This window comes from Candidatus Binataceae bacterium (assembly GCA_035294265.1).
In the GTDB taxonomy this organism is placed as follows: Bacteria; Desulfobacterota; Binatia; order Binatales; family Binataceae; genus DATGLK01.
Window position 1 is genome coordinate 56,053 of the sequence record DATGLK010000025.1, and the last position, 57,671, is coordinate 113,723.

The 57,671-nt window shown below is 61.5% G+C and carries 49 protein-coding genes and 1 tRNA gene (2 of these 50 only partly in view); 19 read left to right on the plus strand and 31 right to left on the minus strand.

Annotation, left to right across the window (positions count from 1 at the left end; all coding sequences use genetic code 11):
• Positions 1-331: the final stretch of a hypothetical protein gene (locus tag VKV28_04375; protein ID HLH76025.1), read on the plus strand. It extends 650 nt beyond the left edge of the window; the window shows 331 of its 981 coding nt (coding positions 651-981); its start codon lies beyond the left edge, outside the window; it ends in the stop codon at positions 329-331.
• Positions 332-460: 129 nt separating this feature from the next.
• Here VKV28_04375 and VKV28_04380 read toward each other — a convergent pair whose 3' ends face one another.
• Genes VKV28_04380 through VKV28_04420 form a run of 9 tightly spaced genes read right to left on the minus strand, consistent with a single transcriptional unit; the run spans position 461 to position 9,475 of the window.
• The gene (locus VKV28_04380; GenBank protein HLH76026.1) at positions 461-1,228 is read right to left on the minus strand and encodes a hypothetical protein; all 768 of its coding nucleotides are present in this window, start codon (positions 1,226-1,228) and stop codon (positions 461-463) included.
• Positions 1,229-1,237: 9 nt separating this feature from the next.
• Positions 1,238-2,740: an NADH-quinone oxidoreductase subunit C gene (locus VKV28_04385; GenBank protein HLH76027.1), complete on the minus strand. Its 1,503-nt coding sequence runs from the start codon at positions 2,738-2,740 to the stop codon at positions 1,238-1,240.
• 2 nt (positions 2,741-2,742) lie between these two features.
• A complete protein-coding gene (locus VKV28_04390; protein ID HLH76028.1) occupies positions 2,743-4,209 on the minus strand; it encodes a proton-conducting transporter membrane subunit in 1,467 nt (488 codons plus the stop codon).
• On the minus strand, positions 4,209-4,859 hold the full coding sequence (locus tag VKV28_04395) for a hypothetical protein (protein HLH76029.1): 651 nt from the start codon (positions 4,857-4,859) through the stop codon (positions 4,209-4,211). Before VKV28_04395 ends, VKV28_04390 begins: the two co-directional genes overlap by 1 nt.
• 12 nt (positions 4,860-4,871) lie before the next feature.
• The gene (locus VKV28_04400; GenBank protein HLH76030.1) at positions 4,872-5,774 is read right to left on the minus strand and encodes an NADH-quinone oxidoreductase subunit H; all 903 of its coding nucleotides are present in this window, start codon (positions 5,772-5,774) and stop codon (positions 4,872-4,874) included.
• A 4-nt stretch (positions 5,775-5,778) separates the two neighbouring features.
• The gene (locus tag VKV28_04405) at positions 5,779-7,755 is read right to left on the minus strand and encodes a proton-conducting transporter membrane subunit (GenBank protein HLH76031.1); all 1,977 of its coding nucleotides are present in this window, start codon (positions 7,753-7,755) and stop codon (positions 5,779-5,781) included.
• The gene (locus VKV28_04410) at positions 7,752-8,456 is read right to left on the minus strand and encodes a PTS sugar transporter subunit IIA (GenBank protein HLH76032.1); all 705 of its coding nucleotides are present in this window, start codon (positions 8,454-8,456) and stop codon (positions 7,752-7,754) included. The genes VKV28_04405 and VKV28_04410 overlap by 4 nt, the downstream gene beginning before the upstream one ends.
• A 58-nt stretch (positions 8,457-8,514) precedes the next feature.
• Positions 8,515-9,063, minus strand: a complete 549-nt coding sequence (locus VKV28_04415) for a hypothetical protein (protein ID HLH76033.1) — start codon at positions 9,061-9,063, stop codon at positions 8,515-8,517.
• 37 nt (positions 9,064-9,100) lie between these two features.
• Positions 9,101-9,475, minus strand: a complete 375-nt coding sequence (locus VKV28_04420; protein ID HLH76034.1) for a pentapeptide repeat-containing protein — start codon at positions 9,473-9,475, stop codon at positions 9,101-9,103.
• A gap of 47 nt (positions 9,476-9,522) precedes the next feature.
• Between VKV28_04420 and VKV28_04425 the strand changes: the two genes are divergently transcribed.
• The 3 genes from VKV28_04425 to VKV28_04435 all read left to right on the plus strand — a co-directional run bounded on the left by VKV28_04425 (position 9,523) and on the right by VKV28_04435 (position 12,432).
• Positions 9,523-10,269 carry a PTS sugar transporter subunit IIA gene (locus VKV28_04425; protein HLH76035.1) on the plus strand — a complete coding sequence of 249 codons (747 nt, stop codon included), beginning with the start codon at positions 9,523-9,525 and terminating at the stop codon, positions 10,267-10,269.
• Positions 10,270-10,395: 126 nt separating this feature from the next.
• Positions 10,396-10,638 (plus strand): hypothetical protein, encoded by a 243-nt coding sequence (locus VKV28_04430; protein HLH76036.1) that lies wholly within the window; start codon positions 10,396-10,398, stop codon positions 10,636-10,638.
• Between the two features lie 573 nt (positions 10,639-11,211).
• On the plus strand, positions 11,212-12,432 hold the full coding sequence (locus VKV28_04435) for an MFS transporter (protein ID HLH76037.1): 1,221 nt from the start codon (positions 11,212-11,214) through the stop codon (positions 12,430-12,432).
• 297 nt (positions 12,433-12,729) lie between these two features.
• Here the strand turns inward: VKV28_04435 and VKV28_04440 are convergent, their stop codons facing one another.
• From VKV28_04440 to VKV28_04455, 4 genes are all read right to left on the minus strand, one after another.
• A complete protein-coding gene (locus VKV28_04440) occupies positions 12,730-13,629 on the minus strand; it encodes a hypothetical protein (protein ID HLH76038.1) in 900 nt (299 codons plus the stop codon).
• Positions 13,630-14,898: a hypothetical protein gene (locus VKV28_04445; protein HLH76039.1), complete on the minus strand. Its 1,269-nt coding sequence runs from the start codon at positions 14,896-14,898 to the stop codon at positions 13,630-13,632.
• Positions 14,899-14,980: 82 nt separating this feature from the next.
• On the minus strand, positions 14,981-16,213 hold the full coding sequence (locus tag VKV28_04450; GenBank protein ID HLH76040.1) for an MFS transporter: 1,233 nt from the start codon (positions 16,211-16,213) through the stop codon (positions 14,981-14,983).
• Between the two features lie 62 nt (positions 16,214-16,275).
• Positions 16,276-17,370 (minus strand): LLM class flavin-dependent oxidoreductase, encoded by a 1,095-nt coding sequence (locus tag VKV28_04455; GenBank protein HLH76041.1) that lies wholly within the window; start codon positions 17,368-17,370, stop codon positions 16,276-16,278.
• A gap of 205 nt (positions 17,371-17,575) precedes the next feature.
• On the opposite strand from VKV28_04455, the gene VKV28_04460 reads away from it, so the two are divergent.
• Both VKV28_04460 and VKV28_04465 read left to right on the plus strand, forming a co-directional pair.
• Positions 17,576-19,255, plus strand: coding sequence for a PQQ-dependent dehydrogenase, methanol/ethanol family (locus VKV28_04460; GenBank protein HLH76042.1), 1,680 nt, complete (start codon positions 17,576-17,578; stop codon positions 19,253-19,255).
• Between the two features lie 2 nt (positions 19,256-19,257).
• Complete coding sequence (locus VKV28_04465; protein ID HLH76043.1) at positions 19,258-19,590, plus strand: cytochrome c; 333 nt, start codon at positions 19,258-19,260, stop codon at positions 19,588-19,590.
• A 12-nt stretch (positions 19,591-19,602) separates the two neighbouring features.
• On the opposite strand, the gene VKV28_04470 is transcribed toward VKV28_04465, so the two are convergent.
• The 6 genes from VKV28_04470 to VKV28_04495 all read right to left on the minus strand — a co-directional run bounded on the left by VKV28_04470 (position 19,603) and on the right by VKV28_04495 (position 26,160).
• Positions 19,603-20,541, minus strand: a complete 939-nt coding sequence (locus VKV28_04470) for a rhodanese-like domain-containing protein (protein HLH76044.1) — start codon at positions 20,539-20,541, stop codon at positions 19,603-19,605.
• Between the two features lie 147 nt (positions 20,542-20,688).
• Entirely contained in the window at positions 20,689-21,726 is a 1,038-nt protein-coding gene (locus VKV28_04475) for an LLM class flavin-dependent oxidoreductase (GenBank protein ID HLH76045.1), read from the minus strand.
• Between the two features lie 390 nt (positions 21,727-22,116).
• Entirely contained in the window at positions 22,117-23,034 is a 918-nt protein-coding gene (locus VKV28_04480; protein ID HLH76046.1) for a hypothetical protein, read from the minus strand.
• A 33-nt stretch (positions 23,035-23,067) separates the two neighbouring features.
• Positions 23,068-24,279 (minus strand): hypothetical protein, encoded by a 1,212-nt coding sequence (locus VKV28_04485; protein ID HLH76047.1) that lies wholly within the window; start codon positions 24,277-24,279, stop codon positions 23,068-23,070.
• A 464-nt stretch (positions 24,280-24,743) separates the two neighbouring features.
• Entirely contained in the window at positions 24,744-25,580 is an 837-nt protein-coding gene (locus VKV28_04490; protein HLH76048.1) for a hypothetical protein, read from the minus strand.
• A 325-nt stretch (positions 25,581-25,905) separates the two neighbouring features.
• Positions 25,906-26,160: a hypothetical protein gene (locus VKV28_04495; GenBank protein ID HLH76049.1), complete on the minus strand. Its 255-nt coding sequence runs from the start codon at positions 26,158-26,160 to the stop codon at positions 25,906-25,908.
• Between the two features lie 68 nt (positions 26,161-26,228).
• On the opposite strand from VKV28_04495, the gene VKV28_04500 reads away from it, so the two are divergent.
• Positions 26,229-26,468 carry a type II toxin-antitoxin system prevent-host-death family antitoxin gene (locus tag VKV28_04500; GenBank protein ID HLH76050.1) on the plus strand — a complete coding sequence of 80 codons (240 nt, stop codon included), beginning with the start codon at positions 26,229-26,231 and terminating at the stop codon, positions 26,466-26,468.
• 1,380 nt (positions 26,469-27,848) lie between these two features.
• A complete protein-coding gene (locus tag VKV28_04505) occupies positions 27,849-28,499 on the plus strand; it encodes a hypothetical protein (protein HLH76051.1) in 651 nt (216 codons plus the stop codon).
• A gap of 299 nt (positions 28,500-28,798) precedes the next feature.
• On the opposite strand, the gene VKV28_04510 is transcribed toward VKV28_04505, so the two are convergent.
• Entirely contained in the window at positions 28,799-29,344 is a 546-nt protein-coding gene (locus VKV28_04510) for a hypothetical protein (GenBank protein HLH76052.1), read from the minus strand.
• 109 nt (positions 29,345-29,453) lie between these two features.
• Positions 29,454-29,549 (minus strand) — tRNA-Sec (locus VKV28_04515).
• A 422-nt stretch (positions 29,550-29,971) separates the two neighbouring features.
• Here VKV28_04515 and VKV28_04520 point away from each other — a divergent pair.
• Genes VKV28_04520 through VKV28_04530 form a run of 3 tightly spaced genes read left to right on the plus strand, consistent with a single transcriptional unit; the run spans position 29,972 to position 37,821 of the window.
• Complete coding sequence (locus tag VKV28_04520; GenBank protein HLH76053.1) at positions 29,972-32,014, plus strand: NHL repeat-containing protein; 2,043 nt, start codon at positions 29,972-29,974, stop codon at positions 32,012-32,014.
• A 53-nt stretch (positions 32,015-32,067) separates the two neighbouring features.
• Complete coding sequence (locus VKV28_04525; protein HLH76054.1) at positions 32,068-33,501, plus strand: hypothetical protein; 1,434 nt, start codon at positions 32,068-32,070, stop codon at positions 33,499-33,501.
• Between the two features lie 36 nt (positions 33,502-33,537).
• Complete coding sequence (locus VKV28_04530; protein ID HLH76055.1) at positions 33,538-37,821, plus strand: G8 domain-containing protein; 4,284 nt, start codon at positions 33,538-33,540, stop codon at positions 37,819-37,821.
• Positions 37,822-37,904: 83 nt separating this feature from the next.
• On the opposite strand, the gene VKV28_04535 is transcribed toward VKV28_04530, so the two are convergent.
• The 9 genes from VKV28_04535 to VKV28_04575 all read right to left on the minus strand — a co-directional run bounded on the left by VKV28_04535 (position 37,905) and on the right by VKV28_04575 (position 47,105).
• On the minus strand, positions 37,905-38,846 hold the full coding sequence (locus tag VKV28_04535; protein HLH76056.1) for an inorganic phosphate transporter: 942 nt from the start codon (positions 38,844-38,846) through the stop codon (positions 37,905-37,907).
• 1 nt (position 38,847) lies between these two features.
• Entirely contained in the window at positions 38,848-39,504 is a 657-nt protein-coding gene (locus tag VKV28_04540; protein HLH76057.1) for a phosphatase PAP2 family protein, read from the minus strand.
• A gap of 184 nt (positions 39,505-39,688) precedes the next feature.
• The gene (locus VKV28_04545; protein ID HLH76058.1) at positions 39,689-40,942 is read right to left on the minus strand and encodes a Rieske 2Fe-2S domain-containing protein; all 1,254 of its coding nucleotides are present in this window, start codon (positions 40,940-40,942) and stop codon (positions 39,689-39,691) included.
• Between the two features lie 63 nt (positions 40,943-41,005).
• A complete protein-coding gene (locus tag VKV28_04550; GenBank protein ID HLH76059.1) occupies positions 41,006-41,296 on the minus strand; it encodes a 2Fe-2S iron-sulfur cluster-binding protein in 291 nt (96 codons plus the stop codon).
• A gap of 6 nt (positions 41,297-41,302) precedes the next feature.
• Positions 41,303-41,944, minus strand: coding sequence for a hypothetical protein (locus VKV28_04555; protein HLH76060.1), 642 nt, complete (start codon positions 41,942-41,944; stop codon positions 41,303-41,305).
• A gap of 30 nt (positions 41,945-41,974) precedes the next feature.
• A complete protein-coding gene (locus VKV28_04560) occupies positions 41,975-43,243 on the minus strand; it encodes a Rieske 2Fe-2S domain-containing protein (GenBank protein HLH76061.1) in 1,269 nt (422 codons plus the stop codon).
• Positions 43,244-43,401: 158 nt separating this feature from the next.
• The gene (locus VKV28_04565; protein ID HLH76062.1) at positions 43,402-44,724 is read right to left on the minus strand and encodes an MFS transporter; all 1,323 of its coding nucleotides are present in this window, start codon (positions 44,722-44,724) and stop codon (positions 43,402-43,404) included.
• Between the two features lie 158 nt (positions 44,725-44,882).
• Positions 44,883-45,746, minus strand: coding sequence for a hypothetical protein (locus tag VKV28_04570; protein HLH76063.1), 864 nt, complete (start codon positions 45,744-45,746; stop codon positions 44,883-44,885).
• Between the two features lie 33 nt (positions 45,747-45,779).
• Positions 45,780-47,105, minus strand: a complete 1,326-nt coding sequence (locus VKV28_04575; protein ID HLH76064.1) for a hypothetical protein — start codon at positions 47,103-47,105, stop codon at positions 45,780-45,782.
• 262 nt (positions 47,106-47,367) lie between these two features.
• Here VKV28_04575 and VKV28_04580 point away from each other — a divergent pair, with 262 nt between their 5' ends.
• The 8 genes from VKV28_04580 to VKV28_04615 all read left to right on the plus strand — a co-directional run bounded on the left by VKV28_04580 (position 47,368) and on the right by VKV28_04615 (position 56,756).
• Positions 47,368-48,606, plus strand: coding sequence for a M24 family metallopeptidase (locus VKV28_04580; protein HLH76065.1), 1,239 nt, complete (start codon positions 47,368-47,370; stop codon positions 48,604-48,606).
• Between the two features lie 39 nt (positions 48,607-48,645).
• The gene (locus tag VKV28_04585) at positions 48,646-49,842 is read left to right on the plus strand and encodes a DUF3500 domain-containing protein (protein HLH76066.1); all 1,197 of its coding nucleotides are present in this window, start codon (positions 48,646-48,648) and stop codon (positions 49,840-49,842) included.
• 167 nt (positions 49,843-50,009) lie between these two features.
• Complete coding sequence (locus tag VKV28_04590; protein ID HLH76067.1) at positions 50,010-51,836, plus strand: FAD-binding protein; 1,827 nt, start codon at positions 50,010-50,012, stop codon at positions 51,834-51,836.
• A 76-nt stretch (positions 51,837-51,912) separates the two neighbouring features.
• Positions 51,913-52,719, plus strand: coding sequence for a helical backbone metal receptor (locus VKV28_04595; protein HLH76068.1), 807 nt, complete (start codon positions 51,913-51,915; stop codon positions 52,717-52,719).
• A complete protein-coding gene (locus VKV28_04600) occupies positions 52,719-53,759 on the plus strand; it encodes an iron ABC transporter permease (protein HLH76069.1) in 1,041 nt (346 codons plus the stop codon). Before VKV28_04595 ends, VKV28_04600 begins: the two co-directional genes overlap by 1 nt.
• Complete coding sequence (locus VKV28_04605; protein HLH76070.1) at positions 53,756-54,541, plus strand: ABC transporter ATP-binding protein; 786 nt, start codon at positions 53,756-53,758, stop codon at positions 54,539-54,541. Before VKV28_04600 ends, VKV28_04605 begins: the two co-directional genes overlap by 4 nt.
• A 275-nt stretch (positions 54,542-54,816) precedes the next feature.
• Positions 54,817-55,749, plus strand: a complete 933-nt coding sequence (locus tag VKV28_04610) for a metallophosphoesterase (GenBank protein HLH76071.1) — start codon at positions 54,817-54,819, stop codon at positions 55,747-55,749.
• An 80-nt stretch (positions 55,750-55,829) separates the two neighbouring features.
• A complete protein-coding gene (locus tag VKV28_04615; GenBank protein HLH76072.1) occupies positions 55,830-56,756 on the plus strand; it encodes an NAD-dependent epimerase/dehydratase family protein in 927 nt (308 codons plus the stop codon).
• Positions 56,757-57,526: 770 nt separating this feature from the next.
• Here the strand turns inward: VKV28_04615 and VKV28_04620 are convergent.
• Positions 57,527-57,671: the 3' portion of a hypothetical protein gene (locus VKV28_04620; protein HLH76073.1), read on the minus strand. The gene runs 38 nt beyond the window's last position; the window shows 145 of its 183 coding nt (coding positions 39-183); its start codon lies off the right edge, out of view — the gene reads right to left on this strand; it ends in the stop codon at positions 57,527-57,529.

Genomic DNA, 57,671 nt, shown 5'->3' on the forward strand with positions numbered 1-57,671 from the left:
AACGATCGGTCCCAACATCCCGGACGGAGCGACCAGCACGCTGGGTACGCCGATTGTCTGGAACAGCACGTTTCAGTACGGCAATCGCTTTCACATCGGTGAATGGACCGTGCCGCTATGGCCGGAATTCGAGGCGATGTGGGTGTCCTACCCCAACGGTAACGACCACGGCCAGCAGCAACTCTATCTGACTCCGGGCATAATCGCGGGCCGTTTCCGGCTGAGCGAGCACTCCTACTTCGTGCTGGGTACCGGGCTGCAGTTTGCCGCCACCGAATCCCGCGGATACAACCATCAATGGCTGGTCACGATGCGCATCCCCTTCTTTTAGTGGTTTTGCGGCTCGCTGTTGTGGCCTGAGAAGGGGGGCTCATGGGTCGCGACCACCCATCCGCCCGTCAGACCGTCGATCAGCCAAGGCGCCGTGCCCCGTCAATTCCGACCGTTGCGCGCGGTCTGCTTATGCCACGCTTTTGATTTTACCCACCAGGCGCAGGATTCCATCGAGAATGGAGATTGGATGGGGCGGACATCCGGGAACGAACAGGTCTATGGATAGGATGCTGCCGGCGCCATTGAGGACCTCGCCATGGTCGCGAAACGGACCGCCCGATATCGCACACGCACCCACGGCGATGACAATTTTTGGGGCAGGAATCGCCGCATAGGTCTTTTCCAGCGCCAGCCGCATGTTGCGCGTTACCGGGCCGGTAATCAGCAGGCCGTCGGCATGTCGTGGCGAGGCCACGAACTGGATACCAAAGCGGCTCAGGTCGTATGTCACTGTACTGAGCACGTTGACATCCGCTTCGCACCCGGCGCAACCGCCGGCGCTGACCTGCCGGAGCTTGAGTGCTCGACCGAGAATGCGATGAATGTCATCAGCAAGTTGGCGCGCCCGGGGCAGGCTACGCCCAGCGGGTAGCATAAGATCGGCGCGCTCGCTAGCGGCCAAGCGATAGTCCGAACCGAACTCAAGCGCTGCTTGCGGGCAGGCGTTGGCACATTCTGGACAGAACAGGCAGCGGCCCAGGTCGATGGTCACTGGCCCATCATTGGTTATGGCGTCGGTTGGGCAGGCCTCGACGCAGGCGTCGCAATCCGAGGGGCATCGCGACTGGTCGATAATTGGCAAGCCGCGAAAACGATCGGGTAGGGAGGGCGCCGCATCCGGGAAGGCCAACGTACGCTTGCCCTGCCTGAGACGGGTGAGCAACAAACTAGCCACTGAGTTACCTCACAAGTCGTGACCGCAATAGGAAAGGTTAAAGCTCTTGTTGCATAGCGGAAAGTCGGAGATCTGCTGAGCGCGCATTGCGATCGCAAGGCCGATCCAGTTGTGAAAGGAGGGGTCGACTACCTTATATGCTGCAAACCGTCCGGCATGGTCGGTGATCGCGATGTGCGCAATCTCCCCGCGCCAGCCCTCGCTGAGAGCAACCACCAGGTGCGCGGGCCTGAGCGGGGCCAACGAGACCCGCGGCGGGCCCCCGGGAAGCGACGCCAATTGTTCGCGGACGAACACGGCAGAGCGCTCGATTTCCAGCCACCGCATCCAGGCCCGAGCGAAGACATCGCCGGTCTTGCAAGTCGAAATCGGAATCTGAGCAAATCTGAAGATGCCGCTGGGAAAATCCAATCGGATATCGCGCTCGACCCCGCAAGCGCGGGCGACGGGGCCGACAAGTCCCAGCGTTTCGCAAACGTCGCGGCTGATCACGCCGGTATCTTCAAAACGCGCTTGGACCGAGGGCGAATCCCACATCAGCCGGGTAGCATCCGCGAGGTCTTTCAAGGCTTGCTCCAGGCGGCGCGACAGCTCCATGGCAAGTTGCGCATCCACATCGAATAAAATGCCGCCGGGTCTGAGCATACCGCGACCAAATCGGCTACCGCAGATAGCTGCGGTGAGATTCAGAATATCGCCGCGGATACGGCCGCAATAGGCGGCCGTCGGCAGGTAGCCGACGTCCCCGGCTAGCGCCCCGAGGTCTCCCGCGTGGTTGGCGATCCGTTCCAATTCCAGCGCGATCCCGCGCAGAATTTGCGCGCGGGCTGGAGCCGCGCTCGCGCTTAACCCCTCTAAAGCTTCGCAATAGGCACTCGCGTGCCCTATGGAGCTGTCTCCCGATAGCGTCTCGATCAAGTGGATGGTGCGTTTATTGGGCCCGCCAATCAGCGCGGCCTCGACTCCGCGATGCTGATAGCCCAGCGCAATTTCCAGATGCAGAACTCTTTCACCGCGGCATTCAAAGCGAAAATGGCCGGGCTCGATAATCCCGGCGTGCACGGGGCCCACTGCGACCGCGTGGACTTCTTGCCCGTGAACCTGGAAAAACTCGGTTACGCCCGCGAGCGGAGAATTCGTACCATGGTGCGATCGATAGGGCGGTTGAAAGCGCAGCGGTTTCAGCCAGGGATGGCCCTGCGGCTCGATGTCCCACTGCTCGGCGATTTCGCGCTCGAACCAATGTGCTTGCGGGCATTCGACGGTTAGGCAAGGATAGGCGTCCTTGACTTCGGCTCGCAGCGCGATCAGCCTAGCGGCTACCGAGTCGGCCAGTATGGCGATCAATTGGACCTGAGCATCTTCCGCGGGCATGCCGAACAGCGCGGTCAGGCGATAACCGGTGCGCACCGCGGAGAGGATTTGGGCTCTGAACTCAGCGATCCCAAGGCAGGGCACGCCATCCAGCGGCGTGGCTTCGCCGTTGCGAAATACCGGCAAGGAAATCGTCATGGTCAACCGAGGTGGCGCACGGCCTCACGCAGCGCGCGCGCCAGGACTGGGGGCAGGTAAAGCCCCATTACCAGGACCGCCAATCCCAGCGTCGTCGGAACTGCACTCAGGGCCACGCTTCTGGTCGCTGGTGGGAGTGCACCCTTGGCGGGCGCGCCTTGCGCCATGGCCAGCGCCGGAGCCGTCATCGCGGCCACAATGACGGCCAAAAGCAACAAGTAGATCACGGCGACTAAAACGTGGCCCTGATCGATCGCGGCTTTTAAAATAACAAATTCGCTCAGGAACGGGCCGAAAGGCGGCGAGCCGATGATCGCGAATAGACCGAACACCCACAACGCTCCCGACACCGGCATCAAGGTCAGCGCTCCGCTTATTTCCGCGGTGTTTTTGGTCCGATTAACCGCCAACAGGTTACCGGCGACCAAAAAGAGCATCGCCTTGGTCAAGGAATGATTAATGATGTGAAGCACCGCGCCGAAGACCGCGGCACCGCCCAAGCCGACCCCGACCGCGAGAATCCCCATGTGCTCGACACTGGAGTAGGCAAGCATGCGTTTATAGTCGGTTTGCCCCGAAATAAACACCGCCGCTACCGCCATCGAAAGCAGACCGAACAACAACAATAGCCGGTCACCGAACGGCGCAAGTCCAGCGGCCACGGAAATTTGCTGGACTCGCAAAATGCCCAGAAAGGCGCAATTGAGTAGCGCCCCCGATAGAAGGGCTGATGCCACCGAAGGGGCCTCGCTGTGCGCGTCAGGGAGCCAGGCGTGAAATGGGGCCAACCCCATCTTGGTTCCATAGCCCACCAGCAACAACAAAAACGCCGCCTTGAACCAGGGGCCGCTGAGCTGGCGCGCGTTCAGAATGAGCTCGGATAGGGTCAGCGCGATGCTGCTTCCGTCGCGATTGGTCGCCGCCACGGCCAAAAAGAAAATGCCCAGTAGCGCCAGCGCGATTCCTACCGAACAGATCAGCAGGTACTTCCAAACCGCTTCCAACGAGCGATGGTGGCGGTGAAAGTAGATGAGCGGGGCGCTGGCCAGAGTAGTTGCTTCGACCGCGACCCAGAGCAAAGCGAGCTGCTGACTGAGGGCGACCAGGGTCATCGCCGCCAAGAACAGCAGCAGACATCCGGTAAAACTCGCCTCGCGCGCGTTGGAGAAAATGAAGCCTTCTTCGAAATCGTTGTGCGGTTGCCGTTGTTCTTCAGCCAGATAGGCTACCGCGTAAATCGCGACCGCTAAAAACAGCAGACTGGTAAGGGTCTCGATCAGTCTGCCCAGCGCGTCCTCGGCCAGCCAGCCGCCCAATACCGGCGCCGGCTGAACAATCCAGGTGGCAAGGCTTAATCCAGCATTGGAGCCGGCGGCGCCAATCAAAAGCGCGCGGCGACCACGGTCCGAGGCCACGAAAAAAGCCGCGACGGCGCTGCAAGCCGGTATGAGCAGGAGCAACGCAATCATCACAGCTGGTCGGTCAGTGCGACTAGTTTGTCGGTATCGATATGATCGAACTCCCGGCTGATATGAAAGATGGCGATACCCATTACCAACACTCCCACGAAGACATCGAGTAAGATTCCGAGTTCCACCAGCACTGGCAGCCGCAATGTGGCGGCTGTGCCGAATGCATAGACGCCGTTTTCCAAGGCCAAGTATCCCAGCACCTGAGTCAGGGCTTTTCGGCGGCTCATTATGACGATTAGGCCGACCACGCTGGTGAACAGAGCCGCAGGGACCAGCAAAAGGGACAACGGCTGATTGGGTAGTTGCAAGCGCTGTCCCAACCACAGTGCAAGTGCCAAGCTGGCCGCCCCGGCGATGAGCGAGAGGTTGTAACTGATCAGGGGCTCGACTTCGCGCACCGTGTCGGCCTCGCGCATGGCCCGGAACAACAGCCCTGGCAGCAGCAAACCCTTGACCGTTGCGGTCAGGACAGGAAGCAGCAGGCCGCTGGCGGACAGGTCGCCGTCCTGCAGCGAGATGGCCAGCAACCCCAGTATCAGGCCTTGCACGGCAATGGCCCGGATACAGGCCACCAGGCGACTGGAGCCCAAAAGCGTGAACCCGGTTAGGATGAGGAGCACCAGCATCGAGTTGCTCAGTTGGCTCATCTGCTTTGCGCCTCAAAGGGCCAATGCCAGCCCAGCCAGCACGATTGCGGTGAGTAACAACTGCGGTACCCGCAACAAGCGCAGGCGCGCCATCGCGGACTCAATCAGGCCTGTCAGGATCGCCATGCCCATGATTGCGCCGACGCCGAGCCCGAGATCGATCCATCCACAGCCGGCGTGCCAGGGTACCGCGACCGCGCCGATGATACTGGCGAATAGCCACATCTTGAGCGCCGCGCCATACTCAATCATGGCCAGATCCGGCCCGCCGTGATCGAGCACCATTACTTCGTGGATCATTGTCAATTCCAGATGCGTAGTTGGATCGTCAACCGGGATCCTAGCGTTTTCGCTCAGGCCGACGATTACCAACGCGGCCAGCGCCAATCCGAGCCGAGGCGCGGCGTGGGCCCAACTGGTGGCACTGAGCGAGGTAAGTATCGCAGTGAGCGACAGCTCGCCGGTGGCGCGAACTAATCCCGCCAACGACAACAGAAAAGCCGCCTCTGCCAAAGCCGCGAAGGTGACCTCGCGGCTGGCCCCCATGCCTTCGAAGCTGGAGCCGGTATCTAGCGCCGCTAGCACCGTAAAAAAGCGCCCGAGCCCTAGCAAATACGCCAGTACGACAAAATCGCCCCAAAACGACGCCAACCCGCTGAAGCTTCCCAACGGCACCAGGGTCAGGGCCAGCACCACGGCGGCTAGCCCAATGACCGGACCCAAGCGGAAGACCGAGGAGGTAGTTTGACTATAAACCGCGCCCTTGCGCAGCAACTTCCATACCTCTCGATAGGGCTGGAGCAGTGCTTGCCCGGTGCGTCCAGCCATCACCGACTTGGTACGGACGATCACCCCCTGCATCAGCGGTGCCAGAAGCAGCGCGACAACCAGTGGTATCGGAGAACCGGCACTCATGCTTTCAGGCGATCTGCCAAAGAAAGAGCAGGAGCAGGGTCACTGCGATATACAGGACATAAAGCTGCACTTTGCCCTGTTGAAACGGTCGCAAACTGCCCATTGCCCGGCTAATCCGACGAAAGAGGGGTCCAAACAGATAGCGCTGATAAGGGTCGTCGGTGTGGGAGCGAAACTCCGCGTGTTGGGGAAAAATCCCCGACCCCACCACAGTGAAGACCTGGCGGGTTTTCAGGAGCATGGCGAAACTGTCTGTCAGCGGTTGCGCGAATGAGGAAGCGGTGTATTGCATGCGCGCCGACGGGCTGGCATAACCGCAGTCCCACGTCGGGGCAATGCGGACCTCGCGACCGGCCAACATCTTGGCCCTGGCCGCGCTCAGCAATGCGGTCAGCAGCAGCGCCGCTGCGCCAAAGTCGCAGACCATCGCCACCACGCCGGCTTGATGTGCGAGAGCGGCCGTCACCTTCAGCGAGGGCAGGCCGGTGGCCGTGGCTACTACCGCGTCCATCGAGCGGATGACCGCGGCGCCGCATAGTCCCACCAACAGGCACGCCCCGGCCAGCGCGAAAACGGGTACCAGCATCGCCACCTTGGCCTCATTGGCACGTTCCGCTGCTTGGCTGCGCGGGTGACCCAGAAACACCATTCCGAAAGCCCTAGTGAAACAAGCGGCCGCCAAGCCGCCGATCAGGGCCAGTCCGGCAATGGTGGCAAGCATGGGCGCGCGCTGGGAGGGGTTCAGGGAGAGCACACCTTTAAAGCTAGCCACGTAGATCAGGAACTCGCCGATAAATCCGTTCAATGGCGGCAAACCCGAGACCGCCGCTGCGCCGACCAGAAAGGTTGCGCCCGTCCCCGGCATCTTGCTCAAGAGCCCGCCCAGGCGGTCGATTTGGCGCGTGTGGGTGGCATGGGCAAGGTTACCCGCGCCCAGGAAAAGCAGGCTTTTGAACAACGCATGGTTGAGCACGTGCAGCAGCGCGCCGGCAAAACCCGCCACCGCGACCACCGGCCGGTCCATGCTCACGCCGATAACTCCCACGCCGAGGCCAAGCGCGATGATGCCGATGTTTTCGACGCTGGAATAGGCCAGCAACCGCTTGAGGTCGGGTTGCGCCAGCGCGAGCAGGACGCCCAGAATTCCCGAACTCAACCCGATCAGGCACAGCGTCCACCCCCACCAGGCCTGCGCAGGTCCGAGCAAGGTCAGGATGCGTAGCAGGCCGTAAATGCCAGTTTTGATCATGACCGCGGACATGATCGCCGAGACGTGACTGGGCGCGGCGGGATGGGCTTCGGGCAGCCATACATGCAGCGGCACGAAGCCTGCCTTGGTGCCAAAGCCGATCAGCGCCAGCACGAACAGCACTCCGGTTCCCGGGGCGGCGCTGAAGCGATCGAAATCCAGGGAGCCGTTCGTCCTGCCCAGCAAAATGAACAGAACGAAAAGAAAGGCGGTGCCGATGTGGCTGGCGACCAGATAGATCCAGCCGGCTTGGCGCACTGCCGCCTGTTCGTCCTCAAAGGTCACCAAAAAAAACGAGGTAAGCGCCATCAGCTCCCAGGCCATTAGAAAGAGCAGCGCGTTGCGCGCCAGCACCACCATCACCATGCTGGCCACCAGCAAGTTGAGAAAAAACCACTGCGGGGCGAGTGCCTTGTGCCCACGATAAGCTTCCAGGTACCGGCTACCATAGAGCGCGGCGAGTGGCGCGATCACGAAAATCGGTAACAAAAAAAAGGCCGAGAGCGCGTCCAAGCGCAGATCCAGGCTACCGTAAGGGACATCCCAAGCGAGCCGAAATGACTGCGGCGCACCGCCCAGGACCGCGTGCAGTGCGGGTACTAGTCCCAATCCGGCACCCGCGACGATCGCGCCAGCGCCGCAATAGGTGGACCAGCGGCCTCGCCGGGACAAGAGCAGCGAGGCCAAGGCGCCAGCGGCAAAGAGCGACAACGAGCCGAGCAGCGCCGTCACGATACACGCGCGGCGCGAGCGCCGGGCTGCCCACCAGCAAGTTCCACTCGCCGCACTTCCTGGATGACTTCCGCCGCCTGCGCCTGCCGTGCCAAAGCCGCGCGGAGCCGCTCATCGTACAGCGCAAACGACAGTTGCGACAGCAAACGCAGATGAATGCGAGCGGTGGGGCTGAGGAGCAGAAAAACCGCGTGGACCGGTTGACCGTCGGGAGCGTCGAAATCGATCCCGCGATCGAAGTAGAAGAGCGAGAGCGAACCGCGCGAGCCGTCCAGGAGGATCGGCCGGCGGACATGCGGGATGGCAATGCCTTGGCCGATGGCGGTGGAGCCCAGCGCCTCGCGGGCCAGCAAAACTTGCGCCACCGCCTCGCGGTCAACCGTCGAGGGTATCGCCAGGGCGCCGACCATGGCGCGCAACACGGTCGGCTTGTCGGCCTCCCCGGAGGCGCGAAAGACGCCGCCGCGGCCCAACGCATCGACCAGCGACAATTCGGGCCCGGCCTTGGTATCGAGTGGTCCGAAAATTTCGGCCCGAATGTCGATCTCGCGCGAGCAGGTTTGTTCCAACAAATCGCTGCGGTGAAGTTGGCTGTGGTGGTTGACGGAATCCGAGCGTAGGATGCCGCGCTCAATCCATTGATTGACCTTCTTTTCGGAAACACTAAGAATTTTTGAGGCTTGGCGAATATTCAGATGCATGAATGCAGTACTCCACTCCACTCCACGACCAACTTGCGGCGTGCGCTGGCGGGCTCCCTCAACTGTGGCTCGAATTCCTCGATTGAAAGCGCAAGCTTGGCAGCATGACCGAGCAATTGTAGGCAAGCTCCAAAGGTGGGACGTGCTTGTTACAACTCTGCCGCCGTGCCAATTCTGCCGCCATCGGAGTTAACTCCAACAAGGCGTTAATCGCGCAGTCGATGCATTGGCACTGAGCGCACCACGCAAAATATAGATTCAGTGGTTCGGTACCTTGCTGCAGACAATAGTGGTGCCACAAAAAATGGCCGCCACGATGCTCGTAAGCCTCCCCTTGCGCGGGATCATCGCTGGTAAAGCCAAGCAGATCGCACATCAACTGACCGATACGGTAGCGCAAGTAGGGCGCTTGATCCGCATAGACCAAATTTGCTCCCTGATTGGGCAACCCATGCCACGCTTGCTCGGACACCAGATAGACGCCCGGCGCATCGGGCGGCCGGCATGCGCGGTCGCTGACCACGCGCGCCAAGTAATCACCAATCTTATATGGCCCCACCCAGCTGGAGGCGGCGGCGCCGATGCCATTTCTTTTGCCCGCCGTCATGCAACCATCCTGTTCAGCCTGATGCGCGCTGCGCTCGTCATGATGGCCACAACAAACCGCCGTGGCTTCTGAGGTAACCAATCATCCAATGCGACAACCCGCGCACGTCGATAAGCCAACTGTTATCAAAGCGGGTCTGGCCAAAAACCGCCTGCGTGAAGTTGGCGCCGCGCAGATCGCACCCCACAAAACTCGCGCCGCGCAGGTCAGCCCGCGAAAAATCGCAACCGCTTAGCGAAACTCTGAAAAAGACCGCCTCGCACAAATTCGCCTCGGAAAAATCGACCCGGTCCAGCTCGCAGCCTCGGAATACCTGATCGTGCAAATGACTCTTTTCGCCGGCCGTGAACACCGCGTGCAAAGTGGTTTGGGAACGCCAAGCGAAAGGTTCGAAGCGGATTATCTTAGCCATGTGAGAATTCGTTGCATTTCTACGTAATCTGACGTAGTCTCAGACGTGTGTCAAGCTTAATCCGTAAAATAACGGAAAACTCCTTGGAGCTGACCGACCGCCTGATGACCGCCCGTCAAGTTGCGGATTACTTGGCTATAAACGGAAGAACGGTGCTAAAGCTCGTCTCCGAAGGCACACTGCCCGGCGTCAAAATCGGTAACCAATGGCGCTTTCGCAAGGCGATGTTGGATGCTTGGCTGGACGATCAGATGCTGGGGGTGATCCCGCAACATCTACAACGCGACGAGACCTATTCGGCCCCCCGTCTCCGGCTGAATTTTGAAAGCTGTTTCCAACCCAGCCATATCCTCCCCGCGCTCACAGCAGAGTCGAAAAGTGTCGCGATTGAGGCGCTCGCCGAACTTGCCAGCGGGCTAGGGCTAGTGCGCGACAAAAGCTGGTTTGTGGGTGCTCTGCTCGAGCGCGAGCAGAGCATGCCCAGTGCGGTGGGTAACGGCGTGGCCTTTCTGCACACCCTCGATCGCCATCCCGAACAAATCGCGCGTCCCTTCATGGTTCTTGGTCGGTCCCTGTCAGGGATTGATTTCGATGCTTTGGATTGCCGGCCGACCCACCTGATCTTCGTGCTCGGTCTGAAATTCTATGAGTTGCACCTGCCCTGGCTGGCCAAGCTCGCGCAGCTCTTTGCCCGGCCCGAAGCGACCACAATGTTGCTCGCGGCTCCCAGCACCGGCGCGATGTTCGATGCTCTAGGCCGGGCCGAGCGCTCCCTATTTCCCGGCAACAACTAACGAGAGAGGGGAAGAGCGATGGAACCTCGGGAGATAGCCAAACTCGTGCCGGGCAGTTCCGTTTGGATTTGGATTGTGCGCTTTGGCAAGGGCAGATGGTGGCCTGGAGAGGTTCTCTCCCTCAAAGTGAGGCAAGGGATCCCTCTGATCACGGTACGTTTCCAAGCCGCGGCGCCCGAGGGACGCCGCGCCCACGCCGGCATTTTCGCCGGTATCAGCACCACGCGAATGCGGTTCCTTGAACCCCGCGAGGTGGAGGGCAAGGGCGGCGATCGGCCGCGCCATCCACCGGTCGCGATCCTTCGAGTGCCCGAGCTCCCGCTCGGCACGCTGGCCGCGCTCACCACCGCGCACTCCACGTTCTCTTGATGTGCTGTCGGCTAAGCGCGGTCCCGAGCTTGGATCCGCAGGTGAGGCGGCGGCGCCATTTTGCGCCACTCGCCATCGGCGCGTTGGCCGCGCCACTACCATCTGGTGGTCGCGGTTTTTTGGCAACCAAACGGAGAGCAAGCGCAATGACGGGACCCACCCGCTGTCCACTGTGTAATATCCAGCCCGCAAACGGAGTCATCGAGCACCTGGAGCACGATCATCGACGCACCGACGACGAAGCCCGGGCCCTCCTGGAGCGCAGCATGGAGGGGACTCTGGGGTGGGATCCGGAGACCCGCAAGCGGAAAAACTTGCTGTCTGCCCGAGCCTTCAGGCGATTTCAGCCTCGCGACTGATCCAATACTCGGCGAATCCCTGCCTTATTCGCGCTCGAGCTACGCAAATCCGCCGTTCCAAGATGTCGTCAACTCGCCTTGGCGGCGACGGCTGAATCTTGGCCCGGTAAAAGCTTCGCCTGTCTTTTGGATAACGCCTGGCGCTTGACCTCTGGAGCAACTTTCCGGGTAAACTCCCAACTCCGTATTGGCCGATCGCGGCCAGGAGGCGCGGATGGAGCACGCACGCAGCAAATGGTTGGTGCTTGCCGGGTTGTGGCTCGCCACGGCGATGCTCTTCGGTGCCGCGCTGGCCACCGGTGGCCTCTTCTACCATTCTATTTCGGTAGCCTTTCATATCAGTCGCCAAGCCGTCTCTTTGATCTCCAGCTTGCCTTCGGTAGGGGTCTGCCTGGGCTCGCTGATCGCCGGCGGGTTGCTCACTTTCCTGGATCCCAAGCCGGTTATCATCATCGGCCTGGCGCTGGTGGGGATTAGTTTCGGTACCCTCGCGATAGCCCCGAGCTTCCCACTGCTGCTGCTTGCCTACGGCGCCGTCGGCGTCGGGGTGGGCATCGGTTGCGTGATTCCGGTCTCCCTCATCATCCGGGCCTGGTTTGGCGAGCGCGCCGGCTTCGCCTTAGGCTTGACTATGACCGGCGCGGCGTTTGGCGCCGCCGCGGCGGTTCCGTTCATAACTTATTTCATCACCCATTACGATTGGCGGGTGGCCGAAATGGCGCTGGGAGTACCCTTCATCTTCCCCGTGATTCCGATTGTCGCTCTGCTCCGCAGCCGGCCGGCGCAGGCCCGAGTCGGTACGGCTCCTCCCATTGCGGAGCGCGGCATGGAGGTTGGCGCAGCGCTACGTACTCGAGAATTCTGGCTGGTGGTCATAGGCCAATTCAGTTTCGGCTGGATCGCCAATAGCATCCTGGGCCATCTCGTCTCCTATCTGACGAGTATCGGCTACGGCTTGAATCGGGCCGCGGCGGCTTTAAGCGCGGTGCTGCTGTTGACCGCATTGGGCAAGGTAATCCTTGGCTACCTGGCCGATTGGACCGGTAGCCGCTGGGCGATGGCGACTGCCTTCATGGGTACGGCGATTGGCCTGTCCCTGCTCCTGAATGCGTCGCGCCCGGCTTTTCTTTTGCCGGCGATAGTGGTTTACGGCTTATGTTGGGGCGCCCCGCTGGCGTTGCTGCCGCTGCTCACCATGCAATCGCTGGGGCTTAAGCGCTTTGGTGCTATCTCGGGCTTGACCAGTATCGGCTTTACTTTGGGCAGCGCGCTGGGACCGCTGAGTGCGGGACGGATTTTCGACCGCACCCACACTTATACGGCGGCGCTGGGCGTCAACATCGCGGTTGCGCTGATTGTCGGCATGGCTGTGCTGGCCTGCCGGCCGCTTTACGCCCCGATGGTACAGCAGGCGTTGCCGCGTTCCGCGGCCTGAGCCTGTCGGCGACAAACGTGGGTTTGCGCGAACGACTTCGGAGCCCAACTCGCTCGCTTTGCTCCAGACTTTTCAAGGTTGATAGCCGTGCCCCCGGAGATTTGCGCAGCACCGCTGGGTGTCGCGAGCCCCGTCGTCGCCGCCAAGAAAAAGTTCAGGGGCAAAGAGAAGTGGCGTTTGGCCGACAGCACGACGTCGCGGCGGGAACTACTCCCCGTGGGTGAACGCTTCTCCAGCGGCCTTTGCGATTCTGTCAATTTCGCCGGGCGGCCGGCGAGTGACCGAAAAGCCGCGGAGCTAATCCGGTGTCGACAGCGAGGGCGCGAAGAATTGTGGCGTCAGGTAGCCTGTGATGCCGTTGATGCGGCCGGAGCTGACAAAAATCTCGCCGTCGCGCGGATCGAGCGCCAATCCGCCCGGTTCGATGATCTGGGTATCGGCGCCGCGGATGATCCCGCGGGGCGCCACGTCCCCGTTGTCGGTCTCCTTCCAGATCCCGATAAAGCCCAGCGGCCCGGGTGCGAATTCCGAAATCGGCCCCTTGCATCCGGGCATCGGGGCATGGCCGCCCGGATCGTAAGGCATCCGGTAGGCGGAGTTGAGCGCGGTGGCGTAAATGATGCCGTGCCAGGCCTGCACGTGCCAAACGCCCAATAGCCCCGTGGTTGGGCCGCTGATAACGCGCAGCGGCGCGACGTCGCCGTTGTCGGTGCGCTTGAAGATGTACAGCCCACCGTGATAATGCGCGTCGCGGGCAGCCGCGATCACCAGATTGGTTTGCGGATCGACCGCCACTCCCGCCGGCAATCGCATGCCGGTGCGGGCGCTGGAGATGACGCGAAGGGGCGCCACGTCACCGTTGCCGAACAGTGGGTAGGCGGCCAGCCGCGCGCCGCCGAAATCGGCGATCCAGACTTCGTTATGCACCGGATCCACCGTCACTTGCAGCGGTTGATGAATTCCGGTGTGCGGTCCTTGAATCACCCGCAACGGCGGGATGTTGCCGTTGGCTCCGCCGCGAAAGAAGACCAACGAGCCAGCCAGCGGTTCGGCCGCGATGATCAGGTCGTGAATCGGATCGTAGGCGATCCCATGAGCGACGCGGGTGAGTTTGGTGCGCTGTCCTTCGATCGCGCGGGCTGCGTTGAGATTTCCACTTGCCACCCGGGCAAAGGCCGCGATACGCGGATCGGTCACTCAATTGGGCACCAGGATTTCATCGCGCCGCGAATCGTAGGCAAGCGCCATCGGATTGCCAAAGTCGGTATGGCCGGCGTCCGCCGGGGCGTTGCGAATAACTCGGCTTGGGGAGACGTCACCGGTTGCGGTGCGGGGGAAAATCTCCGCAGTGTGGCCGAAGTTGGCCACCCACAGCTCGTCGCGCGCGGGGTCGTAAGCTACCCCCATCGGATGGTCGATCAAACTGCGCGCCCCGCCCAGTACTCGAATCGGTGCGACGTTACCCACGCCGGTACGGGCGAAGACCAGGACATTATTGCCCACCGTGTTGGCCACGAAGATCTCGTCGTGACGATTGTCAACCGCGATCGCGCTGGGCCAGTTGAGCTGGGTCAGGTTGCCTTGGATCATCCGTCGTGGCGGGACGTTGCCCTTGGCGTCGTCGGCGTAAACCGTGATCGAAGGCGGATAATAACGGCCGCCGCGATTGTCGTCGGGGTCCCAGTTGCCGCGGTTCCAGTTGCCGTGGTTGACTGTATAGATCTCGCCGTTCTTCTCCTCCCAGAAGATTCCGTGGGGGTCGGCCAGCTTGGTGCGTTCGCCGCGGATGGAGCGCAGCGGCGGATCGACCTGGGTGGCGTCGAGCCGATAAAATATGATCTGCGGGGTGTGCTCGATCGAGATTGCGAGTTGGCGATACTTTTGGCTTACCGCCAGTCCATAGGCGCCGTGCGGAATCGCCAGTACCTGGGCGGGGTAGTTACCCTCGGCCGTATAGGGAAAGCGCGCGATATCATCGCCATAGTCGTTTTCCGCGACATAGAATTCGTGCCGAACCGGATCGATCCCCACCCCAGTCGCGAACGATAGCCAGGTCGCCGGCCCTTTGATCCAAGCGCGGTAGCGCGTGGGCATGCGATCGGCGGGATCGGCCTTGACCCCGAGGGGATAGACTAGTGCGCTCTTGAGATTGGTGTCGCTTAAGACCGCTAGGCCGTTCTTGGGGTCGATCGCGATGCTGTTGAACTCAGGATAGGGATCGGCCAACTCCATGCAGGGCTGGATCGGACCGCCGGGGATGCTATCGACGATCTTTTGAAATTTGGCCGATTCCACCGGCGCCGCGATCTGTGGGATGGCGGGAACCTTGGCGCCCAATTGGAGCTGCTCGGCGGCCGGCGCCGTTTGTCCCATGGCAAGACCATTCCAGCGCAAGTGGCACATCGTGACCGCTAGGTATCCGATCGCGGCCAGGGAACAGGCTACAGCCAAGCGGGGCTTGCTCATCGATCCTATCTCCCTTTCACTTTGCGACGTTTGCAGTCTGTCTATCGCTTTCCACCCCTGGGTTGGCTATCCGAAAATGTCGTCAGGGCGCGGCCGAGGCCAGCGCGGGTTGCAGTTGGTCGCGTCCCTGGGCCGGGCGCACCATCCAGGTGCACAGCGCGGCTAGCAGGCAGTAGGCGACCGCGAGTTGGAAGGCCAGCATGTAGCCGCCGGTGGCGTCAGCCAGCCGCCCGGTCAACCAGGCCGCGGCCGCGGCGCCCAGTTGTCCGGCGGAGTTGGTCGCGCCGTTGATCGTACCCAGACGGCGAATGCCCAGGCTCTGGATGATGATCAGCGGGACAGTGGGGCCGGTGGCGCCGAGGGTGGAAGCGTAGAACAGCATGTATACCAGCATGATGGGCGGATACACGGCGGTGCCCATCAGTCCCATTACCGCTACTCCCAGCAGCAAGCAGTTGACGATCAGCACCCACCTCGGATCGAACCTGTCGGCGGCCCAGCCGGTGATGATAAGTCCGGCGGGCAGCGATAGATTTTGCAGCCCCAGCAAGGTGGCGGAGCGCTGAGCGCCGAATCCCAGGCTCATTAAATAGGGGACGACGTGGAAGTAAACCGCGCCCATCACCGCCAGGAACAGGAAATTGAGCAATATCAGCAGCCAGAAAGCCGCGGTGCGCATCGCGGCGCCCAGCTCCAGACCCGGCTCGCTGGTGCGCGCCTTGGTCACACGCAGTTGCGCGCTCGGTGGCGGACGCAGCAGGATCAAGTCGATACCCAGGCCGAAAACTAGAACCTGCACGCCCACCAGCGCGATCGACCAGCGCCAGCCGTAACGCAGGGCGAGAAAAGAAAAGAGCGGAGGGTTGTAAAGCAGGCCCAGAGCCAGCCCGCTGAACACGATTCCGATAACCAAGCCGCGCTGCTCGGCGAACCATTCGCTGACCAGCACGATCGAGGGCAGCATGGTGCCGGCGGCGGCGCCCACTCCGATCAGGCAATAGAGCGCAATCAACTCACCTAAACTGCGCGCTTGACTGGCGAGCAGCAAGCCGCCGCCTGCGAGCAGCGCCCCTGCCGCCATCAGCCAGGGGATTCGGACCCGGTCGCACAGCCATCCTGCGATCGGCGAGGTCAGCGCGACCATCAGCAAAAAGACAGTCGGGATCCGCGCGACCTGTTCGTGGCTGGCGGCGAACTCCCGGATTAAGGGATGAAAGAAGACCTCCATGGTTCCGGTGCACGAGGCCCAGAACATGCTTTCGATAAGGAGCAATCCGGCGATTACTGGCCACCCCCGGCGGATTTCCTCGCTCATCCCCAATCCCCCATGCATAGCGCACCAAACCTTCCCCAGAGATGGCGCACCGCTGGGCGCGGCTAGATCGGCTCGAAGCCGCGCAGGTGCGGAATCACTTCGCTGGCGAACAGCTTTATCGAGCGCATCACGTCGTCTTCCGCCAACGAGCCGAAGTTGAACTCGCACAACAGTACGTTGAACAGTCCCTCGCGGGCCGCGGCTTTGATTTGCGCGGCCACGGTATCGGGAGCGCCGATGAAATATAGATCGTTTTCCAACAGGTAGTCGGGATTCTGCAGGTTGCGGATAATTTGCGCCCCGCCTGGCTCGCCGCGTTGCTCGAATAGCCGGGCGATATTGTTCATGTTGGCCTGCGCCGCATCGGGGTTGCCGCCATTGGCGAGAAATTTACGCAAGGCTTCCAACGCATTGGGCATCGCACGCTCGCGGGCGCGCTGGTCGGTTTCATCGACGTAAACCAGGGTCAAATAGGAAATCCGCGGCTTGCGCGTCCAGCCTTGCGCGCGCCATCGGCGCAGATACTCGGGATAGCGCCGCGCTGCTTCCTCACGCGGGAAGAAATAAAAATAGCCGGTGTCGATTCCGCGCTGGGCGAGCACTTCCAGGGTGCGCGGGTCACGGCTTTGCAGCCAGATCGGCGGATGAGGTCGCTGCACCGGCGGCACCGCCAGACGGACGTTTTTTACCTCGAAAAATTCCCCTTTGAAGCTGAAGGGTTCGCCGTCGGGGGTTTTAAAGGCGGTTGCGATGAGTTCCAGGGCCTCCAGGGTCACGTCGCGGCGCAGCTCGAAGTCAACGCCCCAGGTGGTGAGCAGGCTGGGGACAATACCGGAGACCAGGCCAACGATCAGGCGCCCGCCGATGGCCTGATCCAAAGTAGCGATCTCCTCCAGCAACCGGATCGGATGGTGGAGCGGAACCACAAAGCCCATCGGCCCTATCCGCAACCGCCGGGTATTGAACCCCGCTCCCATGCAATAGACGGTGGGTTGCGACATCAGGCTTTCGATAGGGTTGAAATGATGCTCGACCGAGAAGCCATAATCGAAGCCGCTGCGGTCCGCTAGTGCCAGCTCGCGCCACAACAGCTCGTAGCGCTGACCGGCGCTCATGCCGTACTTGTGCCAGCAATGGGAGAAGTGGCCGAACTCCATATGCGCGCTCCTTTTCGGCCCGGTTCAGCCGAATTGCCCGCGGTCAAGTGCTCGGTGAATGGCACCGTCATCATAGTCCTATGCCGGGATTTTGCGAGAGCCGCGCCCGGGCGGCCAAGGTTGGAATAAACCGCCAATTAATCTATGTTTTCAGCCGCGGCGCAGTGGTACGCCGCAATCCCGCGGCCGGATCGGGAGAGACGTCATGAAACCGAGCCTAATTGCAGTACTGCTGGGAGTTTTGATTCCGGCCGCGGCGCTGGCGCAAAGTGCGCGTGATCTGACCAACGCGGCCGCCAACCCCAGCCAGGTAATTACCTATGGCATGAGCTATAGCGAGCAGCGCTTCAGCCCACTGACAAAAATCAATCGCGCCAACGTCAAGCGGCTAGTGCCCGCCTGGTCCTACAGCATGGCCAACAACTACGGCGAGGAAGCGCAGCCGCTGGTTTACCGCGGAGTGATCTATATGACCGACTCCGACAAGACGGTGGCGCTTGGCGCGCTCAGTGGCAGGGAGCTGTGGAAAGTCCCGGTCAATTATCCCCCCGAGACCAACCGCCGGGTTTGTTGCGGGATTGTCAATCGAGGCGCCGCGCTTTATCAGGGCAAGCTGTTTCGCACCACTGAGGACGGCCACGTGGTCGCGCTGGATGCTCGCAGCGGGCGCGAGCTATGGAATGCGGCCTCCAGCAGCGCCGACAATCGAATCGTGATGACCGGCGCGCCGCTGATTGCCGACGGCGTGGTGATTGTCGGGGTCTCCGGGGCCGAGTACGGCATCCGCGGCTATCTTGACGGTTACGACGCGCAAACCGGCAAGCGACTCTGGCGCCACTATACCGTCCCTCTGCCCGACGAACCCGGGGCCAATAGTTGGCCCGATAACGCCGCTCATGCCAGCGGCGGCAGCAGTTGGACCACCGGTTCCTATGACCCCGAGCTGGGGCTTGTGTACTGGGGAATCGGTAACCCCGCGCCCTGGAACCCGTTGCTGCGCAAAGGGGATGATCTCTACACCGATTCAATCATGGCGCTGCGGCCGCGAACCGGGCAGATGGTTTGGTACTACCAGACCTCGCCCAACGATCCCTTCGATCACGACGGGGTCAACGCCCTGGTGCTGGCGGATCTGAAGGTCGATGGCAAACCGACCAAAGTCGTGATGCAGGCCAGTCGCAACGGCTTCTTTTACGTGCTGGATCGTCGAACCGGCAAATTGTTGGCCGCCAACCCATACGTCAAGGTAACTTGGGCCGATCGCGTTGATCTGAAGAGCGGGCGTCCGGTGTGGAGCGCAGCCACCCAGTCCGTCATCGACGGCACCGCCCAGATCACCACCTTTCCCTCGATCAGTGGTGGCACCAACTGGTTTCCCATGTCCTACAGCCCGCTGACGGGACTGGCTTACGTCAATACGCTCAATATTGGCATGCAGTATCAGCCGCTGCCCCGCGACACCATCCGCAGCTTCAAACCTGACCAGCCCGAGTTTGGCATTCGGTACCATCCCGTGTTCCCCGATCCTAACGCGCGCGGCTACCTGAAGGCGATCGAGCCGATGACAGGCAAAGCTCGCTGGCAGACGCCGTTCAAAAGTCCCAACTGGTCGGGTACGTTGGTGACCGCCGGGGGCTTGGTCTTCACTGGCGAACTGACCGGACAATTTATTGCCGTGGATGCGGCCAGCGGCAAGATCCTGTGGAGCTTTCAAACCCCCTCGGGAATTATCGGCCAGCCGATCACCTGGGAGCTGAAGGGAAAGCAGTACGTTACTGTACCCAGCGGAATCGGTGGGGTGTACGTGATGCACACTCCCGATGCGAACCTGAGGCACGTTCCGCCCGGCGGTACGCTCTGGACTTTCAAGTTGTTCGACGATTGAAAATGGGCAAAACACGACTGACGATCGTAGTAATGGCGCTAGTGTTTGGCTTGGCGCCCACACTGGTCTGGGCCGCCGACGGAGCTGCTAACAAGGCCCAGGTCGAGAATGGCGAGCAGGTTTACGAGACCTACTGCGTCAATTGCCATGGTCCGGAGTTGCAGAATAACACCGGCGTAGCCTTCGATTTGCGCCGCCTGCGCGCCGACGAGCACCAGCGCTTCGTCCATTCGGTGCTCAATGGCAAGAATGCGATGCCGGCCTGGAAAGGAATCCTGACCAATGACGATCTAAACGCGCTGTGGGCCTATATCCGAGCCAACGCCTATCCCTGATACGGCGGGCGGTCACGAACCTGTGCAGGGGCTGACGCTTTCCACCGGATTGGTGGGGTTCTCCTGCCAGTCGAGGTAACTCAGGTAGTACAGCGACACGTTGCTGTAGCCGGCATCGATCAAAGCGGTGGCGGCCAGAGACGATTTCGCTCCGTCCTGGCAATAAACGATGATCTGCTGATTAGGGTACAGTCCAAAGTTGTCGAAAATTGCCAGTAGCTCGGGGGGCGAATCCAAGAACGACAGTTGAGGGTTATCCTGTTGCGGCGTCAGTAGATCGGCCACTGGCAGGTTGCGCGCCTCAGGGATGTGCCCGCCGCGGGTGATCCCAGGCAGCAGCAGGCAGCCATCGTACTCGGCCGGCGTGCGAACATCGATTAGCGCGACGGAGGGATTGCCAAGCGCCGCCGCCACGTCCTGTTGGAACACCAGATGGATTGGGTTGTTTTGGATATTTACGCTGAAGGTGACCGGCCTCGGTGTCGCCGGTGGCGTGGTCGTTAACAGCCCCTGCTGGATGAGCGGCAGTAGGGCGTTGTATCCGCCGTTTACGATAAAAGTTTGGCGCACTCCGAAATAGGCCAGCAGAAAGCGCGCCCGCGAGGCGAACTTCATCTCGCCGTCGTCGTACACGATGGTCTCCTGTGCGCCTGTTATCCCAAGGGCGCCGAACAGGCTGGCCCATCCGCTGTAGTTAGTGAAGGCTCCGCGGGTTTGGCCAAGGGCGGTGATCGCATCGACGTCGAGCGCGACCGCGTTGTTCACGAAGCCAGGCTGGGAGACTTCCAGCGCGCTTTGCGCCGAGAGTAGCACTATGCCGGGTTGCCTGAGCGCCGCTGGCAGTTGCTCGGCGGCTATCACGTAGGCGGAAGACAGCGAGGATGGGCTGGAAGTAAAGCCGGAATCGGAGCCGCAACCGATCAAAAAAAGTATCCAAAGCGGCAGCAGCATCCAGGCGGTTTGTAAGCTAAGCCAGCGTTTGAGCGACATCAGCGAAGGGTGCCAATTAGGTGTGCGCCAAGTCAACCGGATAAAACACAGGCCCGGCAATCGAAAATCGCGGTGGAAGAATTGCCAGGCGCGCCCCGGTTGTCAGCCTCAAACGCGCAACGCGGGCATCACCCGTGTCGCGAACAGCTCCAGCGAGGCCAGCGATTGGGAGGCATCGAGGCTGCCGAATTTCATGTTGCACATCAGATAGTTGGCCCGGCATTGCTCGAGTTGCGAGCCAAGTTCACTCGCTACTTGCGTCGGGCTGCCGGCGATAATCGTACCGGCTTGCCGCGCGGTGGGATAATCGTGATTAGTGCGGCGGTCATCGACGCCGAAATGGACCCACAGCTTCTGAATGTTGGCGACGTGGGTTTTGTGCGCCGCCGCGGCAATCTCCTCAGCCTCGCGATCGGTAGGCGCGACGTAGATCAACCGCATGATCGCCGCCTTGCGCGGCCCCGATCCAACTTTTGCGTGATTCGGTTGCTCGAGGGCTTCGCGATATACGGCGATTGCCTGCCGCGCCAAGGCGGTGGGGCCGATCATGGCTAAGTTCATTCCCTGCTCGGCGGCAAAACGCGCGTTGCGCTCCGCCATTCCCCCGTACCACAGCGGCGGATGCGGGGTTTGCATTGGGCGCAATTCCAACGGCACCTGCGTGAAGCGAAAATACTCGCCGCGATGGTGCAGCACCGGGTGAGTCAACCCCTTGAGCACCACCTCGAAGGCCTCGGCGAAAAGCTCCCGGCTCTCCAGTACCGGGGTGCCGAACAGCGCGTGCTCGAAGGGCGAGATGCCACGCCCAACACCCACCTCCAGGCGGCCGGCGCACAGATGATCGAGCATGCAGATCTCGTTGATCAACCGCAGCGGGTTGTAGAACGGGAGCAAATAGACCATCGCGCCCAGCCGCAGCCGTCGGGTACGTTGCGAGGCGGCAGCCAAGAACAAGCTGGGCGAGGGGGTCATCGAAAGCGGCGTGGAATGGTGTTCGGCCAGATGAAAAGCGTAAAAGCCGGCTTGCTCGGCGCGCGTGAGAAATTCCAGATGTTCGTCGTAAAGTTGGCTCAGAGCGGCGCTTCCGCTGCTGCGCTCGATATGACTGAACAGCGCGAACTGTAGTTCTCGCCCGTACTCCGCCATGGCTCAATCCTCCTCACCGCCGGCTTGCCTCACTTGCCGCGAGATGTTGCAGGTGGTTATGCCCCTGCCACCAAGAAAAGCCTCCGCACCCTATTCCCTGGGTTTATCTCATCTCTTAGCTCGCTCTGGCCAGGGAGCAGGTTGAGGGCGTGGGCACGGCCTACTCTGATCACGGTCGAATGGGCGCGCGCAAGCCGGCAGCGTCGAGTGGAAGCGACCCCCTAGGTGGCGTGGCTGGAGTCTCAAAGCGGCGAAGCAATAACCTTTGCAAGGGACCGTAACCTGACGGCACACTGCTGCTGGCAGCCACCGCACACCGGCGCGTCATTGCGGTGAACTTGCGCTGACGATCGCGCTTGCAGCGCTAGATCGTCAGGCCATGAAATGGAGTTACCGCTCGCTCACCGTCGAGATCGGCTCGGGACCGAAGAAGTTAGGGACCAGATAGCTCAGCACGCCGTCGTATCCGCCATCGGTAATAAACACTTCTCCGTCCTTGGGATCGACACTGATGCCGCCAAGATCGATATATCGGGCGGTCACCCCGTGAATGGTATAGAGCGGCGGCACGTCGCCCTTTTGATTTAGACCCCATACGCCGATGTAGCCGTCCTGACTGCCCACCACCAGGATATCCGGCGGCGGGCCGTCGCAACCCTTGCGCGGGGCAAATGCGCCGGCGCCATAAGAGGGAATCCAGACACGGTTGCTGACGTTGACAAAAATTTTACCGTTCGCGACTACCAGATTGCCGGCATCCTTGATACCGGTGTGAGGACCGGCGATTATCGCCCGCGGCGCGGTGTCGCCCTGGGCCGTGCGATCGAAGATCAGCAAACCGCCGTAGGGCCAGCCGGGGACAAGGCCGTGGGTATGGGTGGAGGCCACGAGCAAGTTATGCGCTGGGTCATTGCCCAAGCCGAAGGCCCCGCTGTATCTGGAGCTTGCCGTCCCCAGCAGCGTGTGCGGCCCGCCCAACACCCGCAAAGGCGCAACGTTTCCTTTGGCATCAATGGCGAAGGTCGAAAGCGTATGAGTGGTGTTGTCAAGCAGCGAGATCTCGCGATGGGGGTCGTCCACCACCAACGCCCAAGGTGCAACTAACCGCGTCTTTGGCCCCTGAATGATGCGAATTGGGGCGACGTCGCCGTCGGCGTCTCCCCGATATACCGTAACCGCGCCAGCCGAGGCCGAGCTGGCAAAAATCTCATCGCGTGCCGATGAGTAACCGATACCGTGGCCGGTCTTGGTCAGTTTGGTCTTCTGTCCGTGGATCACCCGAAGGGGTCGTGCCGCGCCGCTCGCCATCCTGGCGAAAATCCCGATACGGGAGTCGGTGTTTCAATTTTTGACCAGCAACTCGTCGCGGCCGGGGTCGTAAGTGAGGTTAAAGGGCAGGCTGACGCCCACCACCGGGCTACCCGCCGGGGCGCTGCGAATAATCCGCGTCGGCGAGGCGTCCCCGTTGGCGGTCCGGGCAAAGGCCATCGCCTGATGCCCATAGTTGGCAACCCATAATTCGTCGTGCATCAAGTCGAAGGCCACCCCGGTCGGGGTCTCGATGCCGGTATGGGGTCCTCGCAGCACTCGGATCGGCGCCATGTCGCCCGTAGCTGTACGCTTGAAGATCAACACCGAGTCGGCGCCCAAATTGGCCACCGCGATCTCGTTATGAACGGGATCCACCGCGACTTGAAAGGGCCAATTGAGCTGGGTTTGAGGCCCCTGGATCACTCGCTTGGGGCGCGCGTCGCCCTTGACCCCGTCGTCGAAGACGGCGATCGAGGGAGGAAAGAAATGGCCGCCGCCGGTATAATCGGCGTTCCAATAGCCAGGGTTCCAGTTTCCGTCGTTGGCGATTACGATCTCGTGGTTGACGTCATCCCAGTAAAGACCGCGCGGATCGGCAATCCCGGTATGCGGACCGCGGATTTCGCGCAAGGGCGGTTCGCCGCCAGTGGCGTCCAGGCGAAAAATCATGATGATGCCGAGGTCTTCTTCGGCCAGCGCCTTCTGACGCAGTCGCAAACTCAAGCCCAGCCCCGAGCCGCCCACCGGAATCGCCAGCGTGCTGGCGGGATAGTCGCCGTTGGCGCCGTAAGGAAAGCTGCCCAGCGTTTCGGCGATATCGTTGTCGCTGAAGAAAATTCGGCGCGTTTCCGGATCCAGCGCCACCCCAATGGGTGAATCGACATGCGTGGCTTCGCCCTTGAGCCGCGCCAGATAGGGTGTGACGCCGGCTTGATTGGCAGCCGTCTTGTTCCGGTCGTAAACCAGCAGGCTGGCCGAACTGTTGTCGGCGATCACTACCAGATTATTTTTCGGATCCACTGCCATCTGAGCGAAGGTTGGGTAGGGATCGTAAATCATGCGGCAGGGTGCGATGGACCCTCCACCGGCCTGAGCGAAGACCGCATCGAGGTTGAACTGCGAGGCGCGAGCGTGGTCCGCATGGGTGGGGGCGGCGCCTACGTCACCGCTCGCGACGAGGGTAACGCACGACATCACGAGAGCCAGGAAGACCAAAGACGTCTTGCCACGTACTTGGTTCATGGGTTCCTCCGTGCGGACCCGCTTATGATGCTTGCTGGGAAGTTGCATTATTTCAGCCAAGCCCGCTTGTCAAACGTTCTTGACCTATTTTTCCGCAAGCCCTGGCTGAGCATCGGTGCCAGCCTCAATTGGTTTGATCGCGACCTGGGGCGACCCGCCACGACACGGCGGCAGGATTTGGGTGTGGTAAAATTGCGGGAAATGTCGTGTTGTGTCGCAAGCTGTCCGTCTCACTAGCTAGATGCCGCCAATTGTAGGAAAATGATTGCTATATATCCTTGACAGGTCGGAAATTGAGCTTTAGCTGCTCGCCGCACTTTCGGGATATTAAGAGGATGGCGGTACGGAAGCCGGCGATGCTCGACCAGGCGCGCCAATTCGGCGATTGGAGAGCTGCGCCCGGCAACCGGTTGCGACCGACTCGCTCCGAGCGGTCATCCACGGTGCTGCCCTCGTAGCGTCGATTATTCTTCCTCGAAGTCGAAGTTGCGGAATTTCAGAGTGCGGCAATTCTCGCTCACGGTTCGCGTCAGGTCCTCGGTTGCACCGGTAGGAATCTCGGCCTGAATTTCGAGCGTTACTTCCACTCGGGCCCCGGGCTGCTTCAGCAAGTGCTGAACGATTTCGTTTGCAATATCGGCGGCGTCGCGTCCCAGCCGTACCGGATTGAGCGTGACCGACCCGTGGAACCGGCGTGCCTTGGGAGGCTCGGGCGGGATGGTCTTGCCGGTGCTGGTTTCGGCCTCTCCGTTGCGGGCCCCCTTGAACCCCTCCTCCTTCGACTCACTACCGCCATTGCCCGTGGTCCGCTTATTCTGCTCATCCTGGTCGGCGGCAAACTGAGCTTGCGCCACTGCCGGCTTTACCAGTAGGCCGCCACCGTCAAGGCTCACCTGGATTCGGCGGCCGATCTGAAGGCCTCGATAGCGCTGGCTTTGTTCATCCCAGCCATCCGCATACGCAAAAGAATCCTGCGTCCATGAGGTCAGGGTAAGTCCGTCCGCGATCGCCTGTGCGAGCACCTCGCTGTCCCGCAAACGAGGCAGATACAAATAACGCGAAAAGTCATCGGCCAGTTGTTTAACGGCGACATGATTACCGCGCCACAGCGGCACACGGTCCAGTTCCAGCCGGAGCACCGCCCCGGCCCAACTGGTGATAAGTAATTCGTCGCTTTTGAGCTTTTTTGACGCTCGCACCGCCAGCGCGTCGTTGCCCGAGGTCTTTACTTCCTTCCATTCTAGCCGCGCCTGGCCACCGTCGCCGCTCGCCGGCGCTTTTACTGACGATGTTGCGGTCATTATGAATCCCCCGTTGGTAGACTTTGAGGCAGACTGCATCGGGACAGACTGCCGGTGGCAATGATGCCGTCGTAGTAGGCGGCGAGGCGGCGGACCGTGGGTTCGTGGCGGAGCAGAACGCCGACTTCGATGTTGCGCAGCCAGGCGGCTTCCGTGAAGTTGGCCGACGTGATCAGCGCCGCGGAGGAAGCCGCGATTACGCACTTGGCGTGCAGGCTGGAACGCTGGGCGACATCGCGGGAAAGGGAGCGCGGGTCATAGTAAATCTCCGGGGCATTCGGCCATGGCCAATGGCGCGCACCAAATTCCTCGGCAAACCGACGGACTATTTCGGAATCCAGCGAGCTGTCGGTGAAAGCGCGGGCGATATCATCCAGGCTTCGACCGCATCCTTGCCAAATTGCAGGAAGATTCCCTCGCCTCGGTTCTCGATAGCTGGCAGCCACTGAACGTCCAGTGCCAGCGGCGCCCGTTCCACTCCCAGATCCAGCGCGTTACAGATTTCAAGCCTGTTTTTGCTAATGGCAATGGGAACGGCCGTTGCATTGGTAACCAGAAGGCCGATTGCATTTTTGGGCATTCTGGCTCTGACATGTTTTTTGCTATTCTACCTTTGGTTGCGCCACTGGTAATTTCTCCGACAATCAAATATATCAGGCCAGGACCGGACCCTCCCGGCTGATTGAGGAGGTCAGCGAGGGTAAAGAGGTGATCATCGCCAAAGCCGGAAACCCGGTGGCACGGTTGGCGCCGATCCGCAAAGAGCGCAAGCGCCGGCGGCTTGCGCCGCTGGCCGGGCGATTCTCCGTCCCGGCGGATTTCGACGCACCGCTGCCGCAGGAGACGCTCGCCGGGTTTGAGGGTCCCGGCAATGTCTCTGCTCGTTGACACCCACGCCCTGCTCTGGGCCGTGGCGGAACAGAGAGCTGCGGGGTTGCCAACCATGAAGACTTTCGGGTGCGGCGGGCTCGGGGCGCATACGCGATGGCCATGGCTATAATACACAAATCCTGGGCTCTATTGGTTATCTTAGTCCCGTCGCGCTGCCGGGTCGAAGATCTTGTCCGGGGCCAATACATAGTAGGCAATTCATCAGTTGCGGATGTGAAGATGCGCGATCGGTCGGTCGCACCGGAACATGCTCTCCTTCGGCGCATCGGGAGCACGATCGAAATCGTGGATTTGGGTTCGACAACCGGAACTTTTGTGAACGACAAAAGGATTTCCGGCCCGACGCCCGTGGGGATTGGGTCCGTTCTTCAACTCGGCTCGGTAAAGATTCGGGTGCTTGCAGGCGGCCGAGTAATGCCAACGCGAATGCAAGAATTGATCATCTGGCTCGTCATGGGCATCCTGTTCCTGATCCTTTTTGAGATCTTCTCGCAACCCCGCGGCGGGCCGCGAGAGACGCTACCTACAATCGTTAAGTCTAACCTGCCCCTGTCGGGAGAGGTGGTCCTAGTCGGGCAAGGTGGCAGGCTGAGAGATGCCGCCGCGCCCAATAATGGTGTCATTTCGCTCAGCGGGTGGCGCAGGCTCTGCCGCTGGTGAAGAATGCCCCCGTTTAACGAGCGGGGAAATTTTCCAATCGTCTCTTGAGAGCCAGAGAAGGGCGTGCCCCAAGCGCGGCCAAAGGAGGATCGCCGCGGGCATCGGGGATTATGCGTGACCACGCCCGCGGCGGAGAACCAAACTGTTTCATTCCCTAAAAGAAGTATTGCCGGAGGGCGCCGTCATAGCGGCCGCTGCCGAGGCAACATCGCTTGAAAGCGCTGGCCGGAGCCGCAAGGACACAAGTCGTTGCGGCCGAGCTTCTCGATCAGCGGTTTGTCGCCGTGTACGAGCCGCTCGCCCCGCTTGACCCTGGTCTCGGAAGGGTAACCTTTGCGGCGTTTGCTTGTGACCTCAAAACCGCTCGGGACCGTTATGTCTGTTTTTCCGCATGACCGCACCTCCGCGTAGGACTCGGGACTTTGTATCAACCCCGCGGATGAGCGGTCAACGGTCCGCTGGATCGATGGGAAGAGCAGGATCGCCGGCGTACGCAAGATCTGGAAATCAAAAAGGAAGATCTTGCGTATCTCGCGCGAGCTTCGCATTCTCGCCGAGTAGTTGGTTGGGCGGTTGGTACGGTGGGGCAGGGTAAGGTCGGGGCAGCACGACGGGGAGACTTGTCCCAAGGTCTGGGCCGCGTTTTGAATCTTTGGAAGCTGGGAAGACCAGGTTCGTCATCGCCGCGGGCCTCGCCCGACCGCATCGCCAACACCGGTGCAGGCCGTTACCCGCTTCTCGGCGCCAGGCGCGAGTATCAGCGCGAGTCCGGGGCAGCAGGTAAGCGCCTCGTTCAGCGCCGTTAACGACACCGGCGCTTCGGAGAGCGTCAGCTCGGTAACCCTGGCCATAAGCAATCCGGGTGTTTTTTCGTCCCTGGCGCTGAGCGCCAACGGCCAAGCTGCGTCGGAGGTTGCCTCACCGCCGCAGAGCGCCGACACCTTCGTTTTCACGCCACCGATTGTCCTGGCGGTGGGCGCCTCGGTGAGCTTCTCGGCCAGCGCGACCGTGGCGGCTCATCCGACGACGGCGATGATGAGCATAGGCTACGCCATGGCCGGTATGGTGCCGACGGGCGGGAGCACGCTCGGCTCGACGGCCGACTGGGTACCGTTCTTCGTCGCGCTGCTGATACTCGGACTGATGCTGATGGCATCGCGGGTCGAACGGCGGCGGCTTATTGGTATAGCAGCGCTGGTAATGGCCTTGGCGCTGAGCCAAGTCGGCTGCCAAGGCAGTTCGGGCAGCAGCCCGGCCTCGACCACGGTTAGCTCGACCATCAGCGTCACTGCGGCGAATGCAAGCGGAGCCGGCGGCGCCACTGCCGGTCTGCCGCTAACGGTCGCGACCGTCACCACTGCTCCTTAGTAAAGCGACCGGGGCGCCCGCAAAAGGGAGGAGAATAGTTACGCGGCCTGACAAGAGCGGGACCTCGCGGCCTGACTGATGAAGCTCGCGACTATCACGCTTAAGGCACGGCGGGTTTACAGGTGACGCGATGTTTGAGATATGCGTCGGGCTCGCTTCCTCGCCGAAATTGGGGAAGCGAGCCTGTAAGGCAGATAGCCCGCGAAGGGGCTTCATTTTCGACCCGGGTCAGGCGGCGCTCGCAGCCGGAATCACGAACCCGCTCCGGGAGCGCTGCCAGCCGTTCCGAGCCGGTTTTCTTAAACGGGCATAATCCGGCAAGTTTCGCGGCTCCGGCTTGATTTCCGGCTGTAACGGAGCCGTGAAATCATCACCAAGGTCGCCCAGTTCGGGAACAGCTCGTCGGCTTTACGTTCTTCGGCGGATTTATCGACGCTCTCGCGGGCGTCGATTCCGGTCAGGATGCTCGGGCCTGATGGTTTGGGCCGAGACCCCGACCCGCTCGCGCTCGCCAATGTAGTCCGCAATGTCCTTGGAGCGAATCGACGCCAGCGAGCGCTGCGCCATCGGATGGCGTCGGAACCATGCAATCCGATACCGCTCCTGGGATACCCCCGCTTCTTGGCGCTCACCTCCCGCTCATACCGATCCAATGCTTCGGCCAGCGAGGTCTTCTCCGCCTCGGCGCCGGAAACAAAGCGACCTCGCGCCATGTCGCCTTCAATCGAGGCTGCCCATGCTTCGGCGTCAGCCTTGGTGTCGCAGGTCGCGTATTGTGGCCGGTGGTTACGCCTGCGCACGGCCGCTTCCCAGTGGCCGGAGCGGTTGCGGCGGAAAGTGGCCATGACTCAATTGTGGGAAAAATGCAAGGATCGCCCAACTTTCGCTTTGCCGCAAATGCGCTATCCCAGCACAGGCTGAATTACGCTTAGTCTGGAAGAACTTTTCGGGGGTTGGCGGAGGGGGGAGGGAGTCGAACCCTCCGGCGACTATATTAGCCGCCAGGCCGGTTTTGAAGACCGGTGAGGCCACCGGGCCCCTTCCTCCTCCAACGCACTGCCGCACGCGCCGGGGCGTTTTCCAGCCCTAGCCGACTCGAAATTTTCGCGATTCTCATCGATCTGCACCGGTCGCGCGGCGCCGAGCAAACAACCTTAGGTTCGTATGACTGCCGGCCCCGCATGTCAAGCCTTCCCTCAATCAAACCCTCCGTCGCAAGCGTGCAATCTTCAGACGCATTTACAACAGTCCATCGCAGATCACTTTTTGCAGCTTGGGGCTCAAAGAGTTAGATTTGTGTGATTGCGATTGCAATAGTTCTATAATTTGTTATGCTTTGTCGAATTTTGATGTTTGAGGATTTAATTTTATAGATTGTGTTTTGTTAGGCGAACTTGTGCTGTTTAAAGATAACGTAGGAAGACAAGATACAAATCGTCTATTTGGACGAAATTAGCGGTGAATGGCGATATATGAAGCGAGATCTCCGACAGCGTCACCTATCTATTTTGGAGCTCGGTGGCTCGCTGCTCCTGGCTTTGATTGCCGGTTGCAGCAGCAGTGGCGGAGGATCGAGCCCAACCCCGACCGCGACACTCACCGCGACGCCCACCGCGACCATCTCGCCTACGGCAAGCGCCACTGCAACGGCATCCCCGACTCCAACCCCGGCGCCCTCGCCAACCCCCAGCCCGACCCCGACCATCGCTCCGCTGGCGCTGTTCGTGGCTGATAACTGCGCCGCCAACGTCAAGCTGTTCGCGCTCACCGACAGCGGTAATGTTCCGCCCGAGGCGGTGATCGGCAGCGGCGCGCAAGTTGCCGGCCCAGCTGGAATCGGGGTCAGCAGCAACAACATCTATGTCGCCAATTCCTGCAACAACAGCGTCACGCTTTACCCGCTGGGCAGTCAGGGCGCCGGCGCGCCGCTGACCCGAATCATCGGTGCCAATACGGACCTCAGCCAACCCTCGGGACTAGCCACCAGCCTGGGTGCCGGAGTTTTTTGGGTAGCCAATAGGACAGCCAATAGTCTGAACGAATACCCACTGGGACTGGGCCTGACCGGCGATAATGATATTGCGCCTATCGCTCGGGTCAGGGGCAGCAACACGGGGCTGAGCAGTCCCGATGGCATCGCAACCGACGTCTTCGGCAATATTTACGTGGCTAACGCCACCGCCAATAGCGTGACGGTGTACAGCTCTTCGGCGATCGGTAACGACGTTCCCATGGCTACCATTTCGGGCCCGCTCACCACGCTGAGTAATCCCGGTGGTATCGCGGTGGACCAAAACGGTGTCATCTATGTGGCCAACGGAGCCGGTTCGGGCACGCCAAGCATCCTTGAGTTCGCCCCCAGCAACAACGCTACGCCCAACGGTAACATTGCACCAACCACGGTTATCAGCGGCAGCAACACGCTTTTGGCCACCAGCAACGCGCTGGCGGTCGATGCCTCCGGCAATCTCTACGTGGCACCCACCGTCTCGCCGCAAGTGTCGGCCAATCCGCCGCAAATCCTGATCTTTGCGCCTGGCGCCAGCGGCAATGTCGCCCCCAGCAAGATCATCGGCGGAAGCAACACGGCTATCTTCGAACCTGAAGCGGTCGCCCTTGATAGTACCGGCAACATCTATGTTGGCGATCAGATGGCGGCCTCGATCGCAAGCTACCCGGCTGGCTCTCAAGGCAACATCGCACCCAGCGCGCTGATCGGCTCGGTTAACAGCAAACTGGTAGCGGTATCGGGGATTTCCACCGACGCGAGCGGCGATATTTTCGTCAGCGGGTTGAATGGCACCGTGAGCGAATTTGCCGCCGGCAGCGAAGGCGACATAGCTCCGATCGCCACGGTCGCCGGTGCCAACACAACTCTGAGCCAGGTCCCGGCGTTGGCCCTGGACCAGGCCGATACTATCTACGCCGCCAATTTTTCAGCGACCTCCACCGGCAGTGTACTGACCTTTCCCGCCAACAGCAGTGGCGACGTAGCTCCGAGCACTCAAATCATCGGCGGCAGTACTACCTTGGATGTGCCCTCGGGTTTGGTCGTCGATAACGCCGGCAACATCTATGTCAGCAATTTGCTGGGCAATTCGCTGGCGATCTTTGCCTCGGGCAGCACCGGCGACGTGCCGCCAACGACCACTATCAGTGGGGCCAGTACAGGGCTGAACGGGCCTCAGGGACTAGCTTTGGGCAAAGACGGTACGCTGTACGTTGCCAACACCAACGGCGCCAATCTATTGGGCTTTGCCTCGGGCTCCTCGGGCAACGTCGCGCCCAGCTTGTTTATCGGTGGCGGCAGCAGCCTGCTGGTCAATCCGGTGGGGGTGGCGCTGGACAGCAGCGGCAATTTCTACGTTGCCGACAGCGCAGTGGCCAACCTAGGCTCCGCCATCCTGGTTTTTGACGCCGGGCTCAGCGGCGATAGTCCCCCCACCGCGGTCATCGGTGGACCACTGACCAATCTGGCCAAGGTCTCCGCCATCGCGGTGGGCCTGACCCATTAATCCAGCGCCATACCTAGACCGGAGCTGAAGCGCAGTTCGATTCGAGGCCGAGCATGAATAGCCACGGTAAACATCGCGAGTTCGCGTTAAGTGATCTTCGATCGATAACCTCACGCATCGGTGCCAGCCGCGCCAGTTGGATGGCCCTGGCGGGAATATGGCTGATGCTCTCCGGATGCGGCGGGAGCAGCGCTTCTTCGCCCTCGCCCACTCCCAGCGCTAGCCCAACCCCCACCGTCGCCCCCACCGCCTCGCCAACACCGACTCCGGTTCCGCAGGCCGCCACCAACGCCAGCGTTTTCGCGGTCGATTGCACCACCCAGCGTGCCTACATACCGATGCCATTTTTAACTGCCACAGGCGGGGAAGTCGCGGAACTGGATTTGAGCGTGGATCCGGCTCAAAAAGATCCGCGCATCGGTACGATCAACTTGGGAATTGACGGCTATCTGCCGCGTACCGCTGCCGCCGACCCGATCGATGGCGAAGTACTAATAACCTCCGACAACGGGCTTAATACCGGTAATTTGCAATTGCTCAACGAAAGTAGCGGGGCTCTAACCAGCTATTCCTTTCCCACCGGAAGCCGGCCGCGCGCCACCGATGGCGTGGTGTACGACACCAAGACCGGAACCGCGATGGTCTCGATGAGTGACTCGATAGCGGATTGCACCGCCGCCAGCGGTGGCTGTACCGGAACGGCGCTGTTCAATCTGGCCAAAGCCCAGTTCGGACCGCTGTTGGTAACCGGCGATATATTGGACGGTTTCGCCTACGACGGACCTGGTGCTCTGGCCTTGGGATCCACCCAAGCGCTCTCGCCCAATCTCATCGGCATCAATCCGGCGACTCCCATCGCGTGTAGCTTTGCCGACGACAATATCGTCGGGCTTAACGCCAATCCCGACGCGATCGCGGTCGATCCGACCACCAACATCTGGGTGGTCGGCAATCTGGATTCCCCCAGCGCATCGGTGGTCAATCTCACCGGCTCATCCTTCACCACACCGCCCAACTGTCTGCTCAATGAGGGCGGTACGCCGCCAAACTCGGTCAATTTCAATACTCAGAGTGGCAGCAACATGGCGGGCACCAGCATCAATGCACTGACCCATCAGGCGCTGATCAGCGGCAGCCTGAGCAACGCCGTCGCGCTGCTCACTCTGCCCTCCAAGCCGGCCAGCCAGCTAACCGCCGCGATGGTCAGTGGGATTAACTCCTCGCTCCCTCAGGATCCCTTGGGCAACAACTTCATCGCCGCCACTTATCCCTACGCCACGGTCATCGATAGCTGCCACAACTTCGGCTATATCCTGGAAGAACAGGGTAATTTTCTGGTCCAAATCGATCTGGCTGCCTTTCAAAACAGCCCCACCGCGCTCAGCACGGCGCTGCCCACGGGCCAATGCGCAGGGACGACCAGCACCACTTTCAGTTGCGACAATGGGGCGGGGGTGAAGTTCTTTCCGCTGCCCTCCGTCCAATAGCAAATGCGCGATCGGGATCACTACAAGGAACGAACCATGACGATGCTTACACTCACTGGCCGCTCCAACCGGCTATACACTCGAGCAACCGAGCTTTTGCCCGTGCGCGCAATCGCCCTCTTGATTTTGTCATGCGCGTTGGCAGCTTGCAGCGGGGGCTCCTCGGGCAGCGCCCCTACGCTGGCTTCCAGTAGCAATTCTCCCGGACTGTCATCTTCCGGCGACACCGGTACCACCCAGGGTAGCTCGCCTTCTTCCTCGTCTAGCGGCACCGATTCCTCAGCCTCGGTCGATCCCGACTGCCAGTCCTTGACTTTGCCCAAGGTCGAGAATTGTCGCGTCGGTGGCACCGGTGCCAACAAAAATGACGTTATTCTGCCTTCGACCAACTGCCCCAAGGGTGCCGAGGTCGGCGACTCTACGGTGGTGGGGCAGATTACGCTCAACTCGGGCGCAGCTTTGGTGGTGCGTGACCAGGACGTACAAATTCCGGCCAATCTGACTACCACGGGTATCAATATTAATAGCGGCGGCAGCCTGCTGGTGGGTACCGCCAAGTGCCCGATAGGTACTACGAACAGCCGCGACAACCTGACCATCACCTTTACCGGCGCTCGGCCCAGCGACTGCCCGGCCAGCGACACGGCGGCCACCGACAAGGAAAGCTGCCACAGCAAGGGGATCGTGGTTAATTCCGGTGGCGCGGTTCAGATGTACGGGATCAAGGGAGTGCCCAGCCGCGGCGGGATCAGTTGGACCTATCTGGCGCAACCGGCCGGACCGGTCAAGTATTCTTCGGCGGCCAAAGTGGCCGTGCCGATCAACGCAGCAGGAACTCCAGCTACCGGTCCCAACACACTTTATCTGGCTAACGACGTGCAAGGCGGTGCCTTGAGCAACGGCGGATGGCAGGTGGGCGACTGGATTGTCGTGGCCACGACCAGCTTCAGCCCCTTCGAGAGCGAATTTGTCAAGATCACAGGTTTGACCGCGCATGCTCCCACCGCGTCCGAGCCATGGTCTACCGTGGTTACGGTTTCACCAGGCTTGCAGTATTACCATTTCGGCGGTCCCAATCCGTATGCCAACGATTGCGGTTCAACCCCCGATGTCAACTGCAAGACGCCCGGGCCCAAAAGCTACGCTGGCGACGCCACTATTAACTATGGCGTGGACGAGCGCGCCGAGGTCGGCCTGATAAGTCGCAATATCGTGCTCACTTCCGACGCCGACTCGGTCCCTGCTAGCAATGCCCATTGGGGCGGCGAGGTCAGGGTGCTGGCCAATTTCACTTCGGTTCGCTTTCAGGGAGTGGAATTGCAGAAGTTCGGCAAGGAGCATCTGGGCAGTTACCCGCTCCATCTGCATATGGACGGCAATTTGGCGGGCAAGGACCTGTTGCTGGACGCCGATAGCGTCGATCACAGCTACAACAAGTGCGTCACCGTGCACATGACCAGCAACGCCGCGGTCAGCAACATCGTCTGCGCACGCATCGTCGGGCACATTTTTTACGAGGAGTGGAGCACCGAAGAGAACATCAGCTTTACCAACAATCTTGGCATCGGCGCGATGAGCAACAATTTCGCGGTCAACAACGGCGCTAGTGCCAACAACGACGACAACAGTCAGCAACTGATCGACAGTTATTGGTGGAACGGCGACAACATGGTCGTTCCTCGGGGAACTATTGCCTACAACGGTTTCAAGATTGCCAATACCGACAACATCCAGAATCCCAGTCACGGCGTCTGCCAGGTCTACGATTCATTAACCACCGGCAAGGGAACGCTGTATAACGGCTCTCTGAACAACCCCCCGCCCGGTAGCGTCGCGCCAAATCCGCCCATCTGGTTTCTCGATCCGTGGCAGAACAATCCCAAGTTCACCTGTCCGATGCCCAATGCGATTTACTACGAGCCGGCCAGCGGCTTTTGGATCACCAACCTATCCGCTAAGTTAACCGGCAATTCGATCGCCGGTTGCCAGGGTACCGGCAAAGCCTACTGGCTGGCGCCCGCCGCGAGTAGCCAGTTCCTACCCATTGGGGCCCGCTATACCGGTCAACTTCATGGCGAGCTGATCAATAACCGCGGCCACGGCTGCGAGTCGGGAATTTACAGCGAGGGCGAACGAACTATTTCGCTGCAACCTTTCGGCTATCAGGGCGGACTTCACGACGCGACCCATCAGACGGTGATGAATATCGTCGACGGTATTACGCTGACCCGGATGCGTAATCGCGGCATCTGGCTACGCCCCTCGTTCTACTTGGTGCGCGATGCCCGTGTCGCGACCGATCGAATCGCGTTGTCGCTGGTGACTTCGGGAGGACCCGATGGCAACTATCCCGGCGAATACTCCTATCTGGCCGACTCGGTCGTGGTCGGGATCAGCCAAAACAACGTCGACCGATTCGGCAACCCCAGTTGCTACAATTCTGTCATTGCCCCGGCCCTTGCCCAGGTCGGTGGCGGCGCCTGGGGATGCTTGGACCAGACCGCTGCGCAGGTGGGCCAACTCCCCAGCGGTGCCGACTATATCAATCTAGGTTATCCCCTGCCGCTGGCCGGATACGACATGCTCGGCTACATGATCTACGATGGTCCGGCGCTTATCTTCCACGATCGCTTCGTCAATTTTCGCGTTGCTCCAACCTCGACTACCGGCGGCCTGGCAAATTTGCTGGATACCTGGGATTCTGATTTTCTGGCGAAGGCCAGCAACATTCCCGGCGGGACCTATGAAGGCGACGCCGCCTTGGGCTGGTTTACCTCGGCCAATCCCAGCGCCTACCCGGTGTTGACCGCCTCCCGAAATCTCAGCTTTACCGGGGTCGACCTGCGCCACCAGGTATTCACGCAGGCGGTTAATACCGGCTCCTTCGGCGACGGCGACAAGAACACTGCCATTTACGATATCGACGGCACCCTGACCGGGCTGACCTTGGCCAATGCCAGCAACGCTCAGGCCACCCATTACTTTCCCATTTCGCTTAACAACCTGGCCTTTAATGCCACGGGCTACGCGGCGGCGGGAATTTGCAGCAATTCCAGTATCGGTTCCGTGGACGAATGCCATGCCACCGGCGGCCTGAACAGCAGCCTGGAAGGGATCGCCACCGCCAACATGTCGCCGGCGGAGATCGGCTCTCTGGAGTTCCAGGAGCAGGCCTACCTGTCGCAGCCGGTCACCTTCACTCGCGACGATGTCGATTTCCTGACTTCCGAGCCGCAGCCCTATCACAGCTCGATGACGTTGACCGGGCGTAACGGACAGGGCATCTGGGAACCCAAGGTCGCCAGCGGCTTCGGCTATACCATCACCGCCGCGACCGGGATTCCTGCGATCTCCCAAATTGGCCTGGTTGATGTCGCCAAACCCGACATCAGCAGCATTAATCCATTCTACGTTCGAGTCGGTATCTGCTACACCGGTACCAACAATTATCATCCAACGGCGGCCAGTTCTTTCGCCATCACCCGTGGTTATCAGTCCTGGGGTGGCGGCGGCGTGGTCGAAAACAACTTGCCGTTGCGCCAGTACTATAATCAGCTCGATGGCAACCTGTTTGGTGACAATACCACTCCAGGTAATGGCTATTGCTGGAATCTGACCAACCAGAACAGGCTGGATGAAACGCTGTGTCCGTCGGTGGGCGTCAGCCTGGCTCCAGGCAGCTCGTGTTCAACCAACAACGGGGGATGCCCCAGTGGCACCACCTGCCAGACCGACAAAACCGGCTCTTTGGTCTGCATCAATCCGACTACCACCCTGACCAGCGCCAGCAGCATCGGTGCCCTGCTTTCTCCCGCTCCCAATCAGACCTGTTCGACCAACAACGGGGGATGCCCGGCGGGAACGGCCTGTCAGCTTAACAGCGCAGGGGCGGCGATGTGCCTCAATCCCAGCGTTTACTACTACGACCCAACCGCCGGCATGCTGTATTTTTATGTCGCGCAGACCGAGCCCAACGCAATAGGCGAGTCGCCGCTAGGCAACTGCTTCCCGAACAATCCAGATGAACCAGCCTTCTGTCCCGACAAGGCGGGAGGGTTCGATTCCTACTATGTCTGCCCTGCGGAAGGTTGCGTGCAATACAAGGTCACGCTGACCGACCCCAATTACGTTCCCGCGGCTTCGACCTGCACGCCCTATCCGACCTATGCCCAGACGGCGGCGCCGATGGATTATCATCTGGCGCTTTCGGGCAACCCCAGCAGCGCGCTGTGCCGTACCAGCTCGCTGGGCAACGGCAATCCGCTTTATCCTCACTACACCGCCTCGCAGCAGCCTGCCTGCAACATCAACCAGCCCTGACCTGGTTTGCTTGAGACCGCGCATTGGGGGCGGGCTCCGAACTAACTATTCGGAGCCCGCTTCTAGATCAGCCGCTGGATGGGTTATCTCGAAGTGATTGCGCACAGATAAGCAAGCGCCAAGCCCGACACCGGCGCAACCGCCCAGCCCTTGAGGATGGCCTTCAGCACCGGCCAGGAAACCGTGTTGCGTCCGCGTGCCAAGCCGGCGCCCAGCAAAGCGCCCACCAGCGCTTGATTCATCGAGGTGAAGTCACCCAGACCCACCACCGCCGACAACACCACCAGGCCTTGCACCAACTGGGCCGCGCTGGCCATGGCTAAATCCACCCGAACAATCTCGAACGCGACTCGCTCCAACAGCGGCCGACCCCAGGTCAGAACGCCCGCGGCCAATCCCAGCCCGCCGATTGCACCGGCGGCATACAAACCGCTGACGTGAGCAGGGATAAACAGGGCGGTGGCATTGGAGACGTCGTTGGCGCCCATCGTCAGCGAAGCCAAGCCGCCGGCGGCGACTAACAGCTTACCGGCGAGCGCCGCCTTGCCATGAAAGCCGGGAAGGTGGTCAAGCAGCAGGGTAAAGGCCCAGCCCAAAGCTATCGCGACAAGCGGCGCGAGGATCCAGACTACGACTAGGCGAGCGATCGTCAGCCACTGCACCCGCAAGTGCAGGGCCAAACCCGCGCCGGCCACCGCGAAAACCAAGATTTGAATGGTCGAGGTGGGGATTTTAAGACGGTTGTAAAGCGTAGTTAGAAAAAAAGCAGCGGCGATTATCGCTGCCGCCGCGCCCGGGTGCAGCGAATCGACCTCGATCACGTGGCGGCCCACAGTCAGCAGGACGCGGTGGCTCAAGAAGCTCGCTCCCGTCATGACCAGAATCGCCATCACCAGCAGGGCTGGCCGCAAACCGATCGAACCGGTGGCGTAAGGCATCCCCATGCAGGCGCCGGTATAGTGAGCGCCCATGCTCCAGGCAAACGCGAGCGCAAGCAGGATGAGGAGCGCGCCGCTCAGGCCCATATCACGCTCCCCCGATTCGTTTGCCGGCAGAGAAAGCTGGGTGGCGCCAGGGCAGCCACAGGCCGATCCAGACCAGTCCCATCAGATAAGCCACCCACAGATCGCTGGGCCAATGCGCACCCAACACCAGGCGGGCTGCCGCGCAGGCCATCAGTATCAGCAATACCGCCAGTGCAATTACTGCTCTCGCCAGGCCACGCAGGTCGAGCGCGCCGAGCAGGCCGAGATAGCCGAAGGTAGCGACATAGACCAAGGCCGAGATTGACGGGAAGGCATGGCCGCCCAGTCTTATCGGAACATGGATCAGCACGGGCGATGGGCGCGGCTGAGCCACGACCGGCGACAACCACAACCCAAACAGCCAAAGCCCGAAGAAAATCGGCAAAGCGAGCAGTGCGGCGCGCCATCCGCTGAATATCCAGGCACCGACGAACGCAAGTCCCAGCAGGCCGAAGCAGGCTGGAGGATCGGCAGCTGCCGTCATTTGCCTGGCCCACCCAAGAGAATACGGCAGTGCGCGTTGAACCATCCGGGCCAAGGCGACGTCGCCGGGAAAATAAGGGGCGCGGGCGGCGCCCCAAATCAGCACCGCGCAAAGCGCGCCACCGATGGCGAGCGCGAAGGCGAGCGGCTTTGAATAGCGTGTCGCGGTGTCCATGGCAGCGGCCTCCCTGGGTTGACGGCGAGGCGACGGGCGCAGCCCGACGACGCTCTGCCCAGGGCATCTCTATCGCGCGATTCAGCGTTTCACAATCGCACGTATCGCCTGTCGCTGGCTTACAGAGGGAGTCGGTTGGCCCGGCCTGCCTCACAGCGGCACGCGCGGCCCTGTTCGAATGACATCAGCGCAAGGGCAGCGAGGGGGGCGGATCGCGCGGGTCGATTTGGCGCCAGTCGAGACCTTTGGCGTTGCGCAGCGTCACCGCCCGGATGGCGCCGTAATCGACTTCCTGCTCCTGCCCGGGTGCAGGTTTTCCCCGTCGATGGGCGTGCAGCGCCTGCAACATCATGCGTCGATAAAGAATGACGATCCTGTCGGAGGAGCCCAAATGCTCGCGAGTGCGATCGGGGATGGCGCCGGCCGATTCCGCCACCGCCCAATCCTCGTGTTGCAGGCAGCCCATCCCTGTAAAGTGCCCAGCTTTCATCTTTTCGCGATTCTGACCCCACATCTGGTCGAATTCGCCGAGATCGGAGTGCAGATTGTTCCCATCGCCGGAGGTGCCGCGCTGGGTCGCCGCCAGTTCGTCCGGATTTATTGGTTTCCAAGGATCGTAGCGAAAGGTCCAGTGCACGCTCCATTCGTCGTCGATCGGGACCGGGCATTGCATCAGATGCAGCAGGCCGGCGTCGGCCGGAACGAACGCGTAAAAGGGCGCCACTAGTTCGCGAATTCGGGTATATACCGTGCCATCAGAAAGCTCACGCAAGGCAGCTTCGCGAAAGCCATAGGCGGTCTTCATGAAATCGTAGGTCGGACCGGTGTTAACGCTGACCAGCGAGCTGGCGAAGCTGTTGGGATTGCGCAGCCAGTGCGAGTGCAGGATGCCGAGGTGGGATGAATCCAGGGTGACCTCCAGCACCTGCAGCCAATTTGCATGCAGGATCGCGCGCACGGCCAGGCATTGGTTGGCGGGCAAACGATTGAATTCGAAATCGCAGAAGCTTGGTGGCTGGCGCCGGCCCAGATAGACCCAGATAGCGCCGCCGGCCTCGCGCACCGGATAATGGCGCACCCGCACCTTGGCGGCGAATTCCGCTCGTCGCTCGGGCGGCTCGGAGGGGACTTCCACCACGTTGCCCGAGGCGTCGATCTTCCAGCCGTGAAAGATGCAGGTCAGTGCGTTGTCTTCGTTGCGTGCCAGCGCCAACGAGGTGCATCGATGAGGGCAGCCTTCGTCGAAAAAGCCCACCCGCCCGTCACCGGCGCGGAAGGCGACGAAGGTTTCCCCCAGCATCCGCACTCGCATCGGTGCCCCGTTTGCATGCAGGGCGGCGCTGCGAAGGGCGGGCATCCAATATTCCCGCAGCAGCTCACCCATCGCGGTACCGGGTCCGACCCGGCATAGCAACTCGTTTTCTTGTCGTGTAAGCATGCTACGTTCTTGCGGTGGTTGTGAGCCTCAGATTTGCGCCATTTCGCGGCAACCTTCGCTTCGCTACGGTATAAATGGAACTTCTACGCTGACGTCGCCGATAACCTTGGCCTGACAGGCCAAGCGCCAGGGGGGTTCCAGATCGACTGCCGCCAGGATTTCCAATTCCAAGGGTTCGGGCGGCGAGAGCCGATCGGCGCCGACGCTGACCAGGCATCGGCAGGTCGTACAGATTGCGTTGCCGCCACAGCACCAAACAATTTCGATGCCGGCAGCTTGCGCCGCCTTGAGCACAGTGACACCCGGGGTGACCTCGATCACGATGTCGGAGGGATGGAAAGCGACGCGCGCCATGGGCGATCAGTCCTGCCGGGTGCTGTTTTTGACCGCGGCCTGGCCCCAGGTCTCGCGCTGGTCGGCCAGCATCGCCTGCCGCTGCTCGCGATCCCCTTTGAACTGGCTGAAATAGCTGTAGGCGTGGCGGTTGACCGTGCCGCAATCGGGGCAGGTGCGCAACTTCAAATCGCCGTTGAACTGCGCGATCGCCTGCTCTTCCGCTTTCCAGAAGCCGGCAATTCCAACTTCGCCGGTTTTGACTCCGTGTTCATGGATTCTGCGGTTGCAGGTCCGACAGAACTGCACGAAGCGGTCCCAACGTCCCGCTTTAGGCATCCCCTCCAGCAATACGACCACCGACTCGCCGTTGTTGAGCGGTATCGGAATAGTCAGTTCATCTTCCTCGTTGATATGCCAGTAGCCGTACAGGCCGCGCACGGTGTGTGGCACCAGCGCTGGCATGACATTCATTGCTTCTCCCGGGTAGGCCAGGTTGGAGGAGACCACGCCGGTTGCGCTCATTACCTGGACCTGTGGCCTGACGCCCTTGAGATAGCGCAGTCCTATGATGTGATCGTTATGCAGCGGCAAAAAACCCTGGTATTTGAGTCGGGTCAGGTCGCTCAGAAAATCGATGCGTTCCATCAGGGCGTGCGCTTTAGCCATGATCAGATTCTCCCGTGCCTTCCGCAAAACCTAGATAAATTCCTTCTTGCTGTTATCAATGATTGGTTCGGGCGGATTGAAGGAGTCTAAAGTTTGCCAATCGATTTCCGCCTTGTATCGGATCGCAAGCGCGCGGATCTTTGCATAGTTGGCACTGGGCAGATCCTGCGCGAAGCCGACCTTGCCGGTTTTGCGAAACTCGCGCGCGGCTTCCAGCAACCATCGCCGCACCTTGATTACGATGGAATCGCTGCTTCCCAGGTATTCGCGGCTGCGATCGACGATTGGTCCCATCGCTTCCTGACAAACGAAATCCTCGTAATCGAAGCAACGCAGCCCGCTCCAATGGCCTTCGCGCATCTTGTCACGATCCTGATTCCAGCAGTTTTCGATACTGCCCATATCCGAGCAGAAATTGTCGGGGTCGTCCGAAGTGTTGCCCATGCTGCCGACCATCTCGGGCAGGGGTTTGTCGGGGTCGTACCAGAAGTACCACTGCGCTGTCCATTCGTCATCCAGCGCAATGGCGCAGATCATAAGCTTGCGCCCCTCGGGGCTGAGCGGGATGAACGAGAACAGTGGCAGTACCACCTCGCGGATGCGGGCGTAAATCGTGCCGTCGCGCAGATTGCGCAGCGCGCCCTCGCGAAACCCATAGGGGCGTAAGCTCAGTTCGAACACCGGACTGGTGACGGTGGCCAAGCGGGCGTCGGCGGAGTTGGTGCGGAGCGAGGCGCGATGCAAAAAGCCGACGTGGGCCGAATCCAGGACCGCCTCGAAACCTTGCATCCAATTGCAATGCAGCACGGCGCGATTGGGTGCGCAGTGGGCGGCGTCCAAGCTGTTGAATTCGAAATTGTAAAAGCGCGGCGGCTGTTCTCGTTTGCCCAAGTAGACCCAGACCGCGCCACCGGCTTCACGCACCGGATAATGGCGCACCCGCACCTTGGCGGCGAATTCGGCGCGCCGTTCGGGCGGCTCGGATGGCACTTCGACTACTTTGCCCGAGACGTCGATTTTCCAACCGTGAAAAATGCAAGTAAGCGCGTTGTCTTCATTGCGGGCCAAAGCCAGCGACGTGCAGCGATGGGGGCAGCCCTCATCGAAGAAGCCCACCCGTCCGTCAGTCGCGCGGAAGGCGACAAAATTCTCGCCCGCTAGGCGCACTCGCACCGGCGCACCGCCAGCCATCAGCATCGGCGTGCGAATAGCGGGTAGCCAATGTTCGCGCAGGAACTCGCCCATCAGGCTCCCCGGTCCCACCAGGCACAGTGCCTCGTTTTCCTCTCGGGTCAGCATCGCAGAGCCTCCTGGGGCGCTCGAATGCCAAAGCAACGCAAGCCCTCAGCGCCGGACCTGTCATCGGTCCGTATGCGCACAGTTATCGCCCGATGGGCTTGCGCGTCAAGCCGCGCAGTTGACCTCCGCTTTGCGGCGCAGGACTAATGGATAGTTTACTATTGAAGCTGGCCACGCGTCTCGGGCACGATCGCGGCCCCCACCAGAAAGACCGCAAGCGCGAAGCCCAGAAAAAGTAGGAGCAGATGGGGCAATCGAGTCAGGTTGCCCGCCAAGGCGGTGGCAAAGGTGGGAGTCATGCCGCCCAAGGCGAAGCCCACCGTCCAGCAAACCGCGGTCCCGGTGGCTCGAATCTCCGTGGGAAAGCGCTCGTTGAGAAAAATCAGGATCGGCGCGGTAGCAACGTTTGCCAGAGTTCCCAGGGCGATGGTCAAGAGCACGATTGTTCCCATTTGGTGAGTGTCGGCGTGAGCCAGGGCGCGATACAACATCGGCAAGACAATCACGTTGAGCAGACCGCAGCCCAGGAAAAAACGCTTACGCCCGGTGAGCTCGCTCAGATGGCCTGCGATAGCGCCGGCGCCGATCAGCAAGATGTTGGTCAAGGTCAGGATAGAGGCGATCGTAGCCTTGGGCACGTGATTGATTACCGCCAGGAAGGTGGGCAAGTAGCCTGAGGTCAGGTAATACTGCGCGGCGCCGCCGAAAGCGACGGCCAGATTGGCCAGCAGGGTGCGCCGGTAGCGCGCGGAAAACAGGACTTGCAGCGGGGCTTGGTCCAGTGGCTGCTTGTGGGTTTGCAAGCGCGCCCACAAGGGCGATTCTTCCAGCGTACGGAAAATAAAAATTCCCAGCAGCGAACTGAGCAGACCGCAAAAGAACATCACCCGCCATCCCCAAACCGCAAACTCAGGACCGGGGTAAAGCGACGAAGTTACATAGAAAACCGCCGAAATAACCAGTCCCGCCATGCCTGCGGTAGCCACCACCATGGTGCCGGAGAGCAGTCCGCGCCAGCGCGCGGTTACGGTTTCCAGTCCGATTGTGCCGGCCGAAGCCTGCACGCCGCCCACGAAGATGCCCTGGATGAGGCGCAACAGCACAAACAACGCAGACGCCAATAATCCGGCTTGGGCCACGGTGGGCAGCGCGCCCATCAGCGCGGTCACCAGGCCTACGCTGATCACGGCCACGGTCATTGCGCGTTTGCGGCCACGGCGGTCCGCATAGGTGCCGAAAAGCGCGGCGCCGGCGGGGCGCATCAGGAGCGAGACCGCGAAGGCGCCGTATACCGCAGCCAGCGAGAGTGTGGGCCGGCTAGAGGGAAAAAACAGCGGCCCAATGGTCGGCACCAGGTAAAGGATCATGAAGAAGTCGAACAGATCCAACGACCAGCCGAAGACCGAAGCGCAGATCGCTATCCAGATCTGGCGGCGTGACACCGGCTGCTGGGAGAGCGCGCCTGGCGCCGGGCTTTGCATGGGACAAATACCTCGGGCGATGAGATTAGGCTGGCAGCGCGGTGGCGTAGGGAAGCGAAGAAGCAGACGCCTGGGCTTCTACGGGAGGCCGCAATCGAGTGCAGCCTCCCCGCCTAAGTTACCAAGCCGCCAACCGTTGCCAGATGGCGGCAGGTTGCTTACATCCCGGCGTTGCCGCCAGTCGAGCCGCCCGCTAATTCGAAGAATTGCGGCACCGAAAAGGTATAGATGCCGTTATGCGAGGTATCGCCGACGATGACCTCGCCTTCCTTGGGGTCAATCGTGATTCCGCCCGGATCGTGGAGCATGGTCTCCTGGCCGCGAATGACCGCGCGTGGCGGCACGTCGCCCCGATCTGTCACCTTCCACACCCCGATGAAGCCCGGGGTGTGCTCCCACACCCAGGCCGGTGGTCTGGTCAGCCCCGGTCGGCAACCATAACCGGCATAGTCGTAGGCCGGCCGCCAATCGACGTTGCTGACGCTCACAAAGAGCAGGTCCTTATACAGCGCCGCGTGCCAGGTGCTGATGATTCCGGTGCGTGGGCCTTTTATCATGCCGAGCGGGGGGGTGTTGCCCTGCGCGGTGCGATTATAGAAGTAGATTCCGTCCGCGGTCACGATCATCAGGTTGCGCTTCGGATCGATCACCACGCCCACCGGTTTGAACAGCTTGGTTTTGGGTCCGCTCAGCACCCGAATCGGGCTGGCGTTGCCACCGGCATCGCTGCGATAGGTCAGAATTGAGTTGCTGGTAAAATCGGCGACCGAAATCTCATGGTCGCGGTCGTCAACCCCGATTCCCCATGGGTTATGCAGTCGGGTCTTGGAACCTACCAGTACCCGCGCCGGCTTGGCGTCGCCGTTCACGCCGCCCTTGAAGATTACCACCGAACTGGCCACCGGCTGTCCCACATAAAACTCGTCGCGCGCCGCACTGTAGGCGATTCCGTGGGACTCGCGCGTGAGTCTGGTGGCTTCGCCCTGCAAAATCATGGTCGGAGCCGCGTCACCATTTGCCAACCTGGCAAATCCCGCAACCCGCGGGGCGCCGATTCAATGACCAACAAGGATCTGATTGCGCTTGCTGTCGAAGGCTAGCGCCTGTGGCAGAACTACCCCCACCGTTGGGGTACCGGCCGGGGCGCTGCGCACCAGCCGCTTGGGTGTGGCGTCGCCGTTGGCGGTGCGGTCGAAAATCTCGGCGGTATGGCCGAAATTGGCGACCCACAATTCATTGTGCATGGCATCGTAGGCCAGCCCGATGGGGCTTTGGATATTGGTGTGAGGTCCCTTGATCACGCGCACGGGGGCCGCATTGCCTTGACCATCGCGGGCATAAACCGTAATTGAATTGTTGCCGATATTGGCGATGTAAATCTCGTTGTGAGCCAGATCCACCGCCAATCCAACGGGGTCGTTAAGCTGGGTCTTGTTGCCCTGAATCTTGCGAAGCGGCGCGCTATCGTCCTTGGCCTGGTCGGAATACACCGTAATCGAAGGTGGGTTGTAACGCCCCCCACCGCTGTAATCGGCGTCCCATTTGCCGCGGTTGATATCGCCCACGTTCTCTACAATCAGCTCGTGATGCTGATCGTCCCAGAATAAGCCCTTGGGTTCGGCCAACCCGGTGTGGTCGCCGCGCAACTCACGCAACGGATTCTCCACCCCCTTGGCGCCCAGGCGGAAGAACATGATCACCCCGTCGTCCTCGTTGGTAATTGCGATTTGCCGATAGCGCTGGCTTATCGCCAGCCCGTAGGCCCCCACTGGCATCGACAAAATCCGTGCCGCTGCGTTGCCGCGCGCCGAGTAGGGAAAAGCCACAAGGGTGTTGCCGATATCGGTATCGACCGCATAGATCTCGCGCTTGACGGGATCCAGGGCCACGCCCGATTCGCCCGAGATGCGGCTGGCTTCGCCGCTGATGATTCCCAGCGAATCGGTGGGTTGCGAGGAATCCGACCCAGCTTGGCTGTGATAAAGCACCAGCCGCTTCACGTTGGGCGCGGTGAAGACCGCCAGGTTGTTGGCCGGGTCTACTGCGACCCCGTTGAACTCGGGAAAGGGATCGCAAATGGCGCGCTCGGGCGTGATGTCGCCGCCAAAAATATGATCAGCCATCTCGGCGAAGGTCTTGCCTCCCTTGCTCGCGCTGCCGTTACCCTCATCAGCGTAGAGCGGTGCCGCCGTCAGGCCGAGTTTTTGCGCAACCTGCTGCGTGGAATGTTTCAGTGCGGTCAGGCCGCGGTCGATGCCCGCACGGGGCCACATGCAGACTATGATCGCGAGCGCAGCCAGCGCGCCGCCGATACCGAGCACGCGGCCGGTCATACGGCGCCGGCTGTTGAAGGCTTCGATTGGATGCTCCCCGCTGCCCATGCTTAGTCCGCTCCCGCGTTGTAGACGTTGAATTTTAGTCAAAGATTGTCTTCCACCCAGCCTTATACGTAGGAAAAGCCGTTCTTCAGCGCAAGGGTTTGCTATCTATAAGCGAATCGCCAACGCGAGTTTCGGGTTTTCCTTCCCCGATAAATGGGTTAGATAGCAAGTGGAAGCGGAAATCGGCAATCGCCGGTTAGCCCTACGGGCAATCGCCAGGCCGCGCCATCCGCCGGCGCTCTGTCATGCGGGAGGAAAGCCGATGACAATGCAGACTCAGTCTAGTCCGTGGCGGGAGCAATGGAGCAACGCGGTTTTTTCGCTGGAGGAGCGCGACCGGCGTTGGGCCAAGGTGCGCGGGCTGATGGCGCGCCAGGGGATTGACGTTATCGTCTGCCTTCCGTGCACCAATTGTCACGATCGCGGAAGCGCCGATGCGCGTTATCTGACTCAGCTTGGCGAGAACAGTGACGAGGTGACGGTGGCCTTTCCGCTCGAGGGCCAGGTCACCGCTTGGCATTCGTGGGCAGGGATCTGGCCGGGCGCCAACTGGTTCGAACAAGACATCCGCGCGGTGCCGGCGCGCGGTGCCGGCGGCCTGACAATTTGCGGTTGGCTGAACGAAAATCCCCGCTTCCAGTCCGCCACCATCGGGGTGGCCGGGCTGGATTCAAGCCTGCTTGCGCGTATCCGTGAGACCGAAGGCGAAGTCAACTGGCGCTCGCTGGAGCTGCTCAAACAGTCCTTCCCAAAGGCTCGCTTCGTTAGCGCTACGCCGCTTTTGGGCGAGGCGCGCTGGCAAAAGAGCGAGGAGGAGGTCGAGTTTATTCGCCATGGCGTAGAGATCGCTGAGGTTACTTTGGCGGCGTTGCGCGAGCATGCGCGGGCGGGTGTAGGCGAGCGCCGGTTATTTGCCGAGATGATGTATGCCAACGCCAAGGCCGGTGGCAGCTTTCCACCGATGATCGGATGGATCAGTGGACCGTTGGATGCGCCTTATCATCGCCTGGAGCAGCCGACCTTTCGCCAGCTGCAGCCGGGCGACGTCATCGGGGTGGAGGTCGAAGGGCGCTGGGGTGGTTATATCGCCCAGATCGATCAAACTCTCATCATGGGTGAGCCTCCCGCGGCCCTCCGCGAGGGGATGAAGCTTGCCTGCGAGGCTTTCGATCGCGTGCTGGCCAAGATGGCGCCAGGGGTGACGATAGGCGAACTGATCGAGGCGGCGACGCTCAGCGGGCTTGGCGGCCGGCTGCAAAGCGGGCTGGGGATGCATGGGCGGGGCACCGGCGACGACGGCCCCTTGCTGGTCTCGCGCCGGCCCGCGCCGGCCGCGGTGCTATCGATGGAACTCCGGGAAGGGTGCTGTTTTGCACTCAAGCCCTCGGCCATCCTGGACGGTAAGACCGAGTACGGACGCTGGGGCGATAGCGTGGTGGTGACCGCTCGCGGCGCGCGGCGCTTGGGCAGCCGGGCGCAGGAATTATTCGTCCAGAACTGATCGGTTTACGATTTAACTTGGCTTCGCAAGGAGATCGCGATGGAAACGCTGGAGCCACGAACAAATCGCCCCAATCTGCCGGCCAAGCACTCTAACTTCCCGCATCCGGAACGATTGCGCCGCAGTATCGAACGAGCCCACGCAAGTCTGGCGGAACCCTTTGTTGGAATCAGCAGCGACGGCAGCCCCTCTCACGGATTATTTCCGTTGCGCTCCACCGGCATTTCGCCCGCCCCGCTGGTCGAGGCGGCGCAAGCTTGGCTCGCGACGCTTTCTCCCAGCCAGCGCGCGGCGGCCTGTTTTCCGCTGGACTCGGTGCAATGGCGCGCCTGGAGCAATGTGCACGTTTACATGATGCGACATGGCGTATGCCTGGACGATGTCGACGATCGGCAAAAAGGCGCGGCTCTGAAGTTGGTGCGTGCTGGCATGAGCGCAGCGGGATTTGAATCGGCGCGCGCAGTGATGAAGCTTAACGAGCACATTCGTGAAATTACCGGCCGCGACGACAATTACGGCGAATGGTATTACTGGATGAGCTTGTTCGGTAATCCCTCGGCCACCCAACCGTGGGGCTGGCAGCTTGACGGCCATCACCTGGTCATCAATTGCCTAGTGATTGGCGAGCAGATCGTGATGACGCCCACCTTCTTAGGTTCTGAACCGGTAGTGGCGCATTCAGGCAAATACGCCGGCGTTCGCGTGCTAGCCGAAGAGGAGGAAAGGGGCTTCGCGGTCATGAATGCGCTCAGTCCGGCGCAGCGCGCGCGCGCCACCTTGGCGCGAACACTACCCGAGGAACTCTTTGCTGCCGCCTTTCGCGACAATCTGCGCCTCAACTACGAGGGTATCGCTTATCCAGATCTCGGCCCGGCCCAACAGGATCTGCTATTGGGACTGGTGGGGACTTACGTGGGCCGGATGCACTCTGGACACGCCGCGCTTAAGCTGGAGGAGATCAAAGCCCATTTGCCGAGTACCTATTTTGCCTGGATGGGCGAATGCGCGCCTGAAGGCGTGTTCTACTATCGCGTCCACAGCCCGGTCATCTTGATCGAGTTCGACCATCAGCCGGGAGTTGCGCTGAACAACGATGAGCACAATCGCAACCACATCCATACCGTGGTGCGAACTCCCAACGGCAACGACTACGGAATGGATCTTTTGCGCCAGCATTACGAACGCTTCGACCACTCCCATCCGCACACCCCCCATCGTTTGGGTAAGCCCTCCTGACGCGGAGTGAAATGAGTGGGCGCACGGTATGCCGGTTGCGCGCTTTTGGCAACTAGCGTGCCCGGTGAGTTAAAAGGCCGACCTTGACGCGGCCAGCCGCGCGGTGGATGGATTGACCGCGCGCGGGCGGCCATGTTTTCATAGCCGCCGAGTGGTTCATTCAATCCATGGCGCTTAAGATCGCAGCCTGCGTCAAGCAGATCCCGCTAATCGAAGATGTCAACTTCGATCCGGTAACCAAGACCATCAAACGCGACGGGCCCAACGTAATGAACGCGTTGGATCTCAACGCGGTGGCCTACGCTGCCGAGTTTCGCCAAAAGTTGGGCGCTCAAACCACGGTCCTCACGATGGGCCCGCCGCAGGCCCGCGAGGTACTTATTCAGGCGCTCGCGATGGGGATGGAAGAAGCGGTCCATCTGGAGGATCGCGCCTTTGCCGGCGCCGATACGCTGGCTACCGCGCGCGCGCTGGCGGCTTGGCTGGGGCCGCGCGCGTTCGATCTGATTCTGATGGGCCGTTATTCGCTGGATTCCGAAACCGGACAGGTTGGTCCCGAGGTCGCCGAGCTGCTGGGGATTGCCCAGATCACCAATGTGATCGAGCTTACGCTCGAGGGCGAGGTCGTCCGCGTCGTGCGCGAGAGCGATGACGGGCATGAAGAAGTGCAATGCCGCCTGCCCGCGCTACTGACCTGCGCCGAGCGCAAGGCACGGCCGCCGCGGGTGACGCCGGCGGCGATGGAGGCAGCTAAGCTGGCGCCGATCGCGCTGGTGCGCGCGGCGGACTTGCATTGCGATCCCGCCCTGCTGGGCGCCAAGGGCTCCCCAACCTGGGTTCAGGACGTGATGGTCGAGGAGCCGCGCAAGGTCGCCTGCAAATTCATCGATACCGGCGATCCGCAACGGGCCGCCGACGAGGTCGTCGCCGAACTCGATCGGATGGGTGTGTTGAAAGCAGCGCGCCCACCCGGCCGCCCGATTCCCGCCCAGCTGCGCCCATCGAAGGCTGGGCGCGAGGTTTGGGTGGTTTACGAAACTGCGGGAGATCAGGTTAGCCGCGGTAGCCTGGAATTGCTGTCGGCTGGCGACGAATTGGCCGGCAAGCTGGGCTCGGCCCTGGTCGCGGTGGGGCTCAGCGGCCCAGACTTGCGCCCGATTCTTGCCAGCTACGGCGCCGACCGCGCCATTTTGTTTGATCATCCGACCCTCACTGACGGCCGCCCCGAGTCTATCGTGGAGGCGCTGGCGCCGCTGGTGGTCGAGGCACGGCCCTTTGCCCTGCTGGTTAACGCCAGCGAGCTGGGACGCGATTGGGGCCCTCGGCTGGCGGCTCGCCTGGGCCTGGGTCTGACCGGTGACGCAATTCGCTTGGCCTTGGATGGCGAAGGGCGGATGGTGGCCTACAAACCCGCTTTCGGCGGGCACGTCATCGCGCCGATTATTTCGCGCACTTTTCCCCAGATGGCCACCGTGCGCTCGGGGGTCTTGCCGCTGGCCGATCCTCGGCCTGGGCGCGGTCCGATCGAATTGGAGACCCTCCGGCCTTCATTACCCGCGCCGCGAACCACGCTGCTGGCGCGCAAGCCCCTGCTGGATCCGATGATCAAGCCGTTAGAGGGTGCAGAGATTGTGGTTGGTATCGGCGTCGGTGTCGGCGGCCCTCCGGGCGTGGCGCGGGTCAAAGAGTTTGCCCGTGCGATCAACGCCGCCTTGTGCGCGACTCGTCGGGTTACCGATTTGGGCTGGGCACCCCGACAAATCCAGGTCGGGCTGACCGGCAAAGCGATTGAGCCGCTGCTTTACTTGGCGGTCGGCGTTCGCGGCGTTCCCAACCATACCATCGGACTCAAGCGTATCCACGCCACGGTCGCAATTAATAAAGACCGCAACGCGCCGATTTTCGAGCGCGCCGAAATCGGCTTGGTCAGCGATTGGGCCGCCATCCTTCCCGCTTTGGAAGCGGCCCTAAGCGCGCGTCTGGGTCGTTCTTAACGAGGCCCGTTTGATCGCTTGCGCCTGCTCTTGTCACCACGGCCGCTTGGGGCCGTTGGTCGCGGTTATACTCTGCGTGACCTCGAGTGCGGCGGCATGGGGCGCCGCGGCCCCACGGATCGTGTCGCTGGCGCCTTCGACCACCGAAATTCTTTTCGCGGTAGGTGCCGGGCCTGAAGTGGTCGCAGTTTCCAACTATTGCGATTACCCGCCACAGGTACGAAAGCTACCGCGCGTGGGTTCATTCCTGGAGCCCAATATCGAGGCGATCGCGGGTCTGCGTCCGACCTTGATCGTGGGCTTGGCCTCGGCCGCCAACGAACGGGCGGTGCGCGGCCTGGCCGCGATGGGATTCAGCCTAATGCTGACTCGCGACGATTCGATTGCGGCAATTGAGCAGGCGATCATCGAGATCGGCGCCCGCACCGGCCATCGCGAACGGGCCGCGGCGGTCGTGGCGGCGATCCGTGAGCAGATAGCGACTGTGCAAGCGCGCCTGCGTGGCCGATCCGCGCCGCGAGTTCTGATGGTAGTCGGGCACGCGCCGTTGATCGCGGTCGGTGGCGGCTATCTGGGCCAGTTGCTTGAGCTGGCCGACAGCATCAACATCGCCGCCGGCCTGGGGCAAGCATGGCCCCGGCTGAGCTTGGAATATGTAATAGCGCAGGCGCCGGCAGTGATTTTGGATGGCCGTAGGGGCGACACGGCCGCGCTCGATTCCTTCTGGCTGCGCTACCAAGCTGGTCGCTTCGGTCCGAAAGTGGTGGGCTATCCGCTGAGTCCGGTGCTCCATCCCGGGCCCCGCATTGGCCAGAGCCTGGCGATTATCGCCGCGCTGATTCATCCAGAGGCCTTCGCGCCCGCCTACCACGGAGCGCGCTGATGGCTATCTCGGGCGCTCTCAGCTCCCACCGCGAGGCCTACTTGACTGCAGCCCGCATGGTGAGGGTCCTGGGCGCGCTGGCAGTTGTACTGCTGGCCGTGCTGCTTGTGGCGATCGCGCATGGCGCAGTGCGAATCGACCTGCTGCGTGCGCTGCGCGACCCCGCCAGCCCCGATCATGCCATCCTGATGGCAGCGCGTCTGCCGCGAGTGCTAATGGGCGCTCTGGTGGGTGCGGTATTGGCTACCGCCGGTGCCGCTTTGCAAGCTCTGGTGCGCAACCCGCTGGCGGAAGGGGGAACCTTGGGAATCTCTGCCGCGGCCGCTTTCGGCGCGATCCTGCCTCTGGTGTTCAGCTATCGGCTGGGAATAAGTGAGGCCCTGGCACCCGGCGCCGGCTTCGTCCTGGCCCTGCTCTCAACCTTGCTCGTGTATCGGCTGGGACAGGTGCGCGGGCGCTTGGATCCCTTGAGCCTGCTGTTGGTGGGAGTGATCTTCAACACATTCTGGTCAGCCCTGATTCTGTTGATCAACAACCTGGTCGACCTCTACCAGACCCGCGGCATTATGGCCTGGCTGGTGGGAAGCCTGGAGGCGCCCAGCTATACCGAAATCGGTCTGGTCGCGATGCCAGCTGCGGCCGGGTCAGCTTGGCTTTACTGGCATGCCCGTGATCTGAACCTGCTGGCGCTCAGCGAAGACTCGGCGCGCGATCTCGGGGTTGACGTCGAAGGATTGCGCCGCGGTATTTTTGTGGCCACTTCTGTGATGATTGGTGCGGCGGTCTCGGTCAGCGGCATGATCGGTTTTGTGGGCCTAATCGTGCCGCACCTGATCCGCTTGCGCTGGGGCCCCGACCATCGCCTGCTTTTGCCGGCTGCGATGTTGTCGGGAGCTGGTTTCCTGGTTGTGGCGGACTTGATCGCGCGGCTGGCGATCGCGCCTGCCGAGTTGCCGGTGGGAGTAATTACCGCGCTGTGCGGAGCGCCGTTTTTCATCTATCTGCTGCGCCGTGACGGCGCGCGGGATGTGGCCCTGTGAGCGTGCCCATCCTGAGCGCACAGGGGGTAGAGGCTGGCTATCGCGACCAGCTGGTCTTGCATGGCGTTTCCCTGGAGGTATGGCCAGGCGAGTTGGTGGCGATCCTAGGGCCTAACGGAGCGGGCAAATCCACTCTGCTCAAGGTTTTAAGCGGCGCGATCGCGCCGGGCGCGGGCGAAGTCCGCTTCGACGGGAGGCCGCTGGCGGCCTATTCACGCCGGCAGCTTGCACGCCAACTGGCAGTGCTCGGGCAGGAAACACCTATCTCATTCGCTTTCAATGTGGTCGAGCTGGTGCTGATGGGGCGTGCGCCCCATCTGGCTTCTTGGCGGCTGGAGGGCAGCCAGGACGTGGCTCTCGCCAATCAAGCGCTGGCGCTGCTGGGGCTGACGGAGTTGGCGGCGCGGCCGATAAGCGAACTATCGGGGGGCGAGCGGCGCCGGGCCTTCCTGGCCCGCGTGCTGGCCCAGGAGCCGGCGCTGGCGCTACTCGACGAGCCCACCGCCTTTCTCGATTTGAAGCACGTTGGCGAGATCTTTGCTGTGCTCGCCCGGCTGCGCCGAGAGCGCCAAATGGCCGTGATCGCCAGCCTGCACGATCTGAACGCCGCCGCGCTGTACGCCGACCGCGTGCTGCTGCTCAAGGATGGGCGTGCGGTGGGCAGTGGCCAGCCCGAACAGATCCTGACCGCAGCCAACCTCGAATTGGCGTACGGCACCCGGGTTTACGTCGGACGCAATCCGGCCAGCGGCGCGGTGGCGGTGCTGCCCTTGGCTCAATAGGTGCGGGTCAGGAGGAAAATCAAGGAAGGAAGCCATCTTTTATGCGTGCCGCGCTGCTTTAAGCAACGCGCATCGATTGCCTTCAAACCCAGCATCGCATGGTCGCTGGGGATTTGCCCTTTGGCGCGAACGAATATCGGGAGGCCATCGCACGCGTGTGCCGGCGATGCTACCCTAGGGACACGACGAATAGTTTTTATTCGCTGCACGCGCTAGACTACAGCAATTGCGCTAGGAGAGGGCCCCAAAGCTCCGCGGCCATTACAAGCGCCAGAATGGGTACAGCTGGCATCAGGATCGAAATAGCTTCCGATTCGCCCGGCGCTCGGCCGCGGCGCAACAAGCCCCCATTACCGCTGCGACCGCTGCATGGACTGTGGCGACGGGCGATAGATGAGATAGACTTGCGGCGCTTGGCGCTGCCGGTGCGTGGTCTGCCGAGTGCGCTGGAGGGGTTGAGCGCCTGTCAGATCAGCGATTTCCACGTCGATCGCGATGAGGATCTGCAGCGTCTGGGCCGCGCGGTGGAGCTAATCAACTGTCAAAAACCCGCGCTGGTCTTTCTGACCGGCGATTATTTCTCCGGTCGTGAGACGATGCGTCGTTACCTGGGCGGGTTTGCCCGCGAATTGCGCAAGCTGCGGCCATTGGTGGGAATCTTCGCCATCGCCGGCAACCACGACCATTGGGCCTCCTTCGAGCCGATTGCCAGCGCGATGGCAGGGGCCGGCATTGAGGTCCTGCGCAACAGCAGCCGGCGGCTCGAGATCGAGGGTAGCGCATTGACCGTGGTAGGTATCGACGACCTGTGGACCCGTCATGCCGACCCGGCGCGTGCCTTTCGCGAGGTAGCGCCCAGCGACTGCACCCTGGTCCTGGCGCACAATCCCGATACGGCCCTCTACACGCGCCACTTACACCCGGGCGTGATGCTGTGCGGGCACACCCACGGTGGAGTCGTGCGACTACCATATTACGGCAGCCCGCTGCGCTCGATTTTGCGCTTAGGCAAGCGCTTCTATGCGGGGCTTAACCGCTACGGCGATTTCTATATCTATACCAACCGCGGCTTGGGCACCTTTTGGTTGCGAGTGCGGATTAATTGCCGGCCCGAAGTCTCCTGCTTCCATCTCACCGGCCAATTTCCCGCGCCGGTGACGCCCAAGGCCACCCGCCCGCGCCGCTCGCGTCTGCACCGAGCGCATTAAGCATCAAGCCACGCCGGTTCGTTCGGCGCGAACCGAGGGCGGCCGCGCAGTTCTGATCAGCACGTGAAGGGAGGGTTCCGATGGCGAACGCCAAGCTGGTCTTGATTGCCGGTGGCAGCGGCTTTATCGGCCGCGCGATCGCGCGCCGTCTGGCCGCGCTGGCCGAGCCGAGGGTGCGCATAATGAGCCGTAATCCAGCTAGAGCTCGCCAACTCCTGCCCGACAGCCCAATCGAGTTCGTTGCCGGCGAAGTCACTCAGCCGCAATCGCTACCGGCTGCGATGGCGGGGGTCGATTGTGTCATCAATGCGGTCCAGTTCGACGGCTATCCGGTGGAAGATGCAGCGCGCGGCCTGACCTTCGAGCGAATCGATTACGGAGGGACTTTGGCCTTGTTGGAGAGTGCAAAGGCCGCCGGCACTGGTCGATTCATCTATATCAGCGGTGCCAGCGCCGACCCGCTCAGCAGCCACCCCGGCTTCCGGGCCAAGGGACAAGCCGAGCGCGCGATCGGCCAGTCGGGCCTGGAGTTCACGATTTTTCGCCCATCGTTGGTCTTCGGACGCGAGGATCGCACCGTCAATCTATTTGCCAAGGCTTTGCGCTATTCACCAATCTTTGCGGTTCCCGGCACCGGCTTGCAGCGGGTGCAGCCAGTCTGGATCGAGGATGTGGCGGCGGCCGTGGCGCTGGCCTTGACCAACCCCGCGGCGCGCAACCGATGCTTCGAAATCGGCGGACCGCAGCCGATGAGCTTCGATGACTTCATGCGACTACTAATGGATATCACCGGCCACCATCGCCCGCTGTTTCACGTGCCCGAGGGGCTGTTGCGGATGGTGGGGCGGGTGGTCGAAAAGCTACCGCGACCGGTCTTGTCGGCCGACGCGGTGACCTTCCTAACCGCCGACCATTTGTGTGACACGCAGCCCCTGGTAGCTGCGCTGGGGGTGCGGCTCACCCCGCTGCGTCAAGCGCTTTCTTACCTCGCGCCAGCCGCGGCCTGAGCAGCGCCGCCAGCCGCGCCACACGCAGGCCCGGCGCGCCGGGGGCTCTGGTTAGCAGGCGGACGCTTGGCTTCATCGCTCGATCGACCGGCAGCGCAGCAGCCGCGGGCGGAACAAGAGCGGTTCTGATCTCAATGGGGACGAGAGCCGCACTCCTGGCGTGCGCTTTCGCCTCCGCGCCGGATATGGCGCCGCCGATCACGCTAGCGCCCAATTTTTACTCTTTGCCAATCCTACCGCGGGGTGTGGCGAGGCTGCGCCCATAGATGATTTTTTTGCATTGGCCCGCCTGGCATGCCAAGCCGAAGTCAGGCGGGGCAAGGGCTGCTAAGGCATGGCAAGACATGCGCTCCGCGTGACGCCAGGGATAAATGGACAAACGGCTAAGAGCCTCCTAGGTGAGTTAAGCCCGGCCATAGCGCCAGGCGCTGTGCGCATTAACATTCCTAGGCAACGCTCGGATCAGCACGAGAACGCTGGGGTTGCTCGCCAGAGCGATCGGTGCCGAGTCCCGTCAATACCCCGCAACACACCAGCCCGTCGGCCTCTACCGGCGCACAGCTTGGTCAATGAGGCAAGTAGAAATACTACCGCCGCTGAGAAGGATCCTCCCTTAGCCTTCAACCAACCCTGGCCTTCGCCGGGAGCGGTCTCCACGTTTTGGGAGGAGAAGAGATGCGATTAAATCGATTGGTCCTGGTCTTGGCGAGTCTAATGGTATTTCTAGCTGCTTGCAGCGGTGGTGGAAGCTCCGGGAGCAGCACCTCCAATCAGATGAGTCCCTCGCCCAGTGCCTCGCCCACGCCCTCAGGCTCGCCGATCGCTTCGCCCAGCCCCACCGGATCGCCACGTGCCACGGTCACGCCCAGCGCGACCCCAAGCGGCGTGGCGACGTCCTCAGTATCGACCTCGGCC

What these genes read in the sequence shown, in the direction of transcription:
- VKV28_04385 (HLH76027.1), bottom strand. Translation starts at nt 2,740, where the DNA reads ATGACGATTTCCTTGCCGGTATTTCGCAACGGCGAAGCCACGCCGCTG.
- VKV28_04470 (HLH76044.1), bottom strand. Translation starts at nt 20,541, where the DNA reads ATGCTGCTGCCGCTTTGGATACTTTTTTTGATCGGTTGCGGCTCCGAT.
- VKV28_04555 (HLH76060.1), bottom strand. Translation starts at nt 41,944, where the DNA reads ATGGCTAAAGCGCACGCCCTGATGGAACGCATCGATTTTCTGAGCGAC.
- VKV28_04600 (HLH76069.1), top strand. Translation starts at nt 52,719, where the DNA reads ATGGCTATCTCGGGCGCTCTCAGCTCCCACCGCGAGGCCTACTTGACT.
- VKV28_04450 (HLH76040.1), bottom strand. Translation starts at nt 16,213, where the DNA reads ATGAGCGAGGAAATCCGCCGGGGGTGGCCAGTAATCGCCGGATTGCTC.
- VKV28_04550 (HLH76059.1), bottom strand. Translation starts at nt 41,296, where the DNA reads ATGGCGCGCGTCGCTTTCCATCCCTCCGACATCGTGATCGAGGTCACC.
- VKV28_04540 (HLH76057.1), bottom strand. Translation starts at nt 39,504, where the DNA reads ATGGACACCGCGACACGCTATTCAAAGCCGCTCGCCTTCGCGCTCGCC.
- VKV28_04510 (HLH76052.1), bottom strand. Translation starts at nt 29,344, where the DNA reads ATGGCCACTTTCCGCCGCAACCGCTCCGGCCACTGGGAAGCGGCCGTG.
- VKV28_04485 (HLH76047.1), bottom strand. Translation starts at nt 24,279, where the DNA reads ATGAACCAAGTACGTGGCAAGACGTCTTTGGTCTTCCTGGCTCTCGTG.
- VKV28_04575 (HLH76064.1), bottom strand. Translation starts at nt 47,105, where the DNA reads ATGGGCAGCGGGGAGCATCCAATCGAAGCCTTCAACAGCCGGCGCCGT.
- VKV28_04565 (HLH76062.1), bottom strand. Translation starts at nt 44,724, where the DNA reads ATGCAAAGCCCGGCGCCAGGCGCGCTCTCCCAGCAGCCGGTGTCACGC.
- VKV28_04475 (HLH76045.1), bottom strand. Translation starts at nt 21,726, where the DNA reads ATGGCGGAGTACGGGCGAGAACTACAGTTCGCGCTGTTCAGTCATATC.
- VKV28_04525 (HLH76054.1), top strand. Translation starts at nt 32,068, where the DNA reads ATGAATAGCCACGGTAAACATCGCGAGTTCGCGTTAAGTGATCTTCGA.
- VKV28_04520 (HLH76053.1), top strand. Translation starts at nt 29,972, where the DNA reads ATGAAGCGAGATCTCCGACAGCGTCACCTATCTATTTTGGAGCTCGGT.
- VKV28_04415 (HLH76033.1), bottom strand. Translation starts at nt 9,063, where the DNA reads ATGACGGCGGGCAAAAGAAATGGCATCGGCGCCGCCGCCTCCAGCTGG.
- VKV28_04585 (HLH76066.1), top strand. Translation starts at nt 48,646, where the DNA reads ATGGAAACGCTGGAGCCACGAACAAATCGCCCCAATCTGCCGGCCAAG.
- VKV28_04615 (HLH76072.1), top strand. Translation starts at nt 55,830, where the DNA reads ATGGCGAACGCCAAGCTGGTCTTGATTGCCGGTGGCAGCGGCTTTATC.
- VKV28_04420 (HLH76034.1), bottom strand. Translation starts at nt 9,475, where the DNA reads ATGGCTAAGATAATCCGCTTCGAACCTTTCGCTTGGCGTTCCCAAACC.
- VKV28_04530 (HLH76055.1), top strand. Translation starts at nt 33,538, where the DNA reads ATGACGATGCTTACACTCACTGGCCGCTCCAACCGGCTATACACTCGA.
- VKV28_04545 (HLH76058.1), bottom strand. Translation starts at nt 40,942, where the DNA reads ATGCTTACACGACAAGAAAACGAGTTGCTATGCCGGGTCGGACCCGGT.
- VKV28_04465 (HLH76043.1), top strand. Translation starts at nt 19,258, where the DNA reads ATGGGCAAAACACGACTGACGATCGTAGTAATGGCGCTAGTGTTTGGC.
- VKV28_04410 (HLH76032.1), bottom strand. Translation starts at nt 8,456, where the DNA reads ATGCATCTGAATATTCGCCAAGCCTCAAAAATTCTTAGTGTTTCCGAA.
- VKV28_04490 (HLH76048.1), bottom strand. Translation starts at nt 25,580, where the DNA reads ATGACCGCAACATCGTCAGTAAAAGCGCCGGCGAGCGGCGACGGTGGC.
- VKV28_04400 (HLH76030.1), bottom strand. Translation starts at nt 5,774, where the DNA reads ATGAGTGCCGGTTCTCCGATACCACTGGTTGTCGCGCTGCTTCTGGCA.
- VKV28_04590 (HLH76067.1), top strand. Translation starts at nt 50,010, where the DNA reads ATGGCGCTTAAGATCGCAGCCTGCGTCAAGCAGATCCCGCTAATCGAA.
- VKV28_04560 (HLH76061.1), bottom strand. Translation starts at nt 43,243, where the DNA reads ATGCTGACCCGAGAGGAAAACGAGGCACTGTGCCTGGTGGGACCGGGG.
- VKV28_04480 (HLH76046.1), bottom strand. Translation starts at nt 23,034, where the DNA reads ATGGCGAGCGGCGCGGCACGACCCCTTCGGGTGATCCACGGACAGAAG.
- VKV28_04580 (HLH76065.1), top strand. Translation starts at nt 47,368, where the DNA reads ATGACAATGCAGACTCAGTCTAGTCCGTGGCGGGAGCAATGGAGCAAC.
- VKV28_04460 (HLH76042.1), top strand. Translation starts at nt 17,576, where the DNA reads ATGAAACCGAGCCTAATTGCAGTACTGCTGGGAGTTTTGATTCCGGCC.
- VKV28_04455 (HLH76041.1), bottom strand. Translation starts at nt 17,370, where the DNA reads ATGGAGTTCGGCCACTTCTCCCATTGCTGGCACAAGTACGGCATGAGC.
- VKV28_04535 (HLH76056.1), bottom strand. Translation starts at nt 38,846, where the DNA reads ATGGGCCTGAGCGGCGCGCTCCTCATCCTGCTTGCGCTCGCGTTTGCC.
- VKV28_04395 (HLH76029.1), bottom strand. Translation starts at nt 4,859, where the DNA reads ATGAGCCAACTGAGCAACTCGATGCTGGTGCTCCTCATCCTAACCGGG.
- VKV28_04610 (HLH76071.1), top strand. Translation starts at nt 54,817, where the DNA reads ATGGGTACAGCTGGCATCAGGATCGAAATAGCTTCCGATTCGCCCGGC.
- VKV28_04445 (HLH76039.1), bottom strand. Translation starts at nt 14,898, where the DNA reads ATGAGCAAGCCCCGCTTGGCTGTAGCCTGTTCCCTGGCCGCGATCGGA.
- VKV28_04390 (HLH76028.1), bottom strand. Translation starts at nt 4,209, where the DNA reads ATGATTGCGTTGCTCCTGCTCATACCGGCTTGCAGCGCCGTCGCGGCT.
- VKV28_04435 (HLH76037.1), top strand. Translation starts at nt 11,212, where the DNA reads ATGGAGCACGCACGCAGCAAATGGTTGGTGCTTGCCGGGTTGTGGCTC.
- VKV28_04495 (HLH76049.1), bottom strand. Translation starts at nt 26,160, where the DNA reads ATGCCCAAAAATGCAATCGGCCTTCTGGTTACCAATGCAACGGCCGTT.